Below are 57,671 nucleotides of genomic sequence, written 5' to 3'. Positions count from 1 at the left end.
CTCTTGAGATTCCATAGTTTCGGTCATGCCGATTTTATATGCTGATATTGCGTTTCCCACTGCAGCCCGACAACTGTTCACCTACGAAACCCGCGATCCCGCCATTCGTCCCGGAATGCGAGTGTGGGTGCCGCTCCGGAAAGAGTATGCCATTGGCATGGTGGTTCAGGTGCATGAGAATCGTCCTGATTTCAAAACCCGTCCCGTAGAGCGGATTCTGGATCAGCATCCGGTGATGGATAAAAAAATGCTGCAGCTCACGCAGTGGATTCACCGGTTTTATTACTGCAGCTGGGGAGAAGCGATCCAGGCGGCACTGCCGGTCGGACTCAATTTTTCGAGCGAAAAAGTGCTGAAGGTGAAAAAGGGCTACAAGAGCGATCCCGATGCAGACGATCTTGAGCTGTTAAAAGAGCTTGAAAACCAGACTTATACCCTGAATGAAGCGGAAAAACGATGGCGGGACGGTACTGACAAGAAACGTCTCAAAAAGGCGATCAAGCGTGGATGGGTAACTCTTTGGGAGGAGCCGCGGCAGCGGGTTGATTATAAAAAAGTGAAACACTGGCAGCTTTCTGAATCTTTTGATGCCGAAGAGATCAAAGAGAATCTATCGGATGAGGATCGCGGCAACAAATGGGTGCTGGCGTACCTGGAGTTGCTTGAGATGGATCTGCCGCTGCCGCACCGGGAACTGCTCGATCACAACCTGTTTACGGCCTACACTTTGAAACGAATCGAAAAGGAGGGATGGATCGAATCGGTGGATCTTCCGGTAAAAGGGGACGAGGTGGAGAAAGGCGTTCATCAACCCGAATTGATAAAAACGCTGTCGGATCAACAGCAGAATGCGTACGAGCAGATTCGTAATGTTCTGGACAGCAGAGAGTTTAAAAGTTTTTTGCTCTTTGGGGTTACCGGTTCTGGGAAGACGGAGGTCTATATTCATGCCCTGAAACATGCTCTGGAGCAAGGGCGCGGCGGACTGGTACTGGTGCCGGAAATTGCGCTTACTCCGCAGACCGTCCAACGATTTTTCCAGATTTTTGGCGACCAGATTGCCGTGCTGCACAGCCGCATGAGTGAGCGCGAACGGTTCGAAGCGTGGAAAAGCCTGAAATCGGGTGAAAAACGAATTGCAATCGGTCCGCGATCGGCAGTGTTTGCCCCGGTGCAAAATGTAGGGTTGATTGTGGTGGATGAGGAGCACGATACATCCTACAAGCAGTACGATCCGGCTCCGCGATACAATGCGCGGGACGTGGCGGTGATGCGTGCTCACATGGAAAATGCAGCAGTTGTTCTGGGATCGGCCACACCGGGAATGGTGTCGGTAAAAGCTGTGAAAGAGGAGAAACACGAACTTCTCCATCTGCCGCTGCGTCCAACCGGTACGATGCCGGAAGTGCGGATTTTGAACATGATCGAGTACAAATCAGCGATGCGCGGGCCGCTTACTGTGGAGCTTCACCAGGAGATTGAAAAAAGTCTGGATCGTAAAGAACAGGCGATTTTACTGTTTAACCGGCGCGGGTACGCCTCGTACATGCAGTGCGAAGATTGCGGACATATCCCGCAAAGCCCGGAAAGCTCCACAAGCCTCACCTATCACAAAAAAAAGAATATCCTTCTGTGCCACTACAGCGGCTATTCCCGGCGGGCGGATACGCAGTGCGAACTGTGCGGATCGGATAACCTGAAAACCAAAGGAAGCGGCACACAACAGGTGGAGGAGGAGATTGCTGAACTGTTTCCTGATGCCAGGCTGCTCAGGATGGATCGCGATACGACTTCAGGGAAACACGGGCATCAAAAAATTTATCAGACTTTTTTGAATGGTGAAGCGGATATCCTGATTGGGACTCAAATTGTAGCCAAAGGCCTCGATTTCCCCAACGTGACTATCGTGGGGGTAATAAATGCTGATACGGAGCTCGCTTTTCCTTCATTTCGGTCGGGGGAGCGGATGTATCAGCTTCTGAGTCAGGTTGCCGGCCGTGCCGGTCGGGCAGAAAAACCGGGCGTGGTGTACGTGCAGACCTGGAAGCCGGAACATCCAGCCATTAAGTGTGCCAAAACCCATGATTTTAAAGCGTTTTCGCGCCAGGAACTTGCCAGCCGGGAAATGCTGATGTTCCCGCCATTTTCACGAATGGTGGTTTTCCAGTTTAAAAGTTCATCATGGAGCAGAGTACAGCTGATTGCCGAGAAGTTTTGCGATGCGATCCGGATGGTTATTGGTGATGAACCGGTTTCGGGGCCATCGCCCTCGGTGATTGAATGGATGAACGGTCTGTACCGCTGGGAAGCCAATATAAAAATGAGCCGCAACTTCAACGCGAAACAGATTGAGCACATCCTGAATGGAATATTCAATCGGTATGATAAAATGAAGCCGAAAGGAGCGAGCACGGTGCGGATCAATGTGGATGTCGACGCGGTGGAGTGATGGCGATATTATTTGAGTTGAAAGTCAGAATTATAAATGTTATTTAGGTAGTAGATTTTAATCAAATCTTCACTGCCATGAAAAGAGCAGCTTTTTTTATTCCATTTATAATACTGCTGATATCATGTACGTCTCAGCCTGATCCAAATGAGCCGCGATCCATGGGGGAAGCCATTGAGGTGGATGAGGGACATGAAGCCCATCCGCAATCGAATCGTGTTCCGCATGCAGATGTTCGGTCGGAAAAGCTGGATATCAATGAAACGATCACCTCTGTTATGAATCTGCCCAAACAGATCGAACTGCTTCATGATATTCTGAACGGGGATCAAAACCCGGAGAGAAATGAACTCTCGCTTTTATACAACAGCATGGGCTGGCTGAATGTTGAATCGCTGGACAGGGAAACACTTATTATTATGGAGAAGTTGAATAACCGGCTGGTTCAGTATGATCTGCCGGATGGCCAGATAACGGAGCTGGCTGAAGAGGGCAGAGGGCCGGGCGATATCTTGTTTACACGAGAGATGCAGCTATTCGATCAAAAAATGTACATTGCCATGCAGGGATTCCGTGTTTCATTGTTCGATTGCACCACAGGACTCTGTGAATTTGAAAATACAATTGATACTGGTGTGAATAACTATTCCATCACCCGGACCAACAGCGGATTTACGGTTCTGGGGCTGCCCCCTTTCGGTTTTGATGATTCACCGGGTATGGATGAGGAGATACGGCAGTTTACACTCCATCAATTTACGGAAGAAGGTGAAAAAACGGGGATGTTCAGCCCGGTGTACAGTCACCAAAATCCCATGATTCCGGAGCGGATGAGTGCAGAAGGTTTTGTGAGATATCATCCCGAATCGGGACGTACTATTTTGATTTCCCAATGGCTTCCCTACCTCTACATCTACAATTCTGATGCAGAACTGGAAGAAAAATACCGCATTCCGGACTTCATTCAGGGATATTATAATTTAATCGTTGACGATCAGATCAGCTATTTCAGAAATGATATGCCCAGAAGTATCATCCAGTCGGTTACTTCTGTTGATGATCAATTTCTGGTAATACAAATCACAAACAGGACAAATCTTCGCGGTGTCGACAGAACGTCAAGGCCTCCCAGTGCCGAAGAGTACGATCAGCACGTAACTTACTATGCGTTTGATATGTCAGCCGATCAGCTCTATAAACTTGGTGAAGATCACTATAGGGATGGCGCTCCACGCCTTTTTTATGTGGCCGGTCACGGACTTCTTGAGGCGGGGGAGGAGAAAGCGTACTGGATCGGGTTATGATGACAGACACTCGATTAGCGTATCAACATCAACGTTGCATCAACATCAAAAATCGGCTAATTCCGGAACAGTTTGACATTCAGCGATTGGAAATTCATATTTGATATTCCATTGTTTGTACCGCAGTAAAATGGAAGTGGCCCTAAAAAAACATCCAAAAAGAGACAGGTATTGTTGTGAAAAAGCCGTTTTCAGGATGGACACTTAGTCTGATACTACTCATCTCTGTGCCGGTTTCACAAGCGGATGCACAGCGGCTGATTGAGCGGGATAAGATGCTGAATCCGCTGGAAAATCCTGCTGTTGAACTGGAAGCCGATCAAACCAGCTGGCTGACACAATTTGGAGGATGGGGAGCATTTGGAAGCCAGGTTTTATCACGTGATTCGGATCATCTGTGGTACCAGGAGCTGGGCGCCTATGCAGAGATTTATCGCAGGGGAAACCGAACAAGCCTGGCAATAACTTCTCAAATTGAATTTATTGCGGATGATTCTAATGATATCAATTTTAGTCCGCGAGCTATTTTCTGGGAAGAAGGACTCCTTCTTACAAGATCATTCGATTCTTTTACGCTGCAGGCCGGATACTATCACCGCTGCAAACACGACATCGATAACCTGGATACCGGTCAGGAGAGAACACAGGTTTTTGGAAGCGCACTGGCCAGGGTGATATTTCCATTTACCTTGTACAAAAAAAACGATGCCCGGTTTTCCGTTCAGTATGATCACTATACGATCGCTTGGGAAGATCGCGTCCCCGAAGCGTTTGAGCAGTTAAAACCCAGGTGGGATCAGCTTCAATCTTCAATTAAACTCAACTCCGCGTGGAAAATTCAGGTGGGCCGCACGGCTAATCTTTACCTGGATGGATATAGTATGGCCACGATTTTCGAGGAAGATATCTACTACTTGGGGAAGTTCAGAGTTGAACTGGGGAGATCGCAGCAGGCGGGAGATATCCGATTTGGAATTCATATTGAACACCTGGCTGACAGCGGAATTCCCGTTCAGCCTAAAAGCGTGACACTTGCAGGTTTTGGGGTGCGAATCATGACTATCGGAAGTGTGAGTCTGTAGAGCAGATGGGGCGTATTGTATTATAAAATCATAACCTGAAATCGAGAACAGCTGTTTGAAATCGGTTACAATAGTTTCTTTTTTAAGATACGCTTTAGGAACTCAGATTATAACACAATGAATGGGGTACGACACAAGGAGTGGTTATTCCAATCAAATCTGTACCCGGAATATATCTCATCGAATCTGCCGCCATTCAAATCCGCTATGCCGGATAGATCTAAACCTTTTCGATTCACAACTAAAGCAAACAGATCTACACTAAGTGATCATACATCAATATTTCGGGGGAAGATATTGATGATGCATCTGCGGGGGATCCGCACCGCCTTTCAGGGAAATAGTTAATTAAAAAGAAAATTAAAGAAAACTATATATCATGTCATATCAATCAGATTTTATAGGCGCAAAAAAGATCGACAACAGTCGATTATGGCTAAGTAATTCAGGACTATTCACAATATTTATTATCGCATTCGGGCTGTTACTTGTATCCTGTGACGATGATGACCCGACTGGCCCTGACCTGGATCCGGACCCCGACCCGGAGGTGGAAGCCAGTTTCACTATCACACCTGAAAGCCCTGTTATGGGTGATGAAGTGACACTTGATGCCGGGGAAAGTGAGATTACCGATGGGGAAGCGGAATTTTCATGGACACTTAATACCCCAGCGGGCAGTGAAGCCGAACTTGATTCTGAATCGGGAGAAGTTACAGGTTTTACTGCAGATGCGGCAGGAGACTACAATGTTGATCTCGTGGTAACTGCGAATGGCGTGAGCGATGGCGCTGCAGAAGTTATTGAGGTAACTGCCGAAGAGGAAATTTCATCAAATATTACTGATGATCGAACTCTCCATTCCGAGGTGACTTATTTTGTAACCGATGAAATTGATATTACGGCGGAACTTACTATTGAACCGGGAACAGAAATCTATTTTGAATCGGGAACCGGTTTCGAACTTCCAGAAATGAATGGTGCAATAATTGCAAATGGAACAGAAGAAGAACCAATTCTATTCAGCGGAACAAGTGAACAGCCGGGATGGTGGAACGGGATTTATGTCAGAGAATCAAGCAATGCACTGAATCAACTCAACTGGGTGACCATCGAATATGGAGGTGGTGAAGAGTTCTTCCGAAGCGGATCCGGGAATGTAATTGTTGGCCGAAGCGATGACTCTTCTTCGATTGAGATTACCAACAGTACGATTCGTCACAGTGAGAGCTATGGAATCTGGGTAAATTCAGACAGTGACCTGCCGGAATTTGAAGGAAATACGATTACTGAAAATGAAGGCGCACCTGTAAGTTTGCCCGCAAGCAGTATCCACCAGCTCGACGCTGCCTCGACTTTCGCGGGTAATAACGATGACTATGTTTTTGTCAGGAGCGGTAACGATCTTGATTCAGACGACGTCACATGGGAGAACCTTGATGCCGACTATCGTATTCGTGGTGACGACAGCATTGAGATTACCAACGGAGTTACTCTGACCATCGAGCCCGGCGCCACACTTAAATTTGAATCAGCAGGCTACATTGATCTGGACGAGCAGGGTGGTTTGATGGCCGATGGAACCGAGGCTGAACCTATTCTCTTTACCGGAACAACCGAGCAGGCCGGCTGGTGGGACGGTATCTATGTGAGAGAGTCAAATAATACGCAGAATGTACTTGACTGGGTGACTGTTGAATATGGTGGTGGTGAAGAGTTTTTCCGAAGCGGATCCGGAAATGTGATTGTTGGCAGGAGTGATGAATTTTCCTCCATAGAGATCACAAACAGCACAATTCGACACAGTGCGAGCGATGGAATCTGGGTAAATTCGGAAAGTGATCTTACGGTATTCGAAGGGAATACCATCACTGAAAATGAGAGCGCACCGGTTAATATGCCCGCCAGCAGTATCCACCAGCTTGACGCCACGTCGGGTTTCACGGGTAATGCCGATGATTTTATTTTCGTCCGTAGCGGCCATGAAATCAACAATGAAGACGTTACGTGGGAGAATCTTGATGTCAATTATCGAATTGGCGGCGGCGATAGCGTCGAGATCACCGACGGCGTAACGCTGACTATCGAGCCTGGAGCCACGCTCGAATTTGAAAACAGCGGCTACATTGATCTGGACGAGCAGGGCGGTTTGATGGCCGACGGAACTGAGGCTGAGCCTATACTCTTTACCGGTACTACGGAGCAGGCTGGCTGGTGGGATGGTATCTACGTAAGAGAATCTACGAATCCGCAGAATCTGCTCGATTGGGTAACTGTCGAGTATGGCGGAGGTGACGATTTCTTACGTAGCGGATCCGGAAATGTTGTCGTTGGTCGAAGTAATAACGACTCCTCCATCGATATCACAAACAGTGTTTTGCAAAACAGCGCAACCTACGGACTCTGGGTGGAAAGTGATGGCACCGTAAATGATGATGCGTGTGATGTAAACACCTTTGAAAATAATTCACAAGATGACTGTCTGATCAACGAATAGAAGCGCAATTTGTAATCAGAAATAATTTAATCCCGGGCTTTGGCTTAAAGTTCCGGGATTTTTTTTAACTGATATAAGAATTTGGAGTAAATTATTGAATATCCGTACTGCAAATCTAATATGATTTGCTTTAGGCCAATAATTTTCGATTATTAACTCAAACTTCCACATTCAAATCTGCAGCGTATGGGCGAAGAGCGCGTTAAGGTACCTGAATCGAAAGAGCAGTCTCAGAAATTTCTTAAATATCTGCTGCGTGATGTTCGCGCGATGGGCAAAATGCTCGAGGAGGGATGGTTTGAGATAGATAACATCCGTATTGGTGCGGAGCAGGAGATCTGTCTGATTGACCGGAATGCCAAACCGGCGCCAATCGCAATGGAGCTTCTGGAAGAGCTCAATGATAAAAGCTTCACGACTGAACTGGCCAAATTTAACCTGGAGACCAACCTGGAGCCGCTTCTTTTTAAAGATCGTTGTCTCACACAGATGGAGGTCAATATCCAGAAAAAGCTCGATTACGCACGGGAGAAGGTCAAAATTTTCGAAGGCGATATTGTTCTTGCAGGGGTTCTTCCTACCATACGAAAATCGGACCTTGATATCAGTAATCTCACACCGCTGCCGCGCTATCGCGCAATTTGCGACGCGATCAACAAACTTCGTGGTGAAGAGTACGAATTGCGTATCCAGGGAACGGATGAACTGCTGATGAAATTCGATACCCCGCTGCTTGAGGCGTGCAATACCGGTTTCCAGGTTCATCTGCAGGTAAATCCCGACGATTTTGTGCAGAAATACAATCTCGCCCAGGCGATTACCGGACCGGTTCTGGCAAGTGCTGTTAACTCGCCGCTACTTTTCGGGAAACGGCTCTGGAAAGAGACGCGGATTGCGCTTTTTCATCAGTCAGTGGATACCCGGAAAGTGGGGGATCATCTCCGGGAATCGAGCCCGAGGGTTACATTTGGAAACCAGTGGCTGAAAGAGAGTATCCTGGAAATTTACCAGGAAGATATTGCGCGTTACCGGGTGATTTTGAGCTCAGAAGTGGATGAAGATGTTGATAAATTGATGGATGAAGGAAAAGTTCCGGAACTGAGGGCACTTCAGATTCATAACGGCACCGTATACCGCTGGAACCGGCCTTGTTATGGAATCAGTGATGGAAAACCTCATCTTAGAATCGAAAACCGCGTATTTCCGTCAGGCCCAACCGTGACCGACGAAATCGCCAACGCCGCTTTCTGGCTTGGTTTGCTGAACGGAATGGATCAGGAATATCCCGACATCAGCAAGCAAATGGATTTTGATGACGCCAAAATGAATTTCTTTGCGGCTTCAAAACTGGGTCTCGATACAAAATTTAGCTGGACCAATGATAAACGGTACGCAGCTGTTGACTTAATCTGCAACGAACTTCTGCCGCTGGCACGGGAAGGGCTGCTCAGCGTTGGTGTGGATAAAGGAGATGTCGACAGCTACCTCGATATCATAGAAGAGCGGACCGATGCTGGTCAGACCGGGAGCTACTGGATGATTCAGTCCTACAACGCACTCACAAAAGACGTAACGCGCGAACAGGCTCTCACGGCGGTAACCAACGCCATGATTAAAAATCAGAAAAAAGGGGAGCCGGCGCACAAGTGGGGTCTGGCTAAGCTGGATGATATGGAGATGTGGCAGCCTTCATCACTGCTGGTGGAAGAGTTTATGACTACCGACCTGTTTACCGTGCAGAAAGATGATATCATCGAACTTGTGGCCAACCTGATCGACTGGCGGCGGATACGGTACATTCCCGTTGAGGATGACAGCAAACATCTCGTTGGCCTGGTAAGTATGCGGATGGTATTCAGGGAGTTCAACAATGTTATCCATGAAAAAGGGGAGGCAAGCAGTTCGGTGGGTGATGTAATGATCAAAAATCCAATAACGATCCATCCGGAGGCATCGATCCTGGAAGCGGTGGATATTATGGACAGTCAGAAAATCGGCTGCCTGCCTGTTGTGAAAAACAATCGATTGGTGGGGATTATTACGGAACAGAATTATATGACGATTACAAAGCGCCTTCTGAAATTACTTGATAAAAAACGGTTGCCGGAAGATTAGATTTATGTAGGAGAGGATATGGGAGAACAAAAAATTTCACTGGCTAAAGATCCCGAAGCCAGAAAATATTTTCTCAGGCATTTGCTGCGTGATGTAGAAGCAATCGAACGAATTCTGAAAGAGAATATATTTGAGTCCGGTGTGGTGAGGATTGGAGCTGAACAGGAATTTTGCCTGGTAGACAGCCATTTCAAACCATCCAAAAACGCATCCGTTATTCTTCAGATGGTGGATGATGACCATTTCACTTCCGAACTTGCCAAATATAACCTGGAGATTAATCTTGATCCGCTCCCAATCGGGCCGCGCTGTTTCTCAGAAATGGAGAATCAGCTAACGGATTTATTGAGCAAAGCTGAAGATGCTGCCGGCTCGATGGATGAAAAAGTGATACTTACGGGAATTTTACCTTCTATCGATTTCAGAGCAGTACAAATAGAATATCTGACTCCGAAAAAGAGATACAAGGCGCTAACCGATATTTTGTACGAACTCAGGGGAGAAGATTTTGAGTTAAATATTATCGGGGTGGATGAACTGATTCTTCGCCATAGTAATATCTTATTTGAAGCGTGCAATACCAGCTTTCAGTGCCATTTGCAGATTGAACCGAACCGGTTTACGGACCTGTACAACTGGGCACAGATGATTTCCGGACCTGTACTGTCTGTGGCTGCAAACTCACCGCTGCTGCTTGGAAAACAGCTGTGGTCAGAAACCAGAATTGCTCTTTTTCAGCAGAGTATTGATACCCGCGGTAAGGGGTTCAATTTCAGGGAACGGGAACAACGGGTTACATTTGGCAACCGGTGGATCCGGGACCTCGGAGATGTTTTTAAAAATGATATTGCAAGACACACGCTTCTTTTTTCTACAGATCTGGAAAAAGATTCACTGGAACTGCTGGACGAGGGAGTAATTCCAAAACTGGATGCCTTACAGCTTCATAACGGAACTGTTTATAAATGGAATCGTCCTTGTTACGGCGTTACGGATGGTGTTCCGCACCTGAGAATTGAAAACCGTTATCTTCCATCCGGGCCAACAGAAAAGGATGAGATAGCCAACCTGGCTTTTTGGACCGGGTTGATGAGCAATATGCCGGAACAGTTTGAAAGTAACTGGCAGGAACAGTCATTCGAAGACGCGAAAGAAAATTTTTATAAAGCAGCGATGTGGGGCATACAGAGCGGAATGGTTTGGGAGGATAACTTAATGTCAGCCCGCAGACTGATACTCGAAATTTTACTTCCCATGGCAAAAGGCGGGCTGGAGAAACTGAAGATCGATAGCGACGAAATAAATCACTACCTGTCGATTATTGAAAAGCGAGCAGCCAAACATTCAACTGGGGCGAGATGGATTGTAAATAGTTTCAGGTCTCTTCGCAGATCATACAGTAAAGAAGAAGCTGCAGTTGCTATTACAGCGATGATGCATCAAAAGCGGGCATCCGGAAAGCAGCTGCATGACTGGGAAGTGGTGCGTCCGGAAGATCTGAAAGATGTGAAATTTCGCTATGATGTGGTCAGCAGTGTGATGAGCACAGACCTGGTAACGGTAACAGAAAATGATCTTGCCGAACTTGTACTCAAAATAATGGATTGGCGACAGATCCGGCACCTGCCTGTTGAGGACCTGAATGGAGAACTCAAGGGAATTATTACAAAGAAACGATTGATTCGTTATCTTGAGGATCATAAAAATGATCCGTTCTCTATAGCATCGGACGTAATGGACGATAACCCCATTACAATCGGCCCCAATGAAGATTTAAAGTATGCCATGTTGCTTATGCTGGATCATAAAATAAGCTGTCTTCCCGTCGTAGAAAAGGGTCGGCTTGTGGGTATTCTCACAGATAAGGATACTCACGAGATTTGGGAAAAAATTAAAAAGTCTGATGATTCAAGAAACTGAAGTACAAGAAAAAGAAGGACAATACAACCGCATTCAACTGGTCAGGTCCGGTAAAAAAGGCGGCCCTGTTGTGGTTCTGTTTGTGGGTATTCACGGTAACGAAACTGCGGGTGTTTCTGCAGTGGTAAATGTTCTGAAACAATACTCAAAAAAGAAAAATAGTCTGAATGGCACTCTTTATGCGATAAAAGGAAATATTGAAGCTCTGAATCGCGGTGTGCGCTACATTGATACAGACCTGAACAGGCTGTGGGAAGTTTTTGGGACAGACCGGGATTACTCTGAAACAATCAATAGTTCTGGTCAGGAACCTTCAGAATACTATGAAAGCCTGAAAATAAAATCTACCATTGAGGATATCCTGGAAAAACACAGTCCTAATGACCAGGATATTATCTTTGCAGACCTGCATACCACCTCATCTGAAAGCTGTGCATTTATTTTATTGAACGATACTCTGAAAAACCGGGAAATTGCACGGAAATTTCCCGTGCCGCAGGTTCTCGGAATTGAAGAAAATATTCACGGTACGCTATTGAGCTATATTAACAATTTGGGGTACAGGGCTGTTGGGTTCGAAGCCGGGGCACATACCGCAAGTGCATCGGTTAGCAAAAGCGAGGCATTTATTCACCTGTTGTTACACTATACAGGGCTGCAGAATCTGGATGAAGAATCGCTGAAAGCAGCAGAACAGGAGATACAGGCAGATGCCACTGTTCCCGATACCTATTACGAAATTCGTTATCATCATTACGTGGAGGATCCGGAAACGTTCGACATGTTTCCGGGATTTCATAATTTTGATCGCGTGGAAAAAGAGACTCCGCTGGCTTATGAAAATGGTGAATTAATAAAGGCTCCCGTTTCCGGAAGGATTTTTATGCCGCTCTATCAAAAACGCGGAAACGATGGTTTTTTGATTCTGGACGAGGTGTCACCATTCTGGCTTACTCTCTCATCATGGTTCAGGAACAGCTCGGCACACGCTATATTGCAATATCTGCCGGGGGTCACAAAAGTCAGCCGCCAGGTCTATGAAGTAGATCGCAGGATTGCGAAATTCCTGGTTAAAGAGATTTTTCACCTGCTTGGATACCGGGTACTCGAAAAAAACGAATTCACCTATATCTGCTTCAGGCGGTAATTTTACTTTTGATGAAACCCCGCTATCTTCTGTGAAGAATTCTCTGATCTAAAATCACACATCTCATAGTTCACAAATCATGCTTGATTACCGTTTTGTTGATGGTACACGGTTAACCGCTGTGATCGAAGCCCTTATTTTTTCAAGTCCGCAGCCGATTGGATGGGAAAAATTGTCTGAAATTGTGACTGAAAGTGAGGAAGATCTTCAGTTAAATGAGGAGATTATAAAGCGAATTATAAACCGTCTGAACGAGCGGTACGAAGAGAACGATCTTGCATTTCGCATTGAGGAGACCGGCGGCGGTTACACATTTGTCACCCAGCCAAGATATCATCCCTGGCTGAGCATTTTTCAGCACGAAAATGCGTACCGGAAACTGTCGCAGTCAGCTACAGAAACACTCGCCATCGTGGCGTACCGGCAGCCGATCACAAAACCGGAAGTGGATGATATACGCGGGGTGGATTCCGGGTATATTCTGCGCCAGTTACTGGAAAAGATGCTGGTGAGGGTTTCCGGCAGGGCCGATTCTCCCGGTAAACCGCTGCTTTACAAAACTACGAAACACTTTTTGAAGCACTTTGGAATTAATTCGGTAGACGAACTGCCAAAACCCCGTGAAATTGATGAGATTCTGAAAGATGATGACATGGCCGATCACCGGCGCCTGCTCATGGAGCGGCAGATGGAACTTGAAGATGAAGAAGCGCGCCAGATGTTTGATGAGTATTCTGAGAAGAGAGAGAAAAAAGAGCCGGATGATGAAAAGCAGAATACCAGTTCAGTCAACGGGTCAGGTAATAAAAATAATTCAGGAGCTGAAGATACAAGTAATGATGATGAAAATGATCCGGATAGAGAGGAGTAAAGGAGAAATCAAATAATAGTGGACCTAAATGGGGGAGAGCTGATTGAAGGAGTTCATTGCCTGATTCAGGAAGTAAGAACAATCCTGTGATATAAAACAATTTATTCGTCTTTCAACACATCAGGATAAAAAAAAGCCCTGGTTGTGTGCCAGAGCTTTTAATTGTAGTGTTCAGTTTAAGAATGAATCTGCAGTTCTGAATTACTTTATCAGAGTCATCCTTTTGGTTTGAGAAATATCTCCGGCTTTTAGCATATAGATGTAGATACCGCTGCTCAGGTTGCTGGCATCAAAATTTACACGATAAGTTCCAGCCTGTTGGAAATCATTATTTACCAGTGTTGCCACTTTTCGTCCCAGCATATCAAAAACATCAATTTGCACATTAGAGGCTGTTGCAAGATCGTATTGGATAGTAGTAGCAGGGTTAAACGGGTTGGGATAATTTTGCTTTAAGGAGATTGTTGTTGGAATATCTCCGGCAATAATTTCAGAAGATGTAGATACCCAGTCTTCTTTTATAGCGGGAAACCAGTTTAGGTCACCAACAGGGAAACCATCAGTTGCTCCGGTATAAGCTGCTGATGAGGTAGAATAAGAAGCATCAAAATCATTCACATAATAGGTGATGGGACGCCGGTCCATATCTTCAGTAGCCGGATTCCAGTAATCATTTGGAGTATCCTTTGTTTTTTCGGCTACTTCAATATAGTACGTCATCAGGCCAATCATCAAATCCGGTACATTTGTTAAACCGGGATCGTCAATCTGAGTAAATGCATCATCTGCAGAATCTCCTAACCTTTCCCTGATATGTATCGACAATGGTTCACCGACCGAGAGTTCTTCATAACTATCAAGGAAATTCTGACCTTCAGCTGTTACAGCGAAATAGTTGTTTTCTATTACCCACTCAGTGGTTTCATTTGGATTGGCAAAGATCCACGCCATCCGGTTGTTACCATTATCATACTGCTCGCCAGTGTTGGCCCATTCTGCAGTTCGGGTATCGTCTGTGGGATCTTCACCGGAAGCAAAGGCGTCCACAAAAAGATTGTTTGTGATCTCAATTTTATCCCCAACTGTTCCCAGTGATAAAACTCCGTGGAATCCCATTCCATTTACAAATGTGTTATGATCAAATAACCCATAACCGATTGCACCTGTACCGGCCTCAGGATTTCCGAAATTGTAGTGTCTTATGGGTCGATCCTGATAATTAACAAATGTATTATTTATCATTATTAAGGAATCAACCGAAGCCTCCCTAAGATCAATACCTTTACCGGCACCAAAATTTGAGGTCGAAAGAGCTCCCAGATTTGCAAAAACTACATCTTCAAAATGAATTTTCACTGTAGAACCTTCCGTTCTTAAAATTTGTCCTGCAACATTTGAAAATATACTGTTCGTTACTATGATTGAAGCACCTTCCTGATTTGTTCGTAGCAGACCACCCTGAACCGTATATAACTCATCAAACTCCTCTTCTGAAAGATCGTCACCCGGTTCATAATAGCCGGTTACAGCAAGGCCATCAAGAATGATATCTCCGCCTCTTGAAATGAACAAGTTGCCGGGAGGATTGTTAGGGTTGTCGCCCGATCCTGTGGGATATTGATATATAATCGCTTTTTCGTCATTTGAAGACCGTACATGAAGCGTTTCATAATCTTCTATGAATAGAATAGAGGTATTTAAATATACCTCACCTCCGATTAATTCATAGATTCTGCCTTCCGGTATGACTCCATCATTTGCGGCAGTGTCTGCTGCAATCTGATCAACAAGGAACTGTTGATTTACGTTATAAGGCTCAAGTGTAACTACATCCTGTGCAAATGATACACTTGTTAACATTGCCATTAGTACAATAACTGTACTAATACTAAAGTAACTTTTTGATATCATAATGATACCTCCTATTAGTGGTTATGGTTAGATTTCAGAGTATTTTTTACTCTAAACAATTTTGCATCACAAGTTTATTTGCACACCAAAATCAAATGTTAACCCGTACGATTCGGTGGATCTTGGGATCTTATACCCAATCTGCCTGTTATGCTGAATATTACTCTCTCTTATACTCGTTAAGTTATTTACATTCCCTACTACAGTTAAAAAGTCTGTGAACCTGTATTTAAGGGCTAAATCTAACCGGGTATAAGCCGACTGAATTCGATCACTTCTGCCGGTTGGAGAAAAAGAACTGTAAAATTCTGACTGATGAAAAGCTGAGATTCGACCTGAAAATCCTCCGATATCGTATCCAAGTGATACATTCCCGAAGAGCTCAGGCTGGTCCTGCATCTCCTGTTCAAAAGTTATTGTCCGGACCTGGTATTGAGCACGCTCTCCTAATATTGGATCCGGAACATATACGGTGTCGGTAGTTGCTCCAAACAGAGTCGTATTCGATTTTACAAGTGAGGCATTATAGCTTAAAACAAAATTTCCGAGTAACCCGGGGAGCCATGTCAAATTTATCTGGTGATCTAATTCCAAACCATACACTTCTGATGTTTCAGGAGAGTTGTAAGGAACAAACAGGTTATAATTCGCCCGGTGGGGAGAGCTCCAATCCAGGCCCAGGCTATTAATAAGTGTATCACCCGAGGTATTAATGCCGTTCAGCATATGATACATGTCATCAATACTTTTGTAGAAGGCGGATACCGTAAATAATCCAAGCCTGTTGCCATAGAATGAAGTGCTGACTTCATAATTCCAGGCTTTGGCGGTTTTTAGTTTTGGATTTCCAAGCACCAAAATCCGGTCGCCCCCGGTTTCAGAATCACGCCAGGCAAAGTAGGATAGCAGGCGCATGTTAAAATCAGGGCGGGCCAATGCTCTGAACGCTGCAAGCCTGATGTTCATAAAGTTTGTAGGGGCAATATTTAAATGCAGGTGGGGGAGTATTATAGTTTCAGAGTATGTGGAACTGGTATCGCGTGTACTTCCTTCCGGTACAGGAAATCCACCAATTTGCCGGGGAGAATAGGTGTTGCTGTAATCGTGGTTTTCGTGCTCAACCCTTGCTCCGACAATAGCTGTAACGATTTGTCCAAAGTTAAAGGTGTTCATCAAGTAACCGGCTGTAACCGATTCTGTAATGTCATACGTATTTGCTTCAGCCGAAGGATCATGGTGATACTCTACATTTGTGCCTGCCTGGTTTATACCATTCTTGTTCAGGCTGTACCACTGACGCATTCTGTCGCGGTCAATCAGTGGATTCATGTTGAAATCGTCTAAAATAAATCTCGATCTGGGATCAGAATGCAAAAAGTCACTGAATGAAGGCTGCCTGGAGCCCGGGTTGTTTAAGAATGATTGATAAAAATCCTCAAAGTGTGACCCGTCAAAATCCTTTCGGGCAACAGAGCCGTTAGGCAAGGTTTCGAATTCTCTCCAATATCCGAGCCGATAGGGGGCAAATGTTCGTGTATTTACATTTGATCTGTCCTTTGTGGCAAATTTTCCACCAACTTTTATCTCCCCAGAGAAAGCATTACTAACAGAGTATTCCCTTGCAAGGTCAAGTCTTGCAGTAAGTTCAGCATCAGAATTATCCTGTGTTCGATAAAATGCGTCACTAATACTTGCATTCTCAAAGTTGTTGTATGCAAAATCTGCAAACTGCTCTGGATTTTCTTTGATGATAGGCATCCCGGATCTCATGCCGGATACACCACTGCTGGATGGTTCAAAAAAATTGGCCTCATAATCATAGGGGAATTTTGATTCAGACCGGGAATACGATAAAATCCAATTGGCATCTAACCCGAGAAATGTATTTTCACCCATTATAGAATTCGAAAAAATATCGATCTGATTTTCACGGTCCCTGAATGAGTAGGTAACACCTCCCTGAGCTTGCGGATAATTTCGGGAATGCGTGAGAAAATCTCTTGTTGTCGTGCTATACATTGAACTGAGCTTAATATTTCCATCGGCGGGCAAATTAAAGTCGAAAATTACTCCTACTCCTTTTCTTGATCTGTTTTCATCAACATATTGCAGGTGGAGATTGTTAATCAGGTAATCTCTATTCTGATCCAGTGAGGTGTCATATCCGATATTAATTCTCTCATTATTTCTGATTTTACTTTCAAGGTTTCCGTTAATCTGAATCCCTAAAAAGTTATCGAAGAACCTCCCACCGTATTTTAGATCGAAATCGTACTGCCCGAAAGATTCCAGTATATTATTATAGCCGCCTTTAGCGGTAAGCCTGAATTCACTTTCTTCCGGAGCTTTTCTTGTAACTAAATTGATAGATCCTGCTATGGCATCAGCATCTTTGTCGGGGGTAACGGCTTTATGTAATTCAATTCCGGCAAGAGAGTTTTGTGAAATTGAGCTGAGGTCAACTCCCCGGCCCAGTGCATCTGTGGCCGGAAGTTTTACGCCATCTACAGTGACATTTAGATATTTATCACTTAAACCTCTGAGGATTACCTTATTGGCTTCTCCTCCCGATCTGCCAAGTGAGACTCCTGATAAACGGCCAATGGATTCGGCTGCATTTGCATCAGGCAACTCACGGATTTTTTCTTCGGAAACGATATTTACAATCGTATTTGAAGCCCTCTGCTGATTTATAGCGACTATTTGACCCAAAGCCTGTGAGGTAATCGTAACTTCTTCTCCTTCAACTGAAGCTGCTCTCAGTTCTACATCTAATGTTACTGTACCTTCTTCAGGAATGGTAACATCAAGAGTTTTTGATTCATAGCCAATGTAGGAGAACCTCAACTGTACCTCCCCGGCCGGAATTCGACGCAACTGATACCTTCCCTCAAGGTTGGTAGCGGTTCCAGTAGAAGTTCCAATAATGATGACTGTTGCACCTACCAGCGTTTGCCCGTCCGCTTGATCTGTAATGACTCCCCTGAGAGTTCCCTGCGCAAATAGATAACTCTGGAAAAGAAAAAAGAATAAACCAGTGAAAATAATTTTTTTTGAAGCCTGCATACACCTTGTGCTATATGTAGCGGTTTTAGGATTGCGAATAAAATTCTTACATGGATACTGCAAATTGATCTGGTTTCCCTCCTATTTCCAGACCCGACTTGATTGTTACTTAACCGTTAACTTAACTTGTGCAAAAAAATCATCTGAGTCAAGTGAAACTATTAATTTGTTCGAAAATTCTGTTTTGAAGAAGAGATTATAAAATTTACCGGGAGTTATTTTATCAACATTTGAAAAGACAAAATTGGTTACCCCGAGACAGGAATAATGAAAAATTTAATTGTCATAAGTAAATGGTGTGCAATAGGTTATAGGGTGTTAATAAGCATTTCCAGTACTGTCAATTCAGTTTTGTGCATGTGCAGGCATTAACCACTATCCATCTATAGTCTGCATTAAAGAGGCAATACATTTAGGGAAAAAGTGAAGTTTAGTTTAGCCGGGGGATGAGCAAATTATTGTGAATATTGAAAAATCGAAGATTTCTTATAAAACCAGAAAAGTCTTACTTATTTCGAAGAAGTACCACGTTGTCAATTTTGTCAAGGTTCTCTCAATTTTTCATCGGCTCCTTCCTTCTCTCTTTAATTAATTTTCTCCAATCGTCCGCTTTTTTTACTCAATTTTAAAATCGAACTCAGTTTTTTCAGTAAAGATAATTCTCAAAGTAATTTTTGATGTTGAAAATCTAACTTTGAGTGTGTACATTAATACACACTGAATTCTACACTATCAATTTCTTTCAAATTCATGCCTGACAAAAGTATCACAGCATCTGTACTCTGGGATCGTTTCGGAATTGGTGTATCGGGAATTTGTGCCATTCATTGTCTTCTCTTACCGGTATTTATTGCACTGATGCCTGTAGCAACGGTAAGCAGCGTAATTAGTGAGTGGCTGCATCCCCTTTTTGTGATCTTAATTGCACCAACGGTTTATTTTGCATCCAAAAGAAGTCATTTCGACCGAAAAGTCACCGGTCTTCTTGTTTCTGGATTTATCCTGATAGTAGCAGGCTGGTTGATTGGCCACTACTGGCTTGGATTCTGGTCAGAAACAGGCTTGACACTGGGAGGCAGTATTTTATTGATCCTGGGGCACTGGAAGAATTACAGACATCATCAAAAGTGCACAAATCATAACCACCAGCATCACCCGGTAGAAGAGTATACACACTCAAAAGAGGAGCGACATGAAAAGGCTTAACTTTACACTCGATGATGATACAGTGAAGCTGTTAGACCGACTTGCCAAAAAATATTATAAAGGAAATAAATCGCAGACGGTTCGGGCTGCACTTGAAAGCCTTGCCGCTCACCAGGGGCATGAAGGATGGGTGATTACAGGGTATACCCCAACCAAAGCCGACCACGATATAAATTGTCATAGCTGCGGCAGCGAGCAAAATGAAGGAAATGTTTTGTTTAAACCCGTTTTTGAGCGGGGAAGCAGTCCGTCTGCAATCAAGTCCATCCCAAACGAAGAGTGGGTGGAATGCCCCTCCTGTCTTGAAACGAAGTAATAGTTGAGTAAGATCTCTAAATATATCACCAAAATTCCGCTGCTATCATTTTTGATTGTGATAGGGCTCGGGTTTGCACAGTTTCACGAGGCAATTCACGCCGCTGAAACCGTTCAGCTTCATACCGAATCTGACAGCGGAGAATCTTCATCTGAACAGCATGAGGATGTATGCCTGTCTTGTACACTCTCCCTTACCGCATTATCAGCAGGTGAACAGCGGGTCAGTTTCGACAACCTGTTTTCTGAGAATCTATATCTTCCACATCTTTTATTTGCGTACAATTCAGCCACCACGCACTTCCGGCTGAGAGCACCCCCGTCTTACTAACAAAAATACATTTTCAGGATGAATCAAACTGCGCAGGATAATCATAGCCAGCTGCGGTTATTTTTGGATCTTTTTGTGATTTGAGATCCATATCAAACCGCAATATGGGCTGACCTGCGAGTCTTTTCACGTTCAAAAAACCCTTGTGATTTGGTGAGCTGTATACCAATCACAAAGGGACTGGCCTTGAATCCGGATCTTGATTTCACTGAACCTACTGTGATATCCCACTTCACCCTGCGGACATTCCACAGGGATCATCGTGTCGAAAAAATAAAAAAGCATTTTTAAACCAAATTTATGAAACCAACGAAAAAGAAAATACCGATCACCATTCTGTGTGGATTTCTCGGATCGGGAAAGACTACACTCCTAAACCATATTCTTGAATTTAATAAAGGAAAACGGATCGCTGTCATCGTGAATGAGTTTGGTGAGGTGAATGTAGATGCCAAACTGGTTCAGCATACAACGGAAGAGATGATTGAACTCTCAAACGGCTGCATCTGCTGTACGCTGCGGGGTGATCTGATTGAAGGGGTTCACGGCCTGATTCGCGATCACGACATCGACCATATCGTTATTGAATCAACCGGTATCGGTGAGCCGGTTCCCATTGCCCAGGCGTTTTATGTACAGCCTGAACTGCTTGCACTCGAACCCGGTATCCCGAATATTCAGCACCGCGTGTATGTAGATTCAATCATCACGGTGGCTGACAGCGCCCAGTTTATGGATATGTATCAACGAAATTCAACCATTGAGGGAGATGATTTTAATCGAGGATACGGCCAGCTTCTGGCATAGCAGATTGAAGGGGCAGATATCCTGATCCTGAATAAAACTGACCTTGCTACACAAAATCAGCTGAAGACGTTAAAGGAACTTTTCAGCACAATGAACCCGAGGGCGGTTTTATATGAATGTGAACATGGCAAAATTGATGCCGGACAAATTCTGAATACCGGTCTGTTTGATATCGAAGTTGCCGAACAATCCTCGCTTTGGGTGGCGGAACTGGAAAAAGACCCGGGTTCTGAGTCGGAGGAGTATGGTATTGAAACCTTTGTTTTTACGACAGATCAGCGGTTTGATGAAGGACGGTTGTCGAACGTGCTTCAGGGCGGTTTGCCGGAGAATATATTTCGATCGAAAGGGCTGGTTGCGATTGAAAACAGTGATGCGGCCCTGCTTTGGAACCAGGCCGGTAAATACCTGACGTTTCAGCAGATTGGCCGATTTCAGGATCCGGTTTATGTCCGAAGTGAAATTGTTTTCATCGGGCAGAACCTGGATAAAAGTAAAATTTCCGGGATGCTAAAATCAGCACTCAGCACCTTTTCACTTGAGCAATCCATCTAACCCTAAGTCAACGTGCGCGGGAGGGTGATGCCTTCCGTGTACTTTTTTTCGGTTGTTTAAATCAACTTTCCGGGACTTCATGGATATACCCTCCATCTCAAAATCGAAAAGATACGATGAAAGCTTGTTTTCTAAATGATATAAAAAAGAAATTTCAAACAAGAAATCATGAATAAACATAGCAAATCATTTAACCAAATCCGGTGGATTTCCCTTGTGTGGATTATTGCCCTTTTTCAGATTGGCTGTACGGGAGTTGAATCCGCCCGGCAGAATCCGGTTTACTTCGACCTCAACCATTTTTATATCAGTATGGATAGTGCCTCATTTGATGCATTCAGGGAGCACCCGGAAATTCTGACAAACTATTTTCATGCAGATAGTGGAATGCCGGAATTTCAGCCGGTTACCGATTCTACAGGAATCATCTATCTACGCGGTGAATCTGTATATATGGAGCTGATGGGCCCAGAGAACCGGTTTGGCGTTGCTCAAGGAGTAACGGGTATCGGTTTTTCCGAAGACACCCAATTGCCTCTTGATCCCCAATGGAAAGAAAAAGTCGACAGTCTGTTTCAGGAAACAGGTGTTGAGTTTGGGAACAACAGCTATATGATAAACGGTGAAACAATAAGCTGGTTTGATACCGCTTATATCCCGGATACCACCACAACCATCTATACCTGGTACTCTCGCTATAATCCTGAATTTTTAAGTGCTATTACCGGTGATACCTATTCGGAGTATACAAGAGAAAATTACCTGAAGCTCGCCCGCAAAGGAGAGAAAAACGTGCAGGATATTACAGGTTTGAGCCTGGAATTAAACACGGATGATTATGATCGAATCACCCTGGAACTGGAGCAGATTGGGGCCCTGCCGGAGAAGTACGACGGGAACAGAGATGGCTCACGCTACAAGGTTGGGCAGGTGCTTTTTGATCTGTACAAGGAAAATAGATCGAGGCTAACCGAAGCGAGATTTCGCCTGGCTGAGGCATCAGATTGTAATTACCGGGCCGGTACGATTTCCCTCCGATGTGATGGATACAGGCTCGCAATGCGCTTTGGTGATGTATAGGATAATATTGGGGATAAATCCCCAGTGCTCCTAAACAGCTGGATGCATCACTGTCTTGATAATTTTATCAAAGGTTCTAAATAAACCATCATTACAACCAAAAACACAACAAACCGATAATGAATACAAAAACTTCTATTTCTCGCAAAAAAGCTGTAAAACTTATGGCCTTTAGCTCAGTAACTGGTTTTCTAATGCCTGGGATCTTTCATCAATCCGCCAAGGTTGCAGACAAGCGAAAAGCAGGCAGTTATCTCAGCTATGATCAAATCTATAATGCCACTTATCCATTTTCGCTTGAGCCGCTACCTTATGAACACAACGCCCTCGAACCTGCGATCGATGCTAAAACGATGGAGATTCACCACGGACGGCATCACCAGGGATACATCAATAATTTAAACAATGCACTGGAGAATCATTCTGATCTCCAGGAGATGACGCTGTCGGATTTGGTATCCCGGCTGAATGAGCTGCCTGAAGAGGTGAAAACAGCTGTCCAAAATCACGGCGGCGGACATTTGAATCACGTGATTTTCTGGAATACGATGAGTCCGAACGGAAGTTCAGCGACCGGTTCATTTGCAGAAGCTGTCAATCGAGATTTCGGAAGCCTGGAAAATCTGAAAGCAGAATTGAAGCGTGCTACAGGAGTTTTTGGCAGTGGTTGGGCATGGGTAGCAGCCGAGGAAAATGGCCGCTTAAAAGTGGTTCAAACTTCCAATCAGGATAATCCTTTAACTGATGGATTGACTCCTCTTACGGGAGTAGACGTCTGGGAGCACGCCTACTACCTCAATTATCAAAATCTTCGGGGTGATTACGTGGATGCATGGCTGGACCTGGTTCACTGGGAGAAGGTGTCAGAAATCTACGAGGAAAACCTGGCAGGATGATCAACCGCGATTCCATACTCGACTGGGCCATTATTGGCGGAGGTATTCACGGTACATACCTTGCCAATACTCTCATCCGGCAGAGGGTTGCCGGCCGGAGTGATCTTCGGGTGATTGATCCCCACGGGAAACCTCTCCATCAATGGAAGAAGGTAACCGCAAGCGTGGGGATGGAATATCTTCGATCACCCAAAGTTCATCATCTTGATCTCGAACCGTTTTCGCTGAAGCACTATGCACAGTGCGAACGGTTTGAGGATAAGATGTACATCACGCCAAACGACCGCCCTTCGCTGAAGCTTTTTAATGATCATACCGATTCAGTAATAGAAACGAGTGGCCTGAACGAGATCTATCGCAAAGGGTATGCGTTGAACATTGAGTGGAGTTGCGATCATGCCGTTATTACCACCGATCATGAAGTGATACGGGCAAAAAAAGTGATCCTCGCAATAGGCCAGGGGGGATCTGCAAACTGGCCGGAATGGGCAAAGGATGCCGCACTGGAAGGAGCAGCTATTTGTCATGTTCTGGAAGGTGCCTATTGCCGCGAGCAGATTCCGGAAAGTGGTGAGGTTGTAGTTGTAGGCGGGGGGATGTCGGCTGTTCAAACGGCTCTTTCGATTGCAGACGAGAATCGCCATGTGACCCTGCTTTCACCCCACTCATTGCGGCAAAATAACTACGATTCGGATCCCGGCTGGATGGGACCTAAATATCTGAACCGGTTCAGAGAAATCTCGTGCTTACGGAAAAGGAGAAGAATAATAAACGAAGCAAGAAATTCAGGATCGATTACGCACGATTTGAAATGGGAGCTGATAAAGAGCCAAAACAAGAATGAATGCAGTCTTATCATTGATACTGTAAGGAGTTGTTCGGTGCTGACCAATGATCTATTGCTGCTGAATTTGAAAAGCGGAGAGACTCTTGCCGCTAATCATATTGTCCTTGCCACAGGGTATGAGAATGAGCGACCGGGGGGACGATTAATTGATCGTTTAATTTCAAAATACGATCTCAAATGCTCTGAGTGCGGTTTTCCAATCACGGACACATCACTTCAATGGTATGAAAATCTCTATGTAAGCGGGGGCCTTGCTGAGCTTGAGGTGGGTCCGGCCTCACGAAATATCGTTGGTGCAAGAATGGCAGCTCGAAAGATATTAAATATGACTGAAAATAATTTTTAGTCTCACCTAAATAATGGCTAATTTAGTCTAAGCTAAAAATCTAAAACTGTGAGCCTAAACTACCCATGAAATATGATCTGATCAGGATGCAATTTCGAAACCTCTTCATCCTGGCAATTGCTGCCGGAATGGCGATCGTGTATCCTGTTCATGTGATTGTGGATCATACCGGACTGTTTGATCATCATATTCACCATCATCATCATGACGATGATCAACCATCAAGTGATCCGGAATCGGATGAAGATCTCTGTGCGTTCTGTATAAAAATAGGTTCAATGGAGGTTTCTGAAGGCCAGAATTCGGTTCCGAAGAAAAGTAAGATCACAGAGAACGTACACGGAAATCTGATTACAGATAACGTTCAGAATGATGGAAAGCCCACTCGGGCACCGCCGGTTTACTTTTGATTTTAGCTTATAAAAGTCACCATTATTTAAGATCAAAAGGATTTATTATGAAGATTTTCAATACAACAATTATGGCAGTGGTGTTGCTGTTACTTGGTGCAGGCAGCCTTGAAGCCGGCACGATCAACACAAATGAAACCCTGAAAGGTGAAGTACTGGAGGCTGCTACCGGAGAACCAATTCCCGGCGCAACAATCATCATACAGGAAACAGAACGCGGTACGGCTGCGGATGCAGATGGCCGTTTTCAATTTGACAGCCTCCCGCAGGGCAGCTACACACTTTCCATCCGAGCGGTAGGATTCACAGCTATAAGCCTATCGGTTGATCATCCCGAAGATGGGTTTTTATCGATTAAACTGCAGCAGGATATTTTCAGGGCGGATGATGTGATTGTAACAAGCTCTCCGATCGGGCGGAGTATTCAATATCAACCCGCGCAGGCACTGAACAGGGAAGCTCTTCAGCAAAAGGCAGCTCCCAGTTTGGGTGAGATCCTGGATGGAAGTCCGGGAGTTTCAACGCGATCATTCGGTTCTGCTCCATCGCGCCCTGTCATTCGCGGGCTGGACGGCGACCGTGTCCTGGTTCTTCAGAATGGTGAGCGGATGGGGGATTTATCCGGTACCGCCGTGGATCACGCCGTATCTCTTGATCCGCTTTCAATGGATCGGGTAGAAGTGGTCAGAGGGCCGGCCAGTCTCCTTTACGGATCCAGTGCAATCGGCGGTGTTGTGAATATGTTCAGCAACGATATGCCCCGCGATTGGGATAAAGGTCCGTCGGGCAGCCTGGCTACACACGCTGCTACCGTGAATGATATGGGTGCCGGCCTGGCACGGTTTCAGCAGGGATGGGACAGCTTTGCCGTTACGGGACGGGTCATCTACCGGGATGGAGGAGACATTCGAACGCCCGAGGGACGACTCCCCGATACGTCAGTCAATAACGTCAGTTTTGGTTCGGGATTGGGGTATCGGTCCGGCAATTTTGAGACGGGGCTCTCTGTCTCAGGCATGGATTACACGTATGGCCTGCCCGAAGCGATCGATGATCCGAATGAAAATGTGGAGATCCGGATGAACCGGACAAATCTTCAGAGCATTTCGACACTAAAGATGGACCGGTTTTTTGAACTGGCTGAACTGAGAATTCAGCTCAGCGATTATGTTCATGATGAGATCGAATCAGAAATAAATCCCGACGGATCCGTGGACGAAGATCTTGAAATCTCCTTCAATCAACAGACCGTGAGTAGTTCATTACTGCTTCGCCACAGGCCTATCGGGAGGTTTGAAGGTGCCCTGGGTTTAAGCATGAACTATTCTCAGCTTACCGTGGGCGGCGATGAGGCTCTGACACCGGACGCCGACAGTTATTTTCTTGCCGGTTATCTGTATGAAGAGATCCGGCTGAATTCACGCTTCAATGTTAAAACCGGAGCACGGCTGGAGTTCAAGGAGACATTTGTAAAGACCAACGAACTCTTTACGGATCCCGGTGAATTTGAGGATCGGTCCGACCTGATTTTTGCAGGCGCCATCGGGCTGAACTATACCCCAAACAGGAACTGGGAGGCGGGTTTCCAGGTCGCGAGGGCATTCCGAACTCCGGGTATTGAGGAGCTCTATTCCAATGCACCACACCTGGCTGCAGGCTCTTTTGATATCGGTGACCCAACGCTGGATAATGAAACCAGCATAGGCACCGATTTGTTTTTGAAATACAGATCAAACCGTATCTATAGCGAGCTCTCCCTGTATGTGAATCGCATAAATAACTTTATTAATTTTTCGCCAACAGGAGAAATTCACGGGCCATCAGGACTTCCAGTGTTTGAATACGGATCAACCGATGCCCTGCTCTACGGTTTTGAGTTTCAAACCGATATTGCATTTACCGATCAGCTTCGTGCAGGAGTCGGGTTTGATTACGTGAGAGGCCGGGAACGAACAGGAGACCAGAACGATCTGCCTTTTATTCCGCCATTCAGAACGCATCTTTCCATGATGTACGATACGGGTGACTGGTGGGCCGGGCCAAGGCTCAGAATTGCCAACTCTCAGGACAGGGTTGCACCCAATGAGGATCCAACTGACGGATACCTGCTGGTTGGGATGGATGCCGGGTATCGGCTTGGTCACGGCGTATCGTTCAGTGTTCGGGTAGACAATCTGCTCAACGAAAGCTATCGCGATCACCTGAGCCGAGTGGAAGACCGTAACAACCCGATGCCGGCGCGGAATATCAATGCGATGCTGCGGTGGGAGTTTTAAATAGGTATAACCCTCCAAGGGTTCTAAACCCTTGGAGGATTGCTGATAAGCCTTTTACGAAATTATATCTATTGATATATTAAAACATGAACTGTCCTAAAGGAAAAAATCAATACAGCACAAAATTCCTGGCGGAAACCTCCCTGATTGATATTCACATCCATCGTAACTTTCCTCCGGATCAGGGCCCGCAAAACGTGTATCGGTGCGAGTTTTGCGGAGAGTGGCATCTGACCAGTAAATCCCCTGAACGAAATGAGCGTCTGCAGGAGATGATTGATTCCGGTGAGCTCAGGCGGATGCAGCAGGCGAGGCGGTGGGAGTGAGGCCGTCTTGTGTGAAATAGGATATATCTGCGATACCATCAGTTTTAAATGGTTTGGTTTTTGTATGCGAGAGGCTAAGCTGAATAAACTGTAAGCCATTTTAGAGAAGAAAATTGATTTATTTCTCAGATTTTTTGTAAGTATGTACCGTATTTTAGATCATACCTGAAATGGAATGGCATAGCAGAACGTAATCTGTGAGGTATATATATGAAAAAGTTACTCACAACTTCTCAATGTATAATGAAGAGCTAAAAGGGATACATATGAATTGGGTGATTTATATTTTCTTAGCGATAGGGTTTATTTACACGGTGCACAAATATATGAAGTTCATAAAAGGGAACTATATAATTCCTCCTCGCTTTTTTCTTTCATGGAAGTTTATTGTGGATGTTCTTGTAATGCTTCTAATAGCTGTGGGTGTTTTTTATGCGAAGTATCCACTCACTGAAATCGATATCTTTATCGTACTTTTTGTCGGGTTTATGATTGGTTTTATAAATGCCACAATAGGAACCGGAAAAGAAAAGCGTACCCTAATGAAATCATAATGTGGGTTCTGATTATTTTCTATTTCAATAAAAAAGTAGTTTTTTTTGAATGAAATGAGGAATATTTGTGATCTGTGCATCCCATGTATAGAACGGCAATTCACTGTAAAGCCTCGCTCCAAAAAACGGGTCTCATTCAAATAGCGATTATCATCAAATTCAGGATATCCCTCGCCTAAAACGCTCCCGCAGTTCCACGATATAGATTGCCAGTTCATCGCGAACTTCTTTTGCACGTGCGTAAAATTCGAGATAAATATCTCTGTCCAGCAGCTCCTTTTCGCCGATTTCGTAAAGGGCATTCAGCATCCGGTTTGCGGCGTTGAGGCCCCGCTTGCAGTTGGCAATGTTGCCGCCCAGGCTGTCCATCTCAAACCCAAATCCGAACCCGCCCGCAATTTTGGCCGGAGGAACTGTGAGCGAACGCGCAAATTCTTTTACTGATTCGTCCTCAATATCGATGAGATGTTCATCAGCCATATCCATGGCATCCATCGTGAATTTAAACGCTTTTTGGTAGAGAGGCATATTCTCAAAACTCTCAAAATCAGTAGGATCGTAACCGGTCTGCTGTTTCCACTCTTCACCTTCTTCATATTCATCTATGTCAAAATCATCCATCCACTCATTCTGTTCCTCCTCGAAATCTTCCAGAAGATGAGTCCAGCCCATCTCCTCAAAAATAATCCTGTCGCGGTCGGGGTGATCCATGTATTTTTCAAAAAGGTAGGTGTATTTCTCCGTTCGTTTGTCCGATTCCCTGAAAAACTCCTCCCAGCGGTGTTCATCCCAGATTTCCGGTTCATTCTCCTCTTCATTTCCAAAAGGCTGGTTGTTTTCACTCATGATGTTCTCCTGTTTGATTCTAATTCTAAATGAAAATCTTATTTTTTACATTCTCAAAATCAGAATTAAATAAACTCTTTCATCAATGACAAACTTTACACGGTTGCATAGATTCTGGAATACACTTTTCATCATCGTTCTATTCATGCTTGTATCAGAAAATGGAAATGCGCAAAACAGTGGTTTTGGAAATCAAATTATTCTGGGAGATCGGACTGCTTCAAATATATCCGGACTAAAAGTGGTGGATGTAGACCAGGATGGATACCCGGATATCCTTATATCTTCCGAAAATCAGATTAGCTGGTTCCAAAATCTGAAAAATGGACAATTTGGCCCGGTAAATCTTCTTGTTGAAACAGACGTAAATATCAAGGGGTTTGATGTGGGAGACGCAACTGGTGATGGAAATATCGACCTGGTGTGGTTCCATGCATACAATGGAGGGTTCTTTATTCAACAAGGTATTGATGACTTAAGTGATTCCGAAATCCGACAAATTGAATATGCGGAGGAGAGTCGGCTGTTACGAGACATAAAAATTACTAAACAGCCGGAAGATGAACAGCCTATACTCTTTATTTCGGATGATTTCGGAATTGGAACGGTCGGCTCTATGACTCTTTCGATGGACAGCCGTTCAAATTCAGAATCGTTGAATATTCAATACACAGAATTGCTATCTGGCGATTCTGGTCAGCCCTCTGGTAAGCTTTGGTTGGCTGATATGAATGGTGATCAGCAAATGGATTTGATTATGGCAGACAATCATTACATCGATAACAGTCAAATCGGTGTTTATCTGGAACAAACGGATGGTAATCACCAATTTACAGAAGTTGCTCAGTACGGATACCAAAAAGTTACTGATATTGCTATTGGTGATATGAATTCAAATGGAAAACCGGATATTGTTTCAGGTACGGAAATCTACACGGATATTATGAATGGCAATCATGGCTATTCAGGACATATTTATTTTCATGAAAATCTTGGTGAAGGTAACTTTAGTGAACCGATTGTATTAGAGAGTACATTTGAAGGATTTTCATTTGTAGAGCTCATTGATGTCGACCAAAACGGGATGAAGGATATTGTAGCTGTTACGCGGCCTAATAGCTTTGAGCCATCAAAAATAGTGTGGATGAAGAATGAGGGGGGAGGTAATTTTTCGGATTCCCAATTGCTGGCAGAATCCACTACCTGGTATGATGTGATGGTTGCTGCTGACATCACGATGGATGGGCAATTGGACCTGATCGGATCAAGCAGTTTAAACGACGAACTGGCCTGGTTTGAGTATTCTGATGACTTGATGTGGGACCGCACCGTAATTGAAGCATCGGATGTAAGTTCTCCAGTGGATCTGATCAGTTTCGACGTAGATGGAGATGGATTGAATGACCTGATTGTAAGTTCAGAACAGCACGAGAAAGGATTGGTATGGTATCGAAACCTTGGGAATTTTCAGTTTTCGCCTCCAATCATTATTGATGATTCAATGGAGAATGTGCTGCAGATTGAAATGTATGACGTGGATGGCAGCGGACAGGACGATCTGGTAGTACTCTCATCAAGGTGGTATTATACGTATCAGAGTGCAAATGATAATCCTCTTCAGAAAGAAAGAAAAAGGGAGTTTACCTTGGCTTGGTACAAAATTCAGGGTTCCGTGGACTTTGATGATGCTTCCATTATTGCATCCGGGGAATATGAAGGGGATCATTTTTCCATGGGAGATTTTAATGGCAATGGGCATCTTGATGTAGCAGTGACGATTCTTAGTAATGAAATGGTGCTTCGAATGGATAATCAGGGTGACGGGCAGTTCGCAGAACCGGTGGTTGTTGGTGCTGAACTTACCGGTGCAAATGTCAATGTTGCGGCGGATCTGAATGGAGATGGAAACGATGAATTGATCATCATAAGCAGAGAACGGGATGAAGATGAGCCGGTTTTTAATAATGTATTCAATTTCTGGCTAAACAGATTTGATGATGGAGAGCATCTTCCCGTAAAGTTTCAATTGGATGAACTAAGAAGCACACATGCCGTACGAACAATGAAATCCGCTGATTTAAATCTGAATGGGCGGCCCGAAATTGTTGCTGCTACTACGTCCTGGACTCCAAACAATTTGGTGAATCAATATCTGATCGTTATGGAGCAAACGGACATTGATTCGGTGTGGCATCAAACGAACCTGAGTTCTTCAGGCGGAGCGGGCTACGAGGATCTGTATATCGCGGATTTGAACCAAAATGGATTATACGATGTAGTTTCAATTTCAAATGTGTACAGGACATGGACGGATGCGTTGAACGGAGATATACACTGGTATGAAAATGTAGGGGAAGGTGTGTTTGCAGAAAGAAAAACTATAGATAGTTCCGTAATCGGGATGAAAAATGTGATTGCCGCCGATCTAAACAACAATGGATTGCGGGATATTGTGATCACAGTTATAAATAAAGATGGATCGCGAGTTAATGAGAACGAACCAGATTTACGTGATTACATAGCTATTTACCCTAATGTGATGAATGAAAGTGTATCTATAGAACCTGTTAAAATACCGGATCAATTCCAGCTGCATCAAAACTATCCGAACCCGTTCAACCCGTCAACCTTGATCTCTTATACTATTTCTGAAGCCGGATTTGTTGAACTGAATGTATTCAATTTACTGGGGCAAAAGATTCAGGTTTTAGTGAGTGAACAGCAAACAGCCGGTTCGCATCACGTACGGTTTAATGCCGGAAATTTATCAAGCGGAGTTTATCTCTATCAGCTCAAAACCGGGAATACGGTAATCAACAGAAAAATGTTATTGGTAAAGTAGATTGTAAAGTATTTATTTACACCACTTTTATCTGTTCTTTTACGCTGAATATTATACGGATGTTCTTTTTTTAACTGCCTTAAAACATCAGGTTAACATCACAACCTTGCACATGGAATTTAACCTATATGAATCATGCTTGATAAATTGAAAAATATCACAGATCAGATCAGCCAGCGAAAAAATGGTGTTACTTTTGATGCTGCACGGTTTAATGACCCGATAGCGGAACAGGTGAATTGGACCGTAATCAAAGCAGGCGGAAGTAACTTTCAAACCCACAAACTGGTTGAAGCCGGATCGTCTCGCATAGAAAGTGAACCGACACTGATCAGTAAAATTTTTCCGATGATTTTTGTGATCATGGGCCTTGCCATTCCGCTTGTGCTGATTTCAGCCGGTTATCTGTCAGGTAATCAGGATCTTTTCCACATGTCATTTGCTTCTGTTCTGTTCGGGCTGATATTTGTTGGAGTTGGTGCCTTTTTCTTTCGGAAACTATCAGAGAAAATGATTTTTGATAAGCTAAAAAACCGGTTCTGGGTGGAGAAACCTGGAAAAGAAAAAAATATGACAGAACTCATGAACAACGAATTGAAACTCAGTGATGTGCACGCCATTCAGCTTGTCTCAAAATTTTTAAAGGGTAATAATAAGTCGTTTTACATCTATGAAATGAATGTTGTGATGAATGATACTCAGCGGTACAACGTAATGCGCCACGGGAAAAAGAGGCAGATCCGCCGGGATGCAGCGAAACTTTCCAAATTTATGGGAAAACCGATTTGGGATGCGGCAGATTGAACCCCGGCTTTTTTTCGCTGAATTTCGCTGAATTTCGCGGAGTAACGCTGATAAGTCAAATGTATCTTCAAAATCGGCGGATTAATAAGGATGATTCTGCGTTAATAATCCATTTTCTAAATGGATTTACGTTTTAGACAGCTATGAGTGAATCTAACTCATCCAACAGAAGAAATCAGAGAGATTCAATTCATGGAAAATGGAGTTAATTGAGTATTGACATCCATCCGATTTCACGGTACCATTCATGCCGCAACAGGTTCCCGTCCGCCTCCGGGCAGTCGGGATGAAAAGGGAATCCGGTGAAAATCCGAAACTATCCCCGTAGCTGTAAGCTCTATCGAAACCTTCAGTACTCTTTGCCACTGTTCCACCCAAAATGGAACGGGAAGGCTGCTGAAGGGGAGTGAGTCAGAAGACCTGCCTGGTTGCAAATCATAAATAATTCAGGCTTTCGGAGGAAAAGCCAGGAATGTGGAACTGCTCTGCCCGTGCGTTATTAAATTGTGCGGATGTTATTGTAGTACACCTTTCTATTTTTTCTCGAAAGCTCATCGGTTAAACTAAATAAAATCAATTCGACCATGAGCAAAATTTATCTACTATTAGCGGGATTTCTGCTGTGCGCCTCAGCAATTCAGGCACAGCCATTTATTGAATCGGAACCTTCCGATGTCGCGACCGATACTCTTGAACTCGATCGTGTGGTGGTTACAGCATCCAAACTGCCGCTTACGCAGCGGGAAACAACAAAGCCCGTTATCCTGATCACCCGCGAAGAGATTGAACGAAATAGCGGCCGGGATCTCTCCCAGATTCTGAATCAGCAGAGTGGAATCCGGGTAAACGATTCCTATGGAGCCCCATCAAACGGACGAATTCTCTATTTACAGGGCGCAGCAGCTCAAAATACTCTTATTCTTGTGGATGGTCTGCCGGTGAGTGATCCATCCGGGGTTGGCGGACTTTTTGACCTGCGGCTGCTGCCCACAAATAACATTGAACAAATTGAAATTATCAAAGGAAGTCAGTCCACTCTTTACGGTACCGATGCCATCGCAGGTGTGGTAAACCTGATTACCCGAAGCGGCGGTGACGAACTTGTGAACGCAACCGGACGCCTTTCGTATGGCTCATATAACACCTTTAATGGAAATGTGGGCGTGAATGGAAGTGCCGGCGAGCGAGTGCGCTATACGCTGAATTACAACCGGGAGACGAGTGACGGATTCAGTGCCGCCCGTGATCCCGAAGATACAGGAACCTTCGGTGACGATGGTTATTCACTGGATTCATTTTTTGGAAAGGCAGACGTTTCAGTGACTGAAAATCTTACGATTTCTCCATTTCTGAACTATTCCAAAAATGAGGGAGATTACGACGCAGACGCTTTCCAGGATGCGGATAACTTTTATTCTCTTGAGCTTCTGAATCCCGGAGTGCAGGCACAGTTCAGCAGGGGTGATCTGCGTTTGAATGGAGGATATAACTACTCACGAACCCAGCGAATGTTTGATTCGCAGTTTGGGGTTAATGAATTTGAGGGGCAGATGCACAATGCCGATCTGTTTGGAAATTACAGGCTGACAAATCACCTGCAGGTTCTGGCGGGATTCAATTTCCAGGATTTTACGATTCCCGAAAGCGAAGATGAGGGGTTTGACAATAATGGAAATCCTGTAACGGTGGTATTTGAAGAGAGAGATGCACAGGTCGTTAGTCCGTACGCCACACTCTATCTTAAGGATTGGAATGGACTGAGTACTGAAATCGGCTACAGGCTGAACAACCACAGCGAGTACGGCAACAATTCCACATTCAGTATTGCGCCGTCGTATCAGGTTACGGATCAGGTGAAGCTCTTTGCATCGGTCAGCAGCGGATTTAAAGCTCCAACACTGGATGAGCTATTTGGTCAGTTTGGCGCCAATCCGGATTTGGATCCTCAAACAAGTCTCTATTTTAATATCGGGGCAGAATCATACCTGTTGGACCAATCCCTGAAATTGAGCGCTCAGTATTTCAACCGGGAGATTGACGATCTGATCATCTATGGCCCGACAGGATACATCAACCGGGATCGTCAGAACGATCAGGGAATTGAGCTATCTGCTGATTGGATCATCAATAACCGCATCAGAACCGGCGCGTGGTACAATTATCTTGACGGCGAAATTACAACATTCGGAGAAGATGGAGAAGATACGCAAAGCAACCTGATTCGCCGGCCAACGAACAGTTTTGGTTTTAATGCCGGAGTATCTGTTACCGATCAGATCTATGTTCGGCTGGATGGTGAGTACAATGGCGAGCGAACCGATATTTTCTTCAATCCCGATAATTTTATGCAGGAAGATGTGACTCTTGATGCATATACGCTCGTGAATATCTATGCGGAGTATAAACTGTATGATGGCAGATTCACGATCTTTGGAGATGTGAAAAATCTGTTCAATTCCGATTTTACGGAGGTGTATGGGTATAATACCATGGGAACAGCCGTAAAAGCCGGACTCCGGTTCAATCTCTGATTCGTCACCTGAACAACTATGAACAGACTTAAAGATACATTTACTTTTGGGATGGCTGGTGCGGTAATTCTGCTTTTCATCGCCGCAATGGCAACCTGGCGCGTTTATATGGGTTCTCACGCCGGCGAGATGGCAATGGCGAATTTCTCGCCGATCGGGGCTATGGCACTATTTGGAGGGGCCTATTTCAGTCGCTCCAAAGCGTTAATATTCCCGCTGCTTACACTCTGGCTGAGTGATATCATGCTCAACCGATTTCTCTATTTTGGAGAGTGGGTCTTTTTTTATGATGGGTTCCTCTGGGTGTACGGTGCTTTTGCGCTGATGGTATTTGCCGGGCGCTGGATGAAACCAAACAAAGGAGTCGGACGGTTTGTAGGAGCTTCCGTTGCAATTGTATTTATTCACTGGATCGTGACCGATATCGGCGTTTGGCTCTCCAGCCCGATGTACCCGCTTACGTTAGAGGGGCTTTGGCTATGCCTGGTTGCCGCGATTCCGTTTGAGCTGAATCTTCTTGCGGGAACACTGGCATACGGCGTGGTAATGTTTGGCTTGTTTGAGTGGTCAGCGCGCTCAGTTCCTTCACTGAAATCATCAGAAATAACCTAATGCGATGACCAAACAATCGGCCAAAACAATCTTTCACTGGAGCGGAGGAAAAGATAGTGCGCTCGCATTGCACAAGCTGCTTCAGTCAGGGGAAGATCATAGGGTGCGATTGTTTACAGCCATTAACCGGAATCGGGCGAGGGTGACCATGCATGGAGTTCAAATCGAACTCATCAGGAGGCAGGCGAAGCAAATCGGCCTGCCTCTATCTGTTCTCGAACTGCCGGATCAGCCCGGAATGGAGCTCTATAACAAGCTGATGAAACGTGAGATGATTCGCCACAAAAGTGTCGGTTTCGAACAGGCAGCATTCGGCGATATCTTCCTGGAGGATTTGAAAGAGTACAGAGAGAATCAGATGAAAGAGGTAGGATTACAATCGATATTTCCGATCTGGGGAAAAGATACCCGAAAGCTGATGCAGCAGTTTATTGATGACGGTTTTCGGGCAATTGCTGTTTGTGTGGATGCAGATAAACTGGGAAAGAGCTTTGCCGGGAGGGAGATCGATCAGCAGTTTTTGAAAGATTTGCCGGATGATGTGGATCCATGCGGTGAAAACGGGGAGTTTCATACCTTTGTGTATGACGGCCCGATATTTAAACAACCGGTTCTGGTCCGGCGGGGAGATGTTGTTTACCGGGAATACGATTCACCCGGTTCACAAAATGATTCTGATACAGATAAAAAAGCACCCTCCAAAATGGGGTTTTGGTTTTGTGATTTACAGAAAGAGGACTGATCTTTTTAAGGTATTTTATCTGTTGGTGGTCAAATTCTTTGTGTAAATAGCGGCCCTAGCGGTTTTTACATTTCATCATCGCCATGATGCTTTTCATAAAGACTTTTCAGGTCAAATGGGCTAATTCCAAGCTGTCTCATATCCCGATAAAAAACAGGGAGTTTCTCTCTTATGAACTCTTCGCGTTTCAGGTCAAGGACGAGTTCGTACGCCTTGTCTGATACGAAATACCCCACGCCCCGCTCATTATAAAGCACATTTTCATCCTGCAAGTAATGATAGGCGCGGATGGCGGTGTTAGGATTGACCTCCATCTTGACAGCCATCTCCCGTACCGATGGAATCCGCTCACCGGCCGACCATTCTTTGTTCAGTATCTGATCGCAAAAATGATCGGTAATCTGCATGTAAATCGGGCGGTCTTCTGAATATTCCATCACGCAACCTGCCGGTTTTTAAGTTGACGATAGGAGAAGAAAAGAAATAATGCAGCAATTCCAGCTTTAAATAGAGTTACGATCAGGGTGAGTTCCCCGGGGGTGGCACTTAATTCATTAAAATATGTATAACTATGTTTTCCGGTCAATACCTCAAACAATAGGTTCCAAAGAAAAATAATAAATATGGCAAAAGTGATTACAATGGCCAGGACAGTTTTAAGGAAATTATAGCTTTTAAAATAGGCCGCACCCAGTAAAAATATGCTGTGATAAACGGTGAAAGAGATTACTTTTTCAAGCATATTTACATTTGAAATACTCAAATTCTGATCCGTAACGGGAAGAGATAATAGAGTAGGGTTCAGGCCAAGAAACATACTTAGTAAGGTAAGTAATCCTATTACGATGACCGTATACACAAAATAACTCAAAAACCAGGCAGTGAAGAACTTTTCAAACGTTGTTGCCGGCAGTGTAAACAGCTGAGGAGAAGAAGATTTACTATTGAGTTCGCTGAAAATACCAGCTGTGAGAATGTATCCTCCGAATTGATAGAGAATGAGGCCTATGCTTACCACAAACTGCCTGCCCTGGGTGTGACTTGTATTGATTATCAGCACGAGGAGAAGCAGAGTACCAAATCCTCCGGCAAGAGCAATGCCCCATTTTTTTTGGTTGAGAACAAGAGTGCGTTTAATCAGCTGAAAAAACCGATCTTTTGAAAATCCGGATGTATGGGTGATTGATTTCATTTTTCTCTCGATTTAAATTCGCGTGTTATTGTCTCAGTTTGATGGATAATGCCGTTAAAAAGCAGTTCCAAGTCAATATCTGTCTCTTTTGCCCGGTTTTTATATGGTGTGATGGCATGCAATCCTCCCAGAATTTCTTCTGAATAGAGGATCTCCTCATTTGGATTGGGATCTGTTTTTTGAAATGAAATAGTGGACAGGATCTCCTCAAGTGAGTGATTGAAAACAATATTTCCATCTTTCAGTACCGTTATGTGGTCGATCATCGAACCCAAATCTCTCACCTGATGAGTGGAGATCACAACGCAGCGATCTTCCCGCTGCAGCGAAGCCTGTAGTTTTCGAAACTGACTTTTCGAAGGGATGTCGAGCCCGTTTGTGGGTTCATCCATCAGCAGCAGTTTGGTCTGCGTTGCGAATGCAAAGGAAATCAGGAATTTTTTACGCTGACCATAGGAGAGATCCGGTAACTTCTTATCACCGTTCACTTCAAAAATTTCCATCGCACGGTTTAGTAATTCCACATCAAACCGTGGATAAAACGGGGCGTGGAGGGCGATATACTTTCGGATAGGAAGTGACGGCAGGTCAAACTGCTCGGGAACAATAAAAAGTTCACTCAGAACAAGCGGATCCCGTTCCCGGGATTCTTTTCCAAATACCATGCACTCGCCTTTTGCAGGGAAAAGCATTCCGGTCATGATATTCAGCAACGAACTTTTACCGGCGCCATTCAATCCGAAGAGACCGTAGGTTTTGCCCGGCTGCAGATCGAGATTCAACCCGTTAAAGAGCGGTTCATTCTTTTTAAATGCAAAGGACAGATTTTTTATTGAGACCATAGTATTAAATTAGTTATGTACTGCACCAGTATACTAATACACTATAATAATATCAAATTATTTTTGTATCGTCTTATGTGAAGTTTAGCTACTATATCCCATTCAGAAATCGAAACAAAAAATTATATATAATGAATAAGTTAATAATAATTAGTTCTTTACTTGTGCTTATCCAGTCGGGTGAATACAATAGTCATGGAAATGATGAAAGGGGAAATGAAATAGAAAAAGTGGTTACAACGCTCTTCGATATGATGCGAGATTCCGATGGTGAACGAATCAGAGAGCTGATCACAGAAGGGGCAACGCTGCATACAGTGATTCAGGAGAACGGGAACACGAGCTTGAGAGAAACCCGGTTTGACGATTTTATCCGCTCGGTTTCAGCGACAGAACCGGGCACGCTCGACGAGCAGCTTACCTCGTTTATTTCTCATGAAGATGAAAACCTTGCAACAGCCTGGATGGAGTACCAGTTTTTTGTAAGCGGTGAATTCAGCCATTGCGGCGTAAATACGATGAACCTGGTAAAAAAACCTGATGGCTGGAAAATATTCTCCATTGTGGACACCCGAAGAACAGAAGGGTGCTGAATTCATTTCTGATATTCATGTTTCCGTTTCAAGGCGAATCATTCAAAAATAATTATCAAATACTTGTCAGTCCCAATTCTTACGGCTTCCATTCCAGGACCGAAATCTGCTGCGCGGAAATCTCTTCCAAAGTTTCGCCCTGACCCTGTCCCACATTCTGATGGAAAAGATGCAGCTCGCCGTCATTCTTCCATTTGGATGGATCGAAAGTCGGTTCCCAAAGCCCAACGGATGTGCTGTCAAGATCGATGATGCTCCATTCAGAATAATTTGGCGGCTCTCCGATAGATGCGGAAACACCGCCGCCCCGTTCAAAATCGCGAAAGATCATGATAATACGGTTATCTTCCGTGGTGATGGCTAATGGTCTTGCAATCGGTATTCGCCGTGTGCCATATCCGCTGAGGCTGAAGTCGAGCGTTCGTTCCGTGACCTGGTGTGTGATCCATTCACCAGATTCGCTATCCCGCCGGATCACATGATACTGCGGCACATCACCGTCATCAGCGCGCCAATAGGTAGCAATTAAGGGGTTGCCATCGGCATCGGCCGCCATTGTGGTTTGATTGATGAGGTCACTGTTTTGCGGAATCTCCCTCACAATATCAGCATTTTCAGCGTTGATAGGCAGATCGTACCGGTCTCCCGAAGATGTCAGCCAGGTTTCGCCCTCGTCGGGAGAGTAGGCGTACGCAAGATTGTGATTGCTGGCCACATCGGGAGTTTCCCGCCAGTTCCAGGAGAGATGCCAGCCACCATCCCTGTCGATGGCGATTGGATTTGGATAAGGGCTCAGCTCACCGCCGCCATCAATAACCGGATGCTGAAGCGCACTCCAGCGATCTTCCTGCAGGTGATAGCGATTGAGCATGATATCACCCCGGCCGGATCCGCCATCCCGATACATAAAGAGCAGGTCGCCATCGGGAAGTTTGAAAAATTGCGGGTAGGTTACAGACGATTCAAACTCCCCGGTCATCGGCTCCGGATCAGAAAACGAAAGACTATCCTGCGGGTGATCCGCCCGGACATACTGCATCGGAGCATTATGAAGTCCCCAAACCATGTGAAGTTTTCCATCCCCATCAAACCCAATGCTGATTGCATTATGCGCATTGGTCACATCTCCGGTGAATGGGGTGGAGTAGATCTGCCAATCTGTTTCATCGTGATACCGTGAAGCCAGTTTCACCGCTCCTTCATCGTCGTAATAAGAAATAACCTGAAAATTATCATGGCTATCTATGCTGTTGATCCGGAAGACCACTGTATTGACGGAAGACTGTGCCCAGCCAAAATCCACGGGGACGAGATTGACGTCGGGTTCTGTGGATGAGGTATCGTTTTCAAAATCACAGCCGAGGATCCCAGCGGAAATAAAAAGTAGGAGTAAAATTTGTAGATTATATTTCATAAAAAATGAAGAGTTGTGATGATTTAATAAAACTCAAGGCTGAACAAAAAATCTCATCCAGATTTCAACTTCGTATACCAGGAAATTTGTATGTCTGTGTAACTCTAAAATAAAAATTATCTGGAGTTATGATGGATCCAGTAACGATTAAAATTAAAAATAGAAAAAGCTTCAGTAGTTTATGGACTTGATTCAGGAGTTGAATGATGTCGAGGTATTAAAAAAAACCAATTCAGAAAGAAGTATATAAAGTCCGGGGATGGTTTGATATCACAGGAATCTGGAAGGATCGAAGAATTCATTGGGTGTGCTTTGGGAGAAAGCATGTAGGAAAGTGAAATAAATATGAAAGTGAATCCATAAAAGAGGACAATAAATACGTCTCGCCTCATTAATACTTTATTTGTAAATGCATTAACCGTCGCGCCTTAGCGCCGTTGCGTGAGCCCCTAAGCCCTTTCCAAAATCACAGCATATCCCTGCCCAACGCCCACACACATCGTAACCAGTGCGTAATGCTTTTTCTGCTTTTGAAGCTCGATCGCGGCTGTTTGCAGAATCCGCGCACCGCTTACTCCAAGTGGATGGCCCAAAGCTATCGCTCCTCCATTTGGATTGATCCGCTCATCGTGATCCTCAATTCCCATTTTTCTGGTACATGCAAGGACCTGTGCCGCAAACGCTTCGTTCAGCTCCAGGATATCCATATCGTCAAGGGACAGACCCGCACGTTTCAACGCAATTTCCGACGCGTAAACCGGGCCGATTCCCATAATTCTCGGTTCTACACCCGCAACGCCTGAGGATACAATCCGCGCCATCGGCTCCAGGTTGTGATCCGTCAACGCTTTTCCGGATGCGATCAGCATGGCGGCCGATCCGTCATTCAATCCGGAGGCATTCCCGGCGGTCACACTTCCATCTTTTTTGAAAGCCGGTCGCAGTTTTGCCAAAACTTCGGCAGTGGTGTCGGGACGGATAAATTCATCATCTTTAAAAAGGATTGAATCCTGCTTTCTACGCGGAATCTCCACCGGCACGATCTCTTCGGCCAGCCTGCCGCTTTCTCGGGCTTTGGCTGCTTTCAGCTGACTCCACGCGGCAAACTTGTCCTGCGCTTCCCGTTCAATACCATATTTTTCCACGAGGTTTTCAGCGGTATTTCCCATCCCGTCAGTACCGTACAGCTCCTCCATTTTCGGGTTGATGAACCGCCAGCCAAAACTGGTATCGTGCATTTCTGCATCATTTCCAAACGGTTTGGATGCTTTTGAGATCGCCCACGGTCCGCGCGTCATATGCTCCACACCTCCGGTGATAAAGATCTCTCCTTCGTCGGCAGCAATCGCCCGGCGCGCATGAATGGCGGCTGACATACTTGAAGCGCACAGCCTGTTGACCGTCTCGCCCGGTACCGAGTAGGGGAGGCCCGCCAGCAGGAGCGCCATCCGAGCCACATTCCGGTTATCCTCGCCTGCCTGGTTGGCACAGCCAAAAATCACGTCGTCAATCGCTTTTGGATCAACACCGGAATTCCTGTTCATCAGCTCTTTGATCACGATCGCCCCGAGATCATCGGTCCGGACAGGAGAAAGGGTTCCGCGGAAGTTGCCAATTGGAGTTCGGATCGCATCAACAATAAACGCTTCGTTTTGGTCGGGCATAGGACTATTGATTACTAATGTGTAGTTAAATGATTACTTAGCGTTGGGTTGTTGAGTATCACGCTTCAAGTGCTGTGTAACTGTTGAATCGTGGAATTGCCGATTGCGATAAGAGTATTCTTGGCATCGAAACGTGTAAACGGGTAAACAATTCCACAGTTCAACGTTACGCGCAGCGTAACACTCCACAGCACCCAAAGCGTGATACTCAACAGTTCAACTCTCATACTCCTCCTCAATAAACTCAATTCGTCCGGCGATCTCTTCCCATTTGTTGAACGACTGCCCCAGCTCATGTTTTAACTCTTCATATTCGAGTGAGACCTTTTTCACCTTTTCAGAATCATCATAAAAATCGGTCTCAGCCATCATTGATTCAATTTCTGAAATCCGGTTTTCGTGCGTTTGAATTTCTTTTTCAATTTCCTGAAGGCGTTTTTTCAGTGGTTTGATTTTCTTTGACAGAGCATTTCGTTTTTCCGCCTCAAGCCTGCGTTGCTCTTTTCGGCTGAGTCCATCCGTATTGGATTGGGCTGATGATCCGTTTTTAGAGCGTTCGGGTTGAGCATCAGGTGAATTCTCCTCTAACGCTTTTTTGTCGAGGTAGTAACTCACATTTCCGAGCCAGGTTTTGATCCGTCCGGGCTGAACTTCCAGTGTTTTGTTGACAATCGGGTCGAGAAAATGACGGTCGTGCGATACAATCATCAGCGTGCCCTCAAACTGCTGGAGTGCCTGCTGCAGGATCTCTTTCGACTGCATATCAAGGTGATTGGTAGGCTCATCAAAAATCAGAAAATTGCCGTCGCTCAAAAGCATTTTGGCCAGCGCCACCCGGCTTTTTTCACCACCTGAAAGTACGCTAACTTTCTTGAACACATCATCCCCGACAAACAAAAATGACCCGAGGATGGTACGCAATTTTGTCTCCGATTCATTTGAGCCGGCCAGCCGCATCTCATCCAGCGGCGTATTTTTTGGCTCCAGTTCTTCGGCCTGGTGCTGGGCAAAATAGCCGGGTGTTACGTTGTAGCCCACTTTTCGCTCTCCGTCTGTAATGGGTTCCAGTCCGGCCAGGATGCGAATCATCGTGGATTTACCGGCACCGTTCGGCCCGACCACCGCAATCTTATCGCCCCGTTCAATTTCATAATCAAGCCCGTCAAAAACGGTGTTGTCGCCATATTTTTTTACTACATTTTCCAGCTTCATCACCACCTGGCCCGACCGCGCGGCGGGCGGAAAGTGGAAGGAGATCTCCGACTGTTCCTGCTCCAGTTCAATCTGCTCCATTTTTTCGAGCTGTTTGATCCGGCTCTGAACCTGCTTCGCTTTGGTAGCCTTGTATCGAAAACGGTCGATAAACTCTTGCGTCTGCTTGATCTCCTTCTGCTGATTTTCAAACTGCTGTTTCAGCAGCTCCTTCTCCTTCGCATATTTTTTTTCATAAAACGTATAGTTCCCGGCGTAATCATCGAGTGATCCGCGGCTGAGGGCCAGCGTTCGGGTGGTCACATTATCCAGGAATGCCCGGTCATGCGATACGATAATTACGGCGCCATCATAATTTCTCAGAAATGTTTCAATCCACTGCAGCGATTCGATATCGAGGTGGTTGGTGGGCTCATCGAGCAGAAGGTAGGTGGGCTGACGAAGTAACAGTTTTGCGAGCGCGATCCGCATCAGCCAGCCCCCGCTGAATTCGGTTGTGGAGCGTATAAAATCTTCTTCATCAAACCCGAGTCCGGCCAGAATTCGTTCAATTTCGGCCTGAAGCGTGTAGGAACCGGAATTTTCCAGCTTGTGCTGTATTTCTCCAAACTGCTGAAGTGCCTCTTCATGTTCAGCGCTGTCAGCGGCTACGGATTCCATTTTGGCCTGTACCGTATCAAACTGATCGCGCAATTTCATAATCTCAGAGAACGCGTGTTCCACTTCCTCAAAGACGGTCAGATCCGGATCAGGTTCCACCCCGTCCTGTGGCAGGTACCCAACGGTAGCTTCATTGCTCATGCTGATCGAGCCGCTATCCGCCTGCTGTTCTCCGGCAATGATTTTGAGGAGAGTCGATTTTCCTGCCCCATTTGGACCTACAAGGCCGATCCGCTCGCCGGGATTAATAATTGTATTGATGTTGTCAAAAAGGGCGCGTTCACCAAAATGTAATGTTATTCCGTCTATCTGAAGCAAAGGAAACCGGTTAGGATGTTTAAACTATCACGATTATTTTAGGAACCGGCCGCAACGCCGATCCGTTATAAAATACCAAGGATTATCATCACCAAAAAGGTTTCGTATGAATCTGTTATCCCGGGCATTAATTGCCGTTTTTATTTCCATCTTGCTGCTTGCCTGTGAACAGGAAAGGCAGCAGCCCACATTTGAATTTAGTCTGAATAACCCGGCAGAAATCGGCAGCCGCTATCCCAATCTCCATCAGGATGATTCGGGTACGATTACCATGAGCTGGATCTCCGGCATTGACGAAGAGATTTATGCCATTGAATTTACGACGTATAATGAAGAGGGATGGACACCACCCCGGACGGTTGGCCTGAGCACTAACTATTTTGTAAACTTTGCCGATTTTCCATCGGTTGTTTCTCTTGATGGAGAGGTTGTGGCCGCTCACTGGCTTCGAAAAATTCCCGGCGGACCGTACGCCTATAATGTGAATATTGCGTTTCCGGCGGAGGAGGCGCGCCGCTGGACCGATCCCATCACCCCACACCGCGACGGAACAGCAACGGAGCACGGGTTTGTGTCGATGGAACCGCTCGATTCTGATCGGGTTTTGGCAATCTGGCTCGATGGAAGAAATACGGAGGATCGCGGGCATGATGAATATGATGATCCCGAAAAAGCGATGACGCTTCGCTCGGCTGAAGTTTCCCGTGACGGCTCCCTCACGCGCGAAAGAGAAATTGATGCCATGATTTGCGACTGTTGTTCAACGGATATGGTGCTTTCTAACGGCAGGGCACTGGCTGTGTACCGCGACCGAACCGAAGATGAAATCCGCGATATTTCAATTGCATCGTACGATCTGGAAACCGGTGAGTGGTCCGATCCGCGTCCAGTCCACGAAGATGGATGGCAAATCAGTGGCTGCCCTGTAAATGGCCCAAGAATTGATGCGAATGGTGACCTGGTTGCCGTCTCGTGGTATACCGAAGCGGATGACGATTCGGTTGTGAAAGTTGCCGTTTCAAGAGATGGCGGGGATACATTTGGTGATCCGGTTGTTGTCGCACGGGAATACGCCCAGGGGCGTGCCGATCTGGCCATTGGGGATGACGGGAAAATATATGTAAGCTGGCTTGCTGGCAGAAATGGTACCGGGTATGTGATGATGCGGACCCTGTCGCCGGAAAATGAGCTGGGAGAGCCTTTGCGGGTTGGAATCACAAGCTCGAGCCGGAGGAGCGGTTTCCCCAGAATTGCCCCGATGGATAAAGGAATCTTCTTTGCGTGGACTCAAACCGAACCGCTGATTCGCGTTCGTACCGCGTTTGTCCGTTTTGAACAACTGGCTGAAGCCGAAGAGATGTAAACCAGTTGAAAATAAATCAATTTCAAAGATCAATACTCAACAAATCCGATATGATGATACCCAGACTAAAATCCATACTCTTAATAACCGCGCTGCTGCTTTTTCAAACCGCATGTGCGGGAGCGCAGTCCGTCACCGACTCCGACGAACAGTACCGCCAGCAGGCCATTGAAATTCTGGAACGTGTTCCGCTGTTTGACGGCCATAATGATACTCCCTGGCAGTACCGAAACCGGGTGGGATATAAATTTTCTGAGCTCGATTTTTACGATACCACTCAACTCGACCGCCCGATGCATACCGATATTCCGCGGCTTCGCGATGGCCGTGTAGGCGCACAGTGGTGGAGTGTGTATGTAAGTGCAAATATCCCGGAAAATGAGGCTGTAAAACAGACGATGGAGCAGATCGATTTTGTCTACCGGATGGTAGAAAAGTATCCCGACCATTTTGAACTGGCGCTGACTGCTGATGATGTGGAACGGATTTTTGAGGATGGAAAAATTGCCTCGCTCATAGGAATGGAAGGCGGCCACTCTATCGCCAACTCTCTTGCAACTTTGCGGATGTTTTATGAACTGGGCGCACGGTACATGACCATCACTCACGGCAGGACACTCGACTGGGCCGATGCTGCCGGGGATGATCCGCAGCACGATGGACTCAATGAATTTGGCGAAGAGGTGATTCGCGAAATGAACCGCCTCGGGATGATGGTAGATCTGTCACACGTAACTCCCGCAACAATGAAAGATGCCATTCGCGTATCGGAAGCCCCGGTAATGTTTTCGCACTCCAACGCACTTGGATTAACGGGTCACCCCAGGAACGTTCCGGACGATGTTCTGCAGATACTTCCCGAGAAAGATGGCCTAGTTATGGTCACCTTTGTTGAGACATTCACATCGGAAGAGCGGCGGCAATATTTTGCGGAAAGGGCTGCCTATCAGCGAAAGATGGAGTACCTGAATCCGGGACTATCAAATGTAGTATCTGAAAAGATGGATGAATGGGATGACGAACACGGACCGGCACCTAAATCAACACTTTCCCAGGTAGCAGATCATATCGATTATATCCGCGATCAGATCGGCGTGGATTATATCGGTATTGGCGGGGACTACGACGGAATCCCAACACTTCCTGAAGGACTTGAAGATGTATCAACCTACCCGGATCTTTTTGCGGAACTGCTCCGGCGCGGATATTCTGAGGAAGATCTTGAAAAAATTGCGGGTCTCAACATGCTGCGTGTTCTGCGCGGTGCCGAAGAAGTATCCGAAAGGCTTCGTGGTGAGAAAGAACCTTCGGAAGTTCTGATTACGGATTTTGACTGATTTTTAGCTTGGATTATCCACTAGGAATTTTTGTCCTTTTCCTATAAATAATTCCTGCATAAGTCAGAAATAAAGAAAATAGATATGCTTTTATATAAGTATATGCCATTATTCTGGGATAATGAACTATCTGCAACCCAAAAGAAGCTATTTAGGTTACGATGCAATTGTATCAGAGATAATCGATTCTGGTTTGCAAAACCTGAACTTTTAAACGATCCGTATGATTGTAAGCCATATTTTAGAATCAGTAAAAACTTGAATGATATAGAGCTTATTTTGCAGGATATGGAGTCCGATGAATTTGAATTAGTTTTGCAAAAGTTTCCCAATTGTAATTCAAAACATGAGATTTATAACTTCTTTGAAGTAATTGTTAGCTCTACACAGACACCTAACGGTACAAAAGATATTGCAATGTGGTATTTGCAAGATATGGTGACAAAACTAATGGAAGTAAAAGTCGCGAATATTGGAGTCCTTAGCTTCTCTACAAATCCACTAAATATTATTATGTGGGCACAATATGCAGGTAATCATAATGGCATATGTCTTGAAATTGATATTCCCGAGGAGTCTAAAAGTCTGAAAGAGGTTCAATACACAGAACAACAGCCTGAATTTGTTGTGCATGAAATAATGAACGAAAAACACGGAAGGTTTTTAGATCTATTCTATACTAAATCCATGCATTGGCAGCATGAAAGTGAATGGCGAATGGTAACAAGGCAAGGGAATGAGGCGAAACAAATTCCTGGGGCAGTCATCAAAAAAATTATATATGGCATCAATGTTTCGAATGAAACAAAAGGAAAAGTTTCAGAATTAGTTGGGCGGGAAATTCCTTCAAAACAAATAAAGATGAAACAGATCTATGTACTTCATTGGGACACATAATATCCAAATACTGAATAAATTATATATCTATTCGTGAATATTGCGGGTTAGATTTAAGGAGGTTACTTCCGTTTTTTTATGAGGGACGGATACAAGGGAACGGTATACGAGAGAACGCTGTAAAAGTGAAGACCGTAAAAGAGATCTAAAATCATTGAATGTCAGAACCTTACAAAGATTTATCTCAGAACGTCTACGAGTTTATAACCGAAGACGATGACAATGCCTGCGCAGCTATTCCCGATAGTGCATGCAAAGAAGCGCCCGGTAACTTTTTTCTGAACGCTTTCAACGGCACGTGCACAAAACTTGCGGAACAGATCGCCAGTCCGGGACTGGTTCTGCCGTGGCTGCTTTCGGCGATCGGTGCCCCGGCATCATTCAGCGGATTTCTCGTGCCGATCAGCCGGGGAGGATCACTTCTGCCGCAACTTGCCATATCGGGACGGATCCGAGAATACCGCCGTCGAAAATGGTTCTGGGTAGGGGCGGGCGTTACGCAGGCAGCGGCGCTTCTTCTGATGGCGCTGATGGCGGTCACTCTTTCCGGAGTCTGGGGTGGAGTAGTCATTTTGTTGCTGCTGGCACTTTTCAGTATGGCCAGTGGGGTAGGGTCGGTCAGTTTTAAAGATGTACTCGCCAAAACCATCCCTAAAGGAAAACGGGGAACGCTGCTTTCTATCCGTGCCACGGCTGGCGGAATTCTATCCCTGGGAGCCGGTTACTGGGTGTATCATTACATTGGCGACGGTGAAGATGTGGGGCTTTACGCCATACTGCTCGTGGCGGCCGGTGTTCTTTGGTTTGTAGCGGCACTCTTCTTTTTTATGATCAAAGAGGAACCCGGTGCTACCGGCGGATCACGTACGGCATTAAAAGAGGCGACTGAAGGGTGGGGATTGCTTAAAGAACAGCCGCAGTTTCTCAAATTCATCATTGCGCGTTCGCTCTTGCTGAGCGTGATGCTGGTGATTCCATTCTATTCGATCTTTGCGCGGGATATCACCGGAACGGAGGTGAGCAGCCTGGGACTATTTGTGATCGCAAACAGCCTGGCGATGGTTCTCAGCAGCTACTTTTGGGGACGTTTTGCCGATCGCTCCAGTAAACATGTGATGGCCGCCGGCGGATTTGTTGGAGTGATCGGCGCCGCGGTTGCACTCGGATTTCTGTTTGTGCCGGGTGACTGGCAGACCCCCATTCTTTTCTCATCTGTCTTTCTGATTGCCGGATTTGCCCACGCCGGCATACGGATGGGCCGGAAAACCTATCTTGTGGATGCCGCGCCTGAAAAAGACCGTCCTCTTTACGTTGCCGTGAGCAATACTCTGGTCGGATTCATAACGGTGCTGTCAGCGATAATTGGATTCGGCGCTGATATTTTCGGGGTAGAATGGCTGATTGCTTTGTTCGGCATGCTGATGATTGCCGGAATTGTTGTGTCACTCTCTCTTCCGCAGGCGGATAAAATGGTGGTTTGATGTCTGTTTTATAAAAGCAGGGTCATTCCCTCAGGTGATTCCTGAGGCGATTTTTGTCTGATGATGACTTCTGCTCACTGCCGGTTTCAATTTCAATCACCCGGGTGGATGGTTGGTGAGAAGAGGTGCTTTTTGATCCTGATTTGCCCCTGGTTTTGCGATCTGAAGCTGACTCTTTAGAAAGTTGTTTCGCCTGGATGATAAGGTTTTCGGCAATTTCAGAAACTTCATCCATATGGTGCTTCAGCCGTCTTTTGCTTATTACGATGGAGAGTGGCACCAATAGTGCTGAAAGTGCAAGTCCGCCCATTATTCCTATAAATACAGAATCGAGTGCTGCGAAACCGACCACACTGCCAATGATGGTAAACACAAGCAGGTAAAGTAATCCAGAAGAAAGATGGCTGTCACCGGTGTTCCAAGAGAGGTTCCAGCCCTGTCGTTTACTTACTCGTATTCGCAGTTTGTCGCCGCGCTGCTGAATCAGGACGCGTGTTGTGTAGAACTCCATCTCATCCGTGTAGCGCCAGTCGGCACTGGATTTCGTTCGGTTGATCAGCGGCTTTCCAGAGTAATCATTCCAGAGACGATCCCACCAGTTGATGTCATCCTCTGATGTGCCAAACCGGTGGTTCAATTCAATGATCAGGTCATCAAGAATTTCACGAGTAAGCTCTCCTTTAATCCAGTGCTCGGCGACAATTTCGGAACGGTTTACACGGGTACTTTCTTTCAGGTCAGTCATGGCGTCGTCACGGTCGAGTTCATCGGCTGCGCGGTGCATTAACTCAGGATCAATCCCGGAATCAGCAGCGATTTTCTCAAGATCCTGCATGGTAAGCCCTGATTGATCACCGCTTTTTGAAGAGCCGGAACGATTCGAGTCGAGTTCAACAGCCCGGCGAATCAGTTTCGCAACTTCTTCTTCACTGTATATCCGTTTTGACATGATTGAGAAATTTGGTTTATGGAAACAATACCTTGCAGGATTAAAGCCTAAAAAATAAAATACGATTTTTATAAAGGCTTGTTACAAATAAACCCAAAAGCGTTATCCCAATAAAGGAATCAACACCCAATTCCTTTTCACTTTTCCCTTATCACTTCTCAAATCCTTACCCTCATTACACCTCATCCGAATAATACGCCTTCACTTTCTCCCGTAAATTAAAACCGCTGCTCATCACTTCACCGTAGGCGCCTGCACTGCGGATCGCAACAAGGTCGCCCCTTTTCACTTCGGGAAGCTGAATTCCTTTACGGAAGGTATCGGAGGTTTCGCAGATCGGACCTACGACATCGTATGTTTTTGGTTTTTTTTCTGATGTTAGCACATCCACATTGTGGGCTGCCTGGTATAGAGCCGGACGGATCAGCTCGGTCATGCCCGCATCAATCACGGCAAAATTCGTGTTGATTCCCTCTTTCACAAAAAGAACTTTTGAGATCAGGTTACCACACTGACCCACCAGGCTGCGGCCCAGTTCGAAATGAACCTGCTGACCCTCACGCACGTCCAGATGTTGTTCGAAAACTCCGAAAAATGATTCAAAATCGGGGTGAGGTTCCTCGTCGGGATTTTCGTAATTGATCCCGTATCCGCCGCCTACATTTATATGCGCAAGTTTAACTCCTTCTTGTTCGAACCGATCCTGAACCAGGTTCACTTTTTCGCACAGGTCAGCAAACGGTTTCAGATCGCGTATCTGGGAACCGATATGGAAATGGATACCGGTCAGTTTAATGTTATCCAGTCCGGGCAGCATCTCAAAAAGCTGCGGCAGCATTTCAGGATTAATGCCAAACTTATTCTCATTCAGTCCGGTGGTGATATATTTATGGGTTTTTGCTTCCACATTCGGATTCAGGCGGACAGATACGGTAGCCATTTTACCTGCCTCTTTCGCGAGTTGATTGAGCACTTCAAGCTCCTGTAACGACTCACAGTTGAATGAAAAAATATTGTATTTCAGGCCGGTGCGAATTTCATCATCGGTTTTCCCAACTCCTGCAAACGCGATCTGGTCCGGACTGAATCCGGCTTCAATAGCCCGCTCAATCTCTTTACCACTTACACAATCAATCCCCAGGCCGGCTTCACGGACCAGCTCCAGAATCCGAAAGTTAAAATTCGCTTTGATAGCATAATGGACATGATACCCCTTCGAAAGACCGTGCTTTTTAACCTTATCAAGAGTTTCCTGGAAAAGGGTCAGGTCGTAGTAATAAAAAGGCGTCTGAAGGGATCGAAATTTATTTACGGGAAAAACGTGTGGCATCTGATAATGTTGAATTGATATTAAGCCTTCAAAACTACGGATTTGGGAGTTTAGATGTTCCGGTATTTGAGATTGAGTTGGTGATCAAATGATAATACGCATTACGGGACCCACCCCTGACCTGCCCAAGTCTCGCTGCGCGAGCTTGTGCAGGTCTATCCCCTCCGTGAGAGGGAAGAAAAAACCTCTCCTCTCGGGAGGAGACAGAGCTCAAAAGCGTTCAGCGTGAGCTCAGAGGTGGGTCCGTTGGGAGTATGCTCTCTTTACACTACCCAAAAACCCAATTTTTAATTAGATTCACATCAGGAAATCACTGAAAATCAAGAGTTAGTGATATGTCAAAGAGAAAACGAAAAGGCAGAATTGATATCATCCCTTACCGGTCCGATCTCGTTGAAAAAGCCCGACAACTCCGGAATAGTGCCACACCGGGAGAAAAGCGTCTGTGGAAATATATCTCCCGCAAACAGATCTGCGGCTATGATTTCGATCGTCAAACCCCGATGGATAATTTTATCGTTGATTTCTGCTGTAAAGAACTGAAACTGGTAATTGAACTGGACGGACGATATCATGACTTCAAGGTTGAGTATGATGAACGCCGACAGAAACGGATTGAGTCGTATGGAGTTCAGGTAATTCGATTTGAAGAGAAGCAGGTATTGGAAGATATAGATTCTGTTTTGAGAGAAATCAGGTATTGGGTTTTGCAGAGGGCAATGAAATTGGGGCTGGTGGAATGATGGGTTTGGTAATTCGTATTTGAATGTAAAATACGAACGTGGTATTGTAGACCCACCCCTGACAATTTCGCTGAACGCTCCATTGTCTGTCCCCTCCCAAGAGGGGAGGGAAAAACCTCTCCTCCCGCGGAGGAGACCGACTCCAAAGCGGTTGCCGCAGGCAAAGCAGCGACGAGGCAGAGGTGGGTCGGTGGGGCTGGGCACTGTTTGGAAACAGGGAACCCACCCCTGACTTGTAAAAGGCTTGCTTCGCAATCGTTTACAAGTCTGTCCCCTCCCGATAGGGGAGGTAATATCTCTCCTCCGGCGGAGGAGACAGAGCTCAAAACGTTCAGCGTGAGCTCAGAGGTGGGTCCGTTAAGACACAGATTTTTAGACTTAAAAAAAACACGCCATGCAAAACACGAAATCCCCAAACTCCCCCTGGAAACTATTCATCGATACGGGCGGTACGTTTACGGACTGCATGGCAGTGGATTCTGATGGTGGTGAACATCGGTGCAAAGTTTTAAGCAGCAGTGCACTGCGCGGAAAGGTTTCGCCCGGAAAAAGCTCAGGTGGAGTCGTGATAACAATCGCGGAAGATCTGCCAAACGATTTTTTTAAAGGATTTGAATTTCTGTTTCTGGACGATCCGGAGTCTGTTTTTGAGGTAACCGGGTTCGATTCAGAATCATCCCTTTTGAAACTGAATCGTGAACCGGAATTTAATAACAGAGAAGATCATCCGTTTGAGCTTCGCAGTCCCGAAGAAGCGCCGATTCTGGGGGCGCGAATCCTCACAAAAACCCCGATGGGCAGGGAATTTCCGCCGATGCAAATGCGGCTCTCCACAACCAAAGGCACCAATGCACTTCTGGAGCATAGTGGCGCAAAAACTCTGTTCCTGATTACGGAAGGATATGGGGACTTGCTCAGGATCAAAAATCAGCAGCGCCCCGATCTGTTTGCCCTCGATATTCAAAAATCAGAACCTTTTTATCACCGGGTGATTGAAGTCCCGGAACGGATCAGTTCTGACGGTGAAATCATCAAACCGCTGGACAAAAAGCTTTTGAAAGAACGAATCAAGCCGCACTTGAAAGGAGCAGAAGCAGCCGGGATCTGCCTGATGAACGGGTATCGATATGATGTTCATGAAAGGCAGGTGATGGAAGTATTGCAGGAGTTGGGCGTGAACTACATTTCGCGTTCGGCGGAACTGAGTCCGGAAATTAAAATTGTGCCGAGGGCTGTAACAACGGACGTTAACGCGTATCTGACCCCGATAATGGAGAACTATTTATCCAGGATATCGGATGTGATCCGGGGACATTCGCTTCGTGTGATGAGCAGCGGGGGGAACCTGGTGGAAGCAGAACATTACAGGCCCAAGGATGGACTGCTTAGTGGTCCGGCCGGTGGTGTGATCGGTGCGGCGGCGATTGCGAAGCATGTACCAGTGCCAACCCTCCAAGGGTTTGGAACCCTTGGAGGGTTGGAAAAAACCGGCTTCTCCAAAATCATTTCCTTCGATATGGGCGGTACCAGCTCAGATGTGGCGCGATACGACGGGTCGATCGATTATGTATATGAACATTCCGTTGGCGATGCTACACTTACAACGCCGGCAGTTGAAATTGAAACGGTGGCCGCGGGTGGCGGTTCAATTTGCGAATATGACGGCCGGAGCCTGACAGTTGGGCCAGAAAGCGCGGGTGCCGATCCGGGTCCGGCGTGTTACGGCCGCGGCGGTCCGCTGACAATCACCGATGTGAATTTACTGAGCGGAAGGCTTCATCCGGAAAATTTTCATATCTCGATTGTGCCTGAAAAAGCAGAGGAGCGGCTGGATGAGATTTTGGGTCGGATTTCGGGAGCGGAGCACGGGGATGATGACGGTGGTTTCGCTGCAAAGCAACGAAACCAGGGTAAGGCTGGAGCAGAGCTCCTGAGTGAGAGCGGTCACGCTGCAGAGCAGCCTGACCAGGATAGTGAGCAGCGTTACCAGAATCGTAACCAGAACATGAGCCGTGAACAGGTGTTGGAGGGTTTTCTGGAGATTGCCAATGAGCGGATGGCGCAGACGATTCGCAAAATTTCTATTCAAAAAGGATTTGATCCGTCGGAGTACGCGATGGTTGCTTTTGGCGGAGCCGGTGCGCAGCATGCGCTGGCAATTGCGGAAAAACTGAAGATCAGCCGGGTTCTGGTGCCTTCGGATGCCGGACTTCTGAGTGCGTACGGACTCCGAATGGCCCGCCTGGAACAGATCACATCAAAACAAATTCTCCGGCCGCTTCATGCTGTTCAGGATCAGCTTGTGGAGTGGTTTGATGAAATCACAGATGAAGGCAAAAACCTGTTAAGTCAACAGGGCATAGAACAGGATGATATTGAGCTGTCACGAAAAAACCTGTTTCTCCGGCTGAAAGGTCAGGATAGTTCTCTTGAGATCGAGTTTATGGAATCGAAAAGGATTGAAGATACATTCAAGAAAGCGTATGAAGATCAGTACGGTCACTGGATCGAAAATCGGGAAATTGAAGTAGAGGCGGTCCGGGTGAAGGTTTCGGAAAAAAAAGACCTTCAGAGTTTACAAAACCCTGGAGGTCTGGATAAGGGCGATGAAAGTAAATCAGAAAAAGACTCTGAAATAGATGAACTCCCCATCCTCCGACAAAAAAAGCACTCATCAGAGTTCTACTCTCGGGAAAAGAGTTCTCCCTTTCAAAAGATCTATCTGAAACAAGATTTCAAACCCGGATCCAAACTCACCGGACCGGCGCTCATTCTCGATCCGCACAGCACAACAGTGGTTGAAGAGGGATGGGAAGGGCAGTTGCTCGGGGATGGTACATGGCTTTTCCAAACCCTCCAAGGGTTGGGAACCCTTGGAGGGTTAAACGAGCCTGATCAACGCTCCGAAGCGGTAAATCTCCAGCTCTATACCAACCGGTTCCGCTCCGTGGCGGATCAGATGGGGGAGATGCTTCGCAAAACATCGATGTCGGTAAATGTGAAAGAGCGTCTCGATTTCTCCTGTGCACTGCTGGATGCCGACGGTTACCTGGTGGTAAATGCGCCGCATATTCCTGTCCATCTGGGTGCGATGGGGACGTGCGTACGGACGTTGTTAGAAGAAACCCTCCAAGGGGTTCGACCCCTTGGAGGGTTGGGCCAGGACTTCGGAGAAGGCGATATTATCGTAACCAACCACCCGGGCTTCGGCGGATCACACCTGCCGGATGTTACCGTTGTCACGCCTGTTTTCTATGAGGGAGAGCGGATCGGGTTTGTGGCAAGCCGTGCCCATCACGCAGAAATGGGTGGAAAGCGCCCCGGTTCGATGCCGCCCGATGCCAACAACCTCGCTGAAGAGGGTGTGGTGATTCCTCCGATGTTTATCGCAAAAGGTGGTGAGTTTGACTGGAAACCCATCAAACAGCTTTTGCAGAATAGCCGCTGGCCTACCCGTTCTATTGATGAAAATATGGCGGACTTGCAGGCAGCGGTTTCGGCAAACCATCGGGGTGTGAAGGAGCTGCAGAAGCTGGCCGGTGAGTTCGGCGCTTCTGAAGTGACCGATTATATGGGTAAGCTGAAAGAGTATGCCTCAAGCCGAATGCGGTCAACGCTGAAAAAAATATCAGACGGAGAATATAAAGCAGAAGAAAAACTGGATGATGGTTCCCTTCTGGCCGTTTCGTGCCGGGTGGATGATGAATCTGTCCGAATTGATTTTACCGGAACTTCCGGTGTTCATCCCGGGAATCTGAACGCCAATCCATCCATCGTAAACAGTGTGGTGATGTATGTTTTGCGGCTGATGGTAGATGAGTCGCTGCCTCTAAACGACGGTCTTCTGGAACCGGTGGAGTTGATCATTCCCTATGGGATGCTGAACCCGGAATTTCCCGATGATCCTGCTGATTGCCCCGCGGTTGTTGGCGGAAATATCGAAACGAGCCAGCGGCTGGTGGATACACTTTTGAAGGCATTTAACCTCTCTGCCTGCAGTTATGGAACCATGAATAATGTCTTGTTTGGGAACGATACCTTTGGCTATTACGAGACTGTGGCAGGCGGGACCGGTGCGGGAGATCGGTTTCACGGCGCGGATGCCGTTCATCAACACATGACCAACACACGTGCCACAGATCCTGAGATACTGGAGCACCGCTACCCGGTTCGCCTCGACCGGTATGCCATCCGGGAAAAATCAGGCGGCAGGGGAAAGTGGAACGGAGGAAACGGACTGATTCGCGAGATGACTTTCCTGGAACCGGTCAGTCTCTCCGTGCTTTCTCAGCACAGGGTGGTTGAGCCTTACGGACTTAATGGCGGAAAAAACGGCAAAACCGGGAAGCAATGGATCGAACGCAAAGATGGCTCGAAACATGAGCTGACCTGGCGAGACGGTGCCGATCTGGAAAAAGACGACCGATTTATTTTGCACACTCCGGGCGGGGGTGGTTTTGGTGACTCTGAATAAAAAGAGAACCTCTGCAGTCTTATGTTTTGAAGTGATCGGTCAGCGTCCTGGCTTTCTTTTCGATCGCTTTGTAATCCTTGTTTTTAAGATCATCAGAAGATGCCAGTGCGCTTCCAACTCCAACTGCGGAAGCACCGGCTGCAAGCCAATCATTCCCGTTCGTTAAGTTCACACCGCCGGTAGGCATCAGTTTGAGGTGGGGCATCGGTGCTTTAACCGCTTTCAGGTACTCTTTCCCGAGAATATTGGCCGGAAAAACTTTAACCATATCGGAACCAAGCTCCCACGCGTGCTGAATTTCTGTGGGGCTGAACGCTCCGCACATCACGGGAACACCATTTTCTTTCGATGTGGTGATGATCTCTTTCTTTAAAACCGGACTCACAACAAACGCTGCGCCCGCATTAATCGCGCTTTGGGTCATCTCCCGGTTGATAACTGATCCCACTCCAATCACCATATCTTTTGGCATATTTTTTTCTGTTTCCCCAATTAATTTCAAGGCATCGGGCAT

43 protein-coding genes and 1 riboswitch (1 of these 44 running past the window's edge) are annotated in these 57,671 nt (G+C 45.8%); of the genes, 31 read left to right on the top strand and 12 right to left on the bottom strand.

Features of this window, described 5'->3' with window-relative positions; translation table 11 throughout:
* The first annotated feature begins 25 nt into the window (after positions 1-25).
* The 8 genes from priA (at position 26) to scpB (ending at position 13,385) form a co-directional block, all read left to right on the top strand.
* Positions 26-2,449 carry a primosomal protein N' gene (gene priA, locus DYD21_RS12055; protein ID WP_116037022.1) on the top strand — a complete coding sequence of 808 codons (2,424 nt, stop codon included), beginning with the start codon at positions 26-28 and terminating at the stop codon, positions 2,447-2,449.
* 77 nt (positions 2,450-2,526) lie between these two features.
* Positions 2,527-3,753, top strand: a complete 1,227-nt coding sequence (locus DYD21_RS12050) for a YncE family protein (protein ID WP_116037019.1) — start codon at positions 2,527-2,529, stop codon at positions 3,751-3,753.
* A gap of 176 nt (positions 3,754-3,929) precedes the next feature.
* On the top strand, positions 3,930-4,835 hold the full coding sequence (locus DYD21_RS12045) for a hypothetical protein (RefSeq protein WP_116037016.1): 906 nt from the start codon (positions 3,930-3,932) through the stop codon (positions 4,833-4,835).
* A gap of 379 nt (positions 4,836-5,214) precedes the next feature.
* Complete coding sequence (locus DYD21_RS12040) at positions 5,215-7,332, top strand: right-handed parallel beta-helix repeat-containing protein (protein ID WP_116037013.1); 2,118 nt, start codon at positions 5,215-5,217, stop codon at positions 7,330-7,332.
* Between the two features lie 186 nt (positions 7,333-7,518).
* The gene (locus tag DYD21_RS12035) at positions 7,519-9,447 is read left to right on the top strand and encodes a CBS domain-containing protein (RefSeq protein ID WP_116037011.1); all 1,929 of its coding nucleotides are present in this window, start codon (positions 7,519-7,521) and stop codon (positions 9,445-9,447) included.
* An 18-nt stretch (positions 9,448-9,465) separates the two neighbouring features.
* A complete protein-coding gene (locus DYD21_RS12030; RefSeq protein WP_116037008.1) occupies positions 9,466-11,367 on the top strand; it encodes a CBS domain-containing protein in 1,902 nt (633 codons plus the stop codon).
* Positions 11,351-12,514 (top strand): succinylglutamate desuccinylase/aspartoacylase family protein, encoded by a 1,164-nt coding sequence (locus tag DYD21_RS12025; protein ID WP_116037005.1) that lies wholly within the window; start codon positions 11,351-11,353, stop codon positions 12,512-12,514. The genes DYD21_RS12030 and DYD21_RS12025 overlap by 17 nt, the downstream gene beginning before the upstream one ends.
* A 79-nt stretch (positions 12,515-12,593) precedes the next feature.
* Positions 12,594-13,385, top strand: coding sequence for an SMC-Scp complex subunit ScpB (gene scpB / locus DYD21_RS12020; RefSeq protein WP_233505532.1), 792 nt, complete (start codon positions 12,594-12,596; stop codon positions 13,383-13,385).
* Positions 13,386-13,586: 201 nt separating this feature from the next.
* On the opposite strand, the gene DYD21_RS12015 is transcribed toward scpB, so the two are convergent.
* Positions 13,587-15,296 (bottom strand): T9SS type A sorting domain-containing protein, encoded by a 1,710-nt coding sequence (locus tag DYD21_RS12015; RefSeq protein WP_116036999.1) that lies wholly within the window; start codon positions 15,294-15,296, stop codon positions 13,587-13,589.
* Positions 15,297-15,362: 66 nt separating this feature from the next.
* Complete coding sequence (locus tag DYD21_RS12010) at positions 15,363-18,362, bottom strand: TonB-dependent receptor (RefSeq protein WP_116036997.1); 3,000 nt, start codon at positions 18,360-18,362, stop codon at positions 15,363-15,365.
* Positions 18,363-19,112: 750 nt separating this feature from the next.
* Between DYD21_RS12010 and DYD21_RS12005 the strand changes: the two genes are divergently transcribed.
* From DYD21_RS12005 to DYD21_RS11955, 11 genes are all read left to right on the top strand, one after another.
* The gene (locus DYD21_RS12005) at positions 19,113-19,568 is read left to right on the top strand and encodes a MerC domain-containing protein (RefSeq protein ID WP_116036994.1); all 456 of its coding nucleotides are present in this window, start codon (positions 19,113-19,115) and stop codon (positions 19,566-19,568) included.
* Positions 19,555-19,884, top strand: coding sequence for a ribbon-helix-helix domain-containing protein (locus DYD21_RS12000; protein WP_116036991.1), 330 nt, complete (start codon positions 19,555-19,557; stop codon positions 19,882-19,884). Before DYD21_RS12005 ends, DYD21_RS12000 begins: the two co-directional genes overlap by 14 nt.
* A gap of 3 nt (positions 19,885-19,887) precedes the next feature.
* Positions 19,888-20,214 carry a hypothetical protein gene (locus tag DYD21_RS11995; protein WP_116036989.1) on the top strand — a complete coding sequence of 109 codons (327 nt, stop codon included), beginning with the start codon at positions 19,888-19,890 and terminating at the stop codon, positions 20,212-20,214.
* A gap of 300 nt (positions 20,215-20,514) precedes the next feature.
* Positions 20,515-21,021, top strand: a complete 507-nt coding sequence (locus tag DYD21_RS21230) for a GTP-binding protein (RefSeq protein WP_199535527.1) — start codon at positions 20,515-20,517, stop codon at positions 21,019-21,021.
* Positions 21,022-21,111: 90 nt separating this feature from the next.
* Entirely contained in the window at positions 21,112-21,576 is a 465-nt protein-coding gene (locus tag DYD21_RS21225; RefSeq protein ID WP_199535526.1) for a GTP-binding protein, read from the top strand.
* 168 nt (positions 21,577-21,744) lie between these two features.
* Positions 21,745-22,656 (top strand): DUF5829 family protein, encoded by a 912-nt coding sequence (locus DYD21_RS11980; RefSeq protein WP_116036984.1) that lies wholly within the window; start codon positions 21,745-21,747, stop codon positions 22,654-22,656.
* A 194-nt stretch (positions 22,657-22,850) separates the two neighbouring features.
* Complete coding sequence (locus tag DYD21_RS11975; RefSeq protein ID WP_116037148.1) at positions 22,851-23,552, top strand: superoxide dismutase; 702 nt, start codon at positions 22,851-22,853, stop codon at positions 23,550-23,552.
* On the top strand, positions 23,549-24,745 hold the full coding sequence (locus DYD21_RS11970; protein WP_158551608.1) for an FAD/NAD(P)-binding protein: 1,197 nt from the start codon (positions 23,549-23,551) through the stop codon (positions 24,743-24,745). Before DYD21_RS11975 ends, DYD21_RS11970 begins: the two co-directional genes overlap by 4 nt.
* Positions 24,746-24,831: 86 nt before the next feature.
* Positions 24,832-25,155 carry a hypothetical protein gene (locus tag DYD21_RS11965; protein WP_147303572.1) on the top strand — a complete coding sequence of 108 codons (324 nt, stop codon included), beginning with the start codon at positions 24,832-24,834 and terminating at the stop codon, positions 25,153-25,155.
* A 47-nt stretch (positions 25,156-25,202) separates the two neighbouring features.
* On the top strand, positions 25,203-27,431 hold the full coding sequence (locus tag DYD21_RS11960; protein WP_116036976.1) for a TonB-dependent receptor: 2,229 nt from the start codon (positions 25,203-25,205) through the stop codon (positions 27,429-27,431).
* 86 nt (positions 27,432-27,517) lie between these two features.
* Positions 27,518-27,757 (top strand): hypothetical protein, encoded by a 240-nt coding sequence (locus DYD21_RS11955; RefSeq protein WP_116036974.1) that lies wholly within the window; start codon positions 27,518-27,520, stop codon positions 27,755-27,757.
* A gap of 713 nt (positions 27,758-28,470) precedes the next feature.
* Here the strand turns inward: DYD21_RS11955 and DYD21_RS11945 are convergent.
* On the bottom strand, positions 28,471-29,157 hold the full coding sequence (locus DYD21_RS11945; protein ID WP_116036969.1) for a hypothetical protein: 687 nt from the start codon (positions 29,155-29,157) through the stop codon (positions 28,471-28,473).
* Between the two features lie 85 nt (positions 29,158-29,242).
* Between DYD21_RS11945 and DYD21_RS11940 the strand changes: the two genes are divergently transcribed.
* The 5 genes from DYD21_RS11940 (at position 29,243) to DYD21_RS11920 (ending at position 36,688) form a co-directional block, all read left to right on the top strand.
* Positions 29,243-31,999 (top strand): T9SS type A sorting domain-containing protein, encoded by a 2,757-nt coding sequence (locus tag DYD21_RS11940; RefSeq protein ID WP_116036966.1) that lies wholly within the window; start codon positions 29,243-29,245, stop codon positions 31,997-31,999.
* 135 nt (positions 32,000-32,134) lie between these two features.
* Positions 32,135-32,803 (top strand): hypothetical protein, encoded by a 669-nt coding sequence (locus tag DYD21_RS11935; RefSeq protein ID WP_116036964.1) that lies wholly within the window; start codon positions 32,135-32,137, stop codon positions 32,801-32,803.
* Between the two features lie 240 nt (positions 32,804-33,043).
* Positions 33,044-33,246, top strand: a riboswitch (cobalamin riboswitch).
* Between the two features lie 141 nt (positions 33,247-33,387).
* Positions 33,388-35,334 (top strand): TonB-dependent siderophore receptor, encoded by a 1,947-nt coding sequence (locus DYD21_RS11930; RefSeq protein ID WP_116036962.1) that lies wholly within the window; start codon positions 33,388-33,390, stop codon positions 35,332-35,334.
* 18 nt (positions 35,335-35,352) lie between these two features.
* On the top strand, positions 35,353-35,946 hold the full coding sequence (locus DYD21_RS11925; RefSeq protein WP_199535525.1) for a DUF6580 family putative transport protein: 594 nt from the start codon (positions 35,353-35,355) through the stop codon (positions 35,944-35,946).
* A 4-nt stretch (positions 35,947-35,950) separates the two neighbouring features.
* Positions 35,951-36,688 (top strand): diphthine--ammonia ligase, encoded by a 738-nt coding sequence (locus DYD21_RS11920; RefSeq protein WP_116036959.1) that lies wholly within the window; start codon positions 35,951-35,953, stop codon positions 36,686-36,688.
* Positions 36,689-36,753: 65 nt separating this feature from the next.
* Here the strand turns inward: DYD21_RS11920 and DYD21_RS11915 are convergent, their stop codons facing one another.
* The 3 genes from DYD21_RS11915 to DYD21_RS11905 are packed head-to-tail and all read right to left on the bottom strand — an operon-like array spanning position 36,754 to position 38,722.
* The gene (locus DYD21_RS11915; protein ID WP_199535524.1) at positions 36,754-37,125 is read right to left on the bottom strand and encodes a GntR family transcriptional regulator; all 372 of its coding nucleotides are present in this window, start codon (positions 37,123-37,125) and stop codon (positions 36,754-36,756) included.
* Positions 37,125-37,880 (bottom strand): hypothetical protein, encoded by a 756-nt coding sequence (locus tag DYD21_RS11910; protein ID WP_116036954.1) that lies wholly within the window; start codon positions 37,878-37,880, stop codon positions 37,125-37,127. Before DYD21_RS11910 ends, DYD21_RS11915 begins: the two co-directional genes overlap by 1 nt.
* Entirely contained in the window at positions 37,877-38,722 is an 846-nt protein-coding gene (locus DYD21_RS11905) for an ATP-binding cassette domain-containing protein (RefSeq protein ID WP_116036952.1), read from the bottom strand. The genes DYD21_RS11910 and DYD21_RS11905 overlap by 4 nt, the downstream gene beginning before the upstream one ends.
* Before the next feature lie 131 nt (positions 38,723-38,853).
* Here DYD21_RS11905 and DYD21_RS11900 point away from each other — a divergent pair, with 131 nt between their 5' ends.
* Entirely contained in the window at positions 38,854-39,315 is a 462-nt protein-coding gene (locus DYD21_RS11900; RefSeq protein ID WP_147303571.1) for a nuclear transport factor 2 family protein, read from the top strand.
* Positions 39,316-39,394: 79 nt separating this feature from the next.
* On the opposite strand, the gene DYD21_RS11895 is transcribed toward DYD21_RS11900, so the two are convergent.
* The 3 genes from DYD21_RS11895 to DYD21_RS11885 all read right to left on the bottom strand — a co-directional run bounded on the left by DYD21_RS11895 (position 39,395) and on the right by DYD21_RS11885 (position 44,583).
* Positions 39,395-40,729 carry a BNR repeat-containing protein gene (locus tag DYD21_RS11895; RefSeq protein ID WP_116036946.1) on the bottom strand — a complete coding sequence of 445 codons (1,335 nt, stop codon included), beginning with the start codon at positions 40,727-40,729 and terminating at the stop codon, positions 39,395-39,397.
* A 449-nt stretch (positions 40,730-41,178) separates the two neighbouring features.
* The gene (locus DYD21_RS11890) at positions 41,179-42,393 is read right to left on the bottom strand and encodes a 3-oxoadipyl-CoA thiolase (RefSeq protein WP_116036944.1); all 1,215 of its coding nucleotides are present in this window, start codon (positions 42,391-42,393) and stop codon (positions 41,179-41,181) included.
* Positions 42,394-42,609: 216 nt separating this feature from the next.
* The gene (locus DYD21_RS11885) at positions 42,610-44,583 is read right to left on the bottom strand and encodes an ABC-F family ATP-binding cassette domain-containing protein (RefSeq protein WP_116036941.1); all 1,974 of its coding nucleotides are present in this window, start codon (positions 44,581-44,583) and stop codon (positions 42,610-42,612) included.
* Positions 44,584-44,689: 106 nt separating this feature from the next.
* Between DYD21_RS11885 and DYD21_RS11880 the strand changes: the two genes are divergently transcribed.
* The 4 genes from DYD21_RS11880 to DYD21_RS11865 all read left to right on the top strand — a co-directional run bounded on the left by DYD21_RS11880 (position 44,690) and on the right by DYD21_RS11865 (position 49,661).
* Complete coding sequence (locus DYD21_RS11880) at positions 44,690-45,946, top strand: sialidase family protein (protein WP_116036939.1); 1,257 nt, start codon at positions 44,690-44,692, stop codon at positions 45,944-45,946.
* A gap of 53 nt (positions 45,947-45,999) precedes the next feature.
* Positions 46,000-47,283 carry a dipeptidase gene (locus DYD21_RS11875; RefSeq protein ID WP_116037143.1) on the top strand — a complete coding sequence of 428 codons (1,284 nt, stop codon included), beginning with the start codon at positions 46,000-46,002 and terminating at the stop codon, positions 47,281-47,283.
* 84 nt (positions 47,284-47,367) lie between these two features.
* Entirely contained in the window at positions 47,368-48,180 is an 813-nt protein-coding gene (locus tag DYD21_RS11870; RefSeq protein WP_116036937.1) for a DUF2971 domain-containing protein, read from the top strand.
* A 158-nt stretch (positions 48,181-48,338) separates the two neighbouring features.
* On the top strand, positions 48,339-49,661 hold the full coding sequence (locus DYD21_RS11865) for an MFS transporter (protein WP_116036935.1): 1,323 nt from the start codon (positions 48,339-48,341) through the stop codon (positions 49,659-49,661).
* 22 nt (positions 49,662-49,683) lie between these two features.
* Here the strand turns inward: DYD21_RS11865 and DYD21_RS11860 are convergent, their stop codons facing one another.
* Entirely contained in the window at positions 49,684-50,610 is a 927-nt protein-coding gene (locus tag DYD21_RS11860) for a hypothetical protein (protein ID WP_116036933.1), read from the bottom strand.
* Positions 50,611-50,785: 175 nt separating this feature from the next.
* Positions 50,786-51,940, bottom strand: a complete 1,155-nt coding sequence (gene lysA, locus DYD21_RS11855; protein ID WP_116036931.1) for a diaminopimelate decarboxylase — start codon at positions 51,938-51,940, stop codon at positions 50,786-50,788.
* A 335-nt stretch (positions 51,941-52,275) separates the two neighbouring features.
* Here lysA and DYD21_RS11850 point away from each other — a divergent pair, with 335 nt between their 5' ends.
* On the top strand, positions 52,276-52,683 hold the full coding sequence (locus DYD21_RS11850) for an endonuclease domain-containing protein (RefSeq protein WP_116036929.1): 408 nt from the start codon (positions 52,276-52,278) through the stop codon (positions 52,681-52,683).
* A 394-nt stretch (positions 52,684-53,077) separates the two neighbouring features.
* A complete protein-coding gene (locus tag DYD21_RS11845) occupies positions 53,078-57,157 on the top strand; it encodes a hydantoinase B/oxoprolinase family protein (RefSeq protein WP_116036927.1) in 4,080 nt (1,359 codons plus the stop codon).
* 19 nt (positions 57,158-57,176) lie between these two features.
* On the opposite strand, the gene DYD21_RS11840 is transcribed toward DYD21_RS11845, so the two are convergent.
* Positions 57,177-57,671, bottom strand: partial view of a bifunctional 4-hydroxy-2-oxoglutarate aldolase/2-dehydro-3-deoxy-phosphogluconate aldolase gene (locus tag DYD21_RS11840; RefSeq protein WP_116036925.1) — the 3' portion only. Its footprint extends 141 nt past the window's final position; the window shows 495 of its 636 coding nt (coding positions 142-636); the start codon falls outside the window, past its right edge — the gene reads right to left on this strand; its stop codon occupies positions 57,177-57,179.

This window comes from Rhodohalobacter sp. SW132, assembly GCF_003390325.1.
Classification (GTDB): Bacteria; Bacteroidota; Rhodothermia; order Balneolales; family Balneolaceae; genus SW132.
The sequence above is the reverse complement of the archived record's forward strand: the minus strand, read 5'-3'. Positions and strand labels throughout refer to the sequence as shown.

Excerpts from the sequence above, each read along its gene's own strand:
- DYD21_RS11850 (WP_116036929.1), top strand. The coding sequence starts at position 52,276 with ATGTCAAAGAGAAAACGAAAAGGCAGAATTGATATCATCCCTTACCGG.
- DYD21_RS12005 (WP_116036994.1), top strand. The coding sequence starts at position 19,113 with ATGCCTGACAAAAGTATCACAGCATCTGTACTCTGGGATCGTTTCGGA.
- DYD21_RS12010 (WP_116036997.1), bottom strand. The coding sequence starts at position 18,362 with ATGCAGGCTTCAAAAAAAATTATTTTCACTGGTTTATTCTTTTTTCTT.
- DYD21_RS11945 (WP_116036969.1), bottom strand. The coding sequence starts at position 29,157 with ATGAGTGAAAACAACCAGCCTTTTGGAAATGAAGAGGAGAATGAACCG.
- DYD21_RS11965 (WP_147303572.1), top strand. The coding sequence starts at position 24,832 with ATGCAATTTCGAAACCTCTTCATCCTGGCAATTGCTGCCGGAATGGCG.
- DYD21_RS11940 (WP_116036966.1), top strand. The coding sequence starts at position 29,243 with ATGACAAACTTTACACGGTTGCATAGATTCTGGAATACACTTTTCATC.
- DYD21_RS11955 (WP_116036974.1), top strand. The coding sequence starts at position 27,518 with ATGAACTGTCCTAAAGGAAAAAATCAATACAGCACAAAATTCCTGGCG.
- DYD21_RS12035 (WP_116037011.1), top strand. The coding sequence starts at position 7,519 with ATGGGCGAAGAGCGCGTTAAGGTACCTGAATCGAAAGAGCAGTCTCAG.
- DYD21_RS11880 (WP_116036939.1), top strand. The coding sequence starts at position 44,690 with ATGAATCTGTTATCCCGGGCATTAATTGCCGTTTTTATTTCCATCTTG.
- DYD21_RS11975 (WP_116037148.1), top strand. The coding sequence starts at position 22,851 with ATGCCTGGGATCTTTCATCAATCCGCCAAGGTTGCAGACAAGCGAAAA.
- DYD21_RS11870 (WP_116036937.1), top strand. The coding sequence starts at position 47,368 with ATGCTTTTATATAAGTATATGCCATTATTCTGGGATAATGAACTATCT.
- DYD21_RS12040 (WP_116037013.1), top strand. The coding sequence starts at position 5,215 with ATGTCATATCAATCAGATTTTATAGGCGCAAAAAAGATCGACAACAGT.
- DYD21_RS11970 (WP_158551608.1), top strand. The coding sequence starts at position 23,549 with ATGATCAACCGCGATTCCATACTCGACTGGGCCATTATTGGCGGAGGT.
- DYD21_RS21225 (WP_199535526.1), top strand. The coding sequence starts at position 21,112 with ATGAACCCGAGGGCGGTTTTATATGAATGTGAACATGGCAAAATTGAT.
- DYD21_RS12015 (WP_116036999.1), bottom strand. The coding sequence starts at position 15,296 with ATGATATCAAAAAGTTACTTTAGTATTAGTACAGTTATTGTACTAATG.
- DYD21_RS11980 (WP_116036984.1), top strand. The coding sequence starts at position 21,745 with ATGAATAAACATAGCAAATCATTTAACCAAATCCGGTGGATTTCCCTT.
- DYD21_RS12000 (WP_116036991.1), top strand. The coding sequence starts at position 19,555 with ATGAAAAGGCTTAACTTTACACTCGATGATGATACAGTGAAGCTGTTA.
- DYD21_RS12030 (WP_116037008.1), top strand. The coding sequence starts at position 9,466 with ATGGGAGAACAAAAAATTTCACTGGCTAAAGATCCCGAAGCCAGAAAA.
- DYD21_RS11915 (WP_199535524.1), bottom strand. The coding sequence starts at position 37,125 with ATGGAATATTCAGAAGACCGCCCGATTTACATGCAGATTACCGATCAT.
- DYD21_RS11860 (WP_116036933.1), bottom strand. The coding sequence starts at position 50,610 with ATGTCAAAACGGATATACAGTGAAGAAGAAGTTGCGAAACTGATTCGC.
- DYD21_RS11930 (WP_116036962.1), top strand. The coding sequence starts at position 33,388 with ATGAGCAAAATTTATCTACTATTAGCGGGATTTCTGCTGTGCGCCTCA.
- DYD21_RS12025 (WP_116037005.1), top strand. The coding sequence starts at position 11,351 with ATGATTCAAGAAACTGAAGTACAAGAAAAAGAAGGACAATACAACCGC.
- DYD21_RS11925 (WP_199535525.1), top strand. The coding sequence starts at position 35,353 with ATGAACAGACTTAAAGATACATTTACTTTTGGGATGGCTGGTGCGGTA.
- DYD21_RS11910 (WP_116036954.1), bottom strand. The coding sequence starts at position 37,880 with ATGAAATCAATCACCCATACATCCGGATTTTCAAAAGATCGGTTTTTT.
- DYD21_RS21230 (WP_199535527.1), top strand. The coding sequence starts at position 20,515 with ATGAAACCAACGAAAAAGAAAATACCGATCACCATTCTGTGTGGATTT.
- DYD21_RS11900 (WP_147303571.1), top strand. The coding sequence starts at position 38,854 with ATGAATAAGTTAATAATAATTAGTTCTTTACTTGTGCTTATCCAGTCG.
- DYD21_RS11895 (WP_116036946.1), bottom strand. The coding sequence starts at position 40,729 with ATGAAATATAATCTACAAATTTTACTCCTACTTTTTATTTCCGCTGGG.
- scpB (WP_233505532.1), top strand. The coding sequence starts at position 12,594 with ATGCTTGATTACCGTTTTGTTGATGGTACACGGTTAACCGCTGTGATC.
- DYD21_RS11845 (WP_116036927.1), top strand. The coding sequence starts at position 53,078 with ATGCAAAACACGAAATCCCCAAACTCCCCCTGGAAACTATTCATCGAT.
- DYD21_RS11920 (WP_116036959.1), top strand. The coding sequence starts at position 35,951 with ATGACCAAACAATCGGCCAAAACAATCTTTCACTGGAGCGGAGGAAAA.
- lysA (WP_116036931.1), bottom strand. The coding sequence starts at position 51,940 with ATGCCACACGTTTTTCCCGTAAATAAATTTCGATCCCTTCAGACGCCT.
- DYD21_RS11935 (WP_116036964.1), top strand. The coding sequence starts at position 32,135 with ATGCTTGATAAATTGAAAAATATCACAGATCAGATCAGCCAGCGAAAA.
- DYD21_RS11890 (WP_116036944.1), bottom strand. The coding sequence starts at position 42,393 with ATGCCCGACCAAAACGAAGCGTTTATTGTTGATGCGATCCGAACTCCA.
- DYD21_RS11865 (WP_116036935.1), top strand. The coding sequence starts at position 48,339 with ATGTCAGAACCTTACAAAGATTTATCTCAGAACGTCTACGAGTTTATA.
- DYD21_RS11875 (WP_116037143.1), top strand. The coding sequence starts at position 46,000 with ATGATACCCAGACTAAAATCCATACTCTTAATAACCGCGCTGCTGCTT.
- priA (WP_116037022.1), top strand. The coding sequence starts at position 26 with ATGCCGATTTTATATGCTGATATTGCGTTTCCCACTGCAGCCCGACAA.
- DYD21_RS11960 (WP_116036976.1), top strand. The coding sequence starts at position 25,203 with ATGAAGATTTTCAATACAACAATTATGGCAGTGGTGTTGCTGTTACTT.
- DYD21_RS11905 (WP_116036952.1), bottom strand. The coding sequence starts at position 38,722 with ATGGTCTCAATAAAAAATCTGTCCTTTGCATTTAAAAAGAATGAACCG.
- DYD21_RS12050 (WP_116037019.1), top strand. The coding sequence starts at position 2,527 with ATGAAAAGAGCAGCTTTTTTTATTCCATTTATAATACTGCTGATATCA.